Genomic DNA, 57,671 nt, shown 5'->3' with positions numbered 1-57,671 from the left:
ATTTATAGTTTACAGACATAAAAAAACGAGAGCATCCAATTTCTTCAAATTGATCTAGAATCAGTTCAAGTATTGTTTTTTCTCCGAGAGGAATCAGAGGTTTGGGGATAATATTTGTAATGGGCTTTAGCCTAGTACCTTTTCCTCCAGCCATAATAATCACAGGAAGATTGATTTTTTCTCTTGCATGAGTTTGGTTTACATCAAATAAATCCTTCCAGTAATAAATATCTACCAGTTCACCCTGATCATTGACAATAGGCATACATTCGGCTCGCAATCGGTAAACCTTATTTTTTATAGTCTGTATATTATCAGTAGGGTTTGCATAAACTTTATTTTTATCCAATATTTCACATACGGGTAATTTTAGGTCAACATTTCGTATTATAGCACGCTGTATATCCCCTATTGTTAACAAAGCTTCAAAAATGTTTCCACTGAAAACCAATAATGATTTCACTCCCTCTTTATCCATTTTAGACAGAGCTGTAAAGATACTATCCTGAGAATCAATAATATTCGTAATGTTCTCTTTCATATTTTTGTTTTATTTAATATAAAATACTCAGAGGGTAGTTCTTTCTTAAAGATTCTATTTTGATGGATACACTCATACACTTTTAATAACTTCTTTAGAATGTGATTATTATCCCACATTTCATGAACAGTTATAAAAGCATTCTTCTTTAAGACCTCACCTTCGTTTGGATTTTCAATTAATCTAATCATATTATCGGCCATAGATTCATAATCATCATGTTTCGATAATAAAACGCTTTGTCTTTTTTCATTAAGCAAAGGAGTCCCATCAGTGATAGTTGTTACCACTGGAAGACCTGCAAACATGGCCTCTCTAATTGTTCCTGAAATGTTGTCTACTTTTAAAGGCAATATGGCAAATTTAGATTCTTGTATTTTTAACAGAACATCTTTATGTTCAGGCAACATTCCAGAAAAAACAATATTTTTTTTAATTTCCAGATCTTCCACTTTCTTGTTTATCTTTTCTAAAGACTCTGGGGAGCACCCGCCAATTACATTCACCAATACATTACGATGCTTTTTTACAACAATTGAGACTACAGTTAAAACAATGTCTATTGCTTTTTCAATTCCGGCAGCAAAATATACAAAGTCATAATTTTTAGAAACGTTGATTATAGGAAATTCTTGCTGTAGGAACAAAAAAGAATCCGTTATGATAGCTTCAGAATTGATATTTCGCCATACATATTCCGTGTATTCTTTTGTAGGTGAACCAATAAACGTAGCCTTTCTTAAAACAGCTTGTTCTATTTTAACTCTGTGATCGTATTCTTTTTTAGAAATTGGATATTTTGCATAAAAGGAAGGGGGGGACATTAACGTCTGCAATGAAACCAAAACAGGAAATTGTTCAGTGTCAATATCTATAGCAGCTATAGAATAGCGTGGATTTTCAGCCCCATAAAAATGGATTATATCTGGGCGTACATCCGCTACAATGTCTTTAATAATATTTCTATTTTGTCTATATTGATTATTCCTTTTTAAAAAAGTCTTTTGCAAAAGAGTGTCGTCATTGGGTTTAAAAAAAAAGTAAGTAATTCCCGCTTTTTTAAAAGATTGTATTTTTGATTTTAATCCATAATGAGGAGATATAATAAATAGTTCTATATTTGTAGAACAACTTTCAAAAGCTTTTATTCCATTAGAAATCCATATTCCATAGTCAGAGAAAATCCTTGGCTTCTTAAAGAATACTCTCATTATTCTATCTAATAAAGAATTCTTGAAAACCAATTCATCTCTTATTTCTGCATTTGAAAAATTACATACCCACAATGTCCTCATTACTTAAAAATTACATTCTTAGATAAAAAAGGAATTATTTTTTTTTAATTCTTTTGCAGGGTTACCCATTACAATTTTTTTTGCCTCGACATTTTTGGTAACTATTGAGCCTGCTCCTACCAAAGCTTCATCTCCAACGTGAAGAAAAGGTAAAATAGTAGAATTCGCACCAATATATGCATTTTTTCTAATATCTACTTTCCCTAACAAAACACTATTAGGAGCTATTGTGGAAAAATCACCTATTGAAACATCATGCATTATATTGGCATTCGTATTTACTTTAACAAAGTTACCAATCGTGACATGAGATGAAATATTTACACCATTTTGAATAACACATCCTTCTCCTATGGTAGCCCTTTTGGAAATATGAGCTCTTTTTCCAATTAAAGAATAAAACTTAAATCCCACATCTTTATATAGAGAAACTAGCTTTTCTCGCACATTTGGATTATCAGGGGTAATTATCAAGGGTGTTTCTCTGTATTTATTAAATATTCCTTTTGCATCATTATCCGAACCGATAATCGGATATCCACAATAAAATCCACTTATCTTATTGTCTATAATTCCACGAATTACTAAATCTTGTTCTTCACAGAGTTCAATAATCTCATGAAATCCTCCAACAAGAATTACCTCACTCATAAAAAGCGAAAAAGGTTTTAATCGTTTCAGCTATCCACGCTATCTCTTTGTTTGTCAAAACTGCGTACATTGGAAGTGTGATTTCGTTTTCACACACATATTCGGTAATAGGTAAAGAAGAAGAGTTTTCTTTATAAATAGAAAATTTATGGATTGGAGGATAATGATTGCTTGTCTGAATACCATTCTCATGTAAATAATTCCGAAGAGCATCTCTTTTTTCAACAGTAGAGTTTTTTAAAACGATAGGCATTATATAATTTGAAACAAATTCCTTGTTATTTTTAAAAGGGATTTCTATTTGTTCAATACCCGAAAGAGCAGTCAAATAATTTTTTCTGACATCGACTCGCTTATCTAAATCTGCCTGCAATTTTTTCAATTGTACAATTGCAATAGATGCTCTAATATCATCCATTCTGAAATTATAACCGAGCTCCACAATATCATACGCCGTAGCGTGACCTTTTGCTCTTTGATAGGACATCGTTGTCATACCATGAGAACGCAACAAGCGAATTCTCTCGGCATACTCATCGTTATTGGTGACAATCATTCCCCCTTCGCCAGTACTTATATTTTTATTCGAAAAGAAACTAAAACAGCCTACATCTCCAATAGTTCCAAGTTTTTTATCTTTATATTCTGAAAGTGGCCCATGACATGCGTCCTCAATTACTTTAAGATTATTTTTTTTAGCTATTTCCATTATTTCATCCATTTCACATGGGAAGCCGGCCATATGAACAACCACAATAGCTTTTGTTTTTGGAGTTATTTTCTTTTGAATGTCCTCCGGATCTATATTTATATCATGAAGTCCTCGGATATCACAGAATATAGGCGTAGCCCCTACATAGCGGATACAATTAACCGAAGCTGCAAAAGTTAGAGATGGACACAAGACTTCATCACTCGCTCCAATACCATTTACGATACAAGCCAAATGCAAAGCATCCGTACAATTGGACAAACTAATTGCATGTTTCACTCCCAACATTTCGGCAAATGTTGTTTCCAGTTCCTCACATTTGGGGCCTGTAGATATCCATTTACTACGAATTGTTTCTGTTACTGCGAGAACTTCTTGTTCATCAAAATTTAATTGGAATAAGGGTATTTTATAATTCATTGTATCAACTTAATTACATTTTTGCATCTAAATATTTCCCTTTTTCTATATAATCGAAATTGGGTATCAGTTCAAAAAAAAGAGAGACAATACCTTCTTTTGTCCAATTTCCAGTTTGCTTCATTTCTGCTATAATTTTAAGAAAGTGGTCAAGCAATGCTTCATCATAAATAGGTTTATTTTTGATAATACCCAAATTAGTAAAACGAGACAAATCCAGTTCTTCATTGTCTGTGAAAAATTCCTCAAAGTCTTTTTCCCCGGTCGTATCACTTTCAGTAAAAAAACAAGTCCATTTTCCTTCTGCAGGTAGAGTGTGTACCAATTGACGAGCTTCTTCTTCGTCCTTACACAAATAAGGTTCGTAACCTATTCCTTTTAAATAACGAACTGCTATATCAGAAAAAGTAATAAGGTGAAGACTTTCACTTAACTTAGGGAAAAAGATATCTCTATTTTCTCCCAATATGGTGGACATCAGACAAAGCTCTCCTGATTCTTTTGGGGTGACAAAATATCTTTTTACATCATTGGGAGCCACAATGGGCTGACGTTTTTGTATTCTTTGATTGAATCCGTGAAGCAATGACCCATCGGAAAAAGCCACATTGGCAAAACGTGCAGTAGAAATCTCTATTTTTTTGCTCAAATGCATCAAAAACATTTCCATTATACGTTTGGAAGCTCCCATCATATTGGCAGGGTTAGCGGCTTTATCGGTAGAAACACAGAAATATTTCTTTACTCCTTTATCAATGGATTGTTTTACTGTTTTAACAGTATTAAGGATATTGACATCAATCATCCTCATAAGGGTATAAGGATCTTTTTCACTCCGGACATGTTTTAGGGCGGAAAGATTTAGAACATAGTCATATTTTCCGTCATTGTTCCAAAATCCGTCATACTCAATAGAAGCTACATCAAGTGCGAATGTCCGGAAGTCCCCGTCTATATATCCAAAAGTGCTACGAATATCCCGCACCAGTTCAACCATGTTGTTTTCACTGATATCCACCACATGTAGTTTACGGGGTTTGCGCTTGAATATTTCTTTAGTCACTGCCTGGCCTATGGACCCGGCGCCTCCTATCACCAGGAAACTGGATGAGTTGACTATCTCTGATAGCGCTGCTTCGTTTCGTTGAATATCTTCCGTAAACAGTTCTTTATCTCGTCCTATAAGTTTTAATATATCCATAGTAAGTTACTCTACAGCTTTCCATCAACTTCTTCTAATAACATTCCCTTCACATCATATATTACTTTTTTCATATCCATAGTAATGGAAGATATATCAATGTTGATGAATTCCTTGTGCGCCACGGCTAAAATCACCGCATCAAACTTGTTTTTTGGCAGTTCGTTCAAAATATCCACTCCATATTCATGCTTGGCAATTACGGGATTAGCCCATGGGTCATGTATGGTTACTTCGGCATTATATTCTTTTAGGGTACGCACAATATCAATTACCTTGGTGTTGCGTACATCGGGGCAGTTTTCCTTAAACGTGAACCCGAGGACCAATACTTTGGAGCCAAGCACCTGAATGCCTTTTTTCAACATCAATTTTACCACCTGATCAGCCACATACTCTCCCATACTATCGTTCATGCGACGGCCGGCAAGGATGATCTCAGGGTTGTATCCATTCCGTTGTGCGGCTTGCGCCAAATAGTAGGGATCCACTCCAATGCAGTGACCACCCACTAATCCGGGTTTAAAGGGAAGGAAATTCCATTTTGTACTTGCAGCTGCCAACACATCTTGAGTATTGATATCCATTTTATTGAAAATCTTCGCCAACTCGTTCACAAAGGCAATATTGATATCGCGTTGCGAGTTTTCGATTACTTTGGCTGCCTCCGCCACCTTGATGGTGGGGGCTAAATGAGTACCTGCTGTGATTACGGAAGCATACACTTCGTCCACCATTTCACCGATTTCGGGCGTGCTGCCGGAGGTGACTTTTTTGATCTTTTCTACGGTATGCTTCTTGTCGCCGGGATTAACTCTTTCCGGACTATACCCAGCAAAGAAATCTTCGTTGTATTTCAACCCGCTTACTTTTTCAACAACCGGAATACATTCATCTTCTGTGACTCCAGGATACACGGTAGATTCATACACAACGATATCGCCTTTTGAAATTACTTTGCCCACGGTTTTACTGGCTTCGTATAACGGACGCAAATCGGGATTGTTGTTGCGATCTACCGGGGTTGGCACCGCCACCACATAGAAATTACATTCACGAATATCTTCTATATAGGTTGTGCATGTCAATCCATATTTATCAATGGCTTCTTTCAACAAAGCATTCTCTACTTCTAACGTGGAATCCACGCCAACCATCAATTCATCTACCCGGGCTTGGTTCAGGTCAAAACCAATTGTTTTGTATTTGGTGCTAAAAAGACGGGCAAGGGGTAACCCTACATAGCCTAGCCCGATTACTGCAATTTTTATTTCATTACTCATGAGATAGATGCTGTTTTATCACAAATTCTCCCAGTACCATTTTACCGCTTCTTTTAGACCTGCTTTCATTGAAAATTGGGGGACATAACCCAACATTTTTTTAGCTTTATCAATATTCGCCAACGAATGAGGAATATCACCCGCCCTTTTTGGCCCATGAATCACCTCTACATGGGGAATACGGGAATCATATTCGCCCAAATATTCTTTCAAAGTGGCAATTAATTGATTCAAAGTGGTGCGTTCACCATATGCTGTGTTATAGACTTGATTAACCGCTTGGGGGTTTTCTGTATCCATCGCACAGATATTCATCTGAATCACGTTGTCGATATAGGTAAAGTCACGGCTATATTCTCCATCGCCGTTAATCGTAATAGGTTCAAGCTTCATCAACTTTTTCACGAACAACGGGATTACTGCGGCATAAGCGCCATTGGGATCCTGCCTTCTTCCGAACACATTGAAATAACGCAAGCCGATAGTCTCTATGCCGTATGTTTTGGCAAACACATCGGCATAGAGCTCGTTCACATATTTGGTAATGGCGTAAGGAGACAATGGCTTGCCGATCACACTCTCCACTTTGGGTAGCGACTTGCTATCGCCATAAGTAGAGGAACTGGCGGCATAAATAAACCGCCTGACGCTGGCATCTCGGCTGGCAACCAGCATATTCAAAAAACCCGACACGTTGACTTCATTTGAAGTTATGGGATCTTTGATGGAACGGGGTACCGAACCGAGTGCCGCCTCATGAAAAACATATTCTATTCCGTCCACTGCCTTGCGACAGTCATCTAATTGGCGAATATCGCCCACAACCAACTTAAATGTAGAGGGATAAGAGCCAATAAGAGGGAGTAGGTTCTCAATTTTGCCAGTTGAAAAATTATCAAGAACAGTCACATGATCACCACGTTTCAGGAGTTCTTCCGTTAAATTTGAACCAATAAATCCGGCACCTCCGGTTACTAATATCTTTTTTGCGTTCATTGTTTCTTTCAATCTTATAGCCCACAAAAGTACAACAATTTAATGAAATGTTTCCCAAACCTTCATAAGTAATTATTTTCTATAGCATCATTATTCCATAACGACCACACCGGGAATCATCAGAAAAAGAACAACCTATATCCGGAAATGCGTATTCCTGACCACGCTCAACACAACAATATGAGCCGTCATCAGAACCGGTCTGACTAGATACCCCTTCAAAACCTCACTCAAAGGAATAAAATATATTGATTTTTTGATTCTTGACTAAAAAAGTTGAGAATGGGAAATACGATTCAGTGTGATTAAAACCAATTAATTATAAATCATAGAGTGCTCTAGGCTTTAACTCAAAACGATCTACAAAACAGTGACCGTAACAAAAGATAATATTGTCGAGAGCAAAACCATCAACAACCTGATAAAGAAAGCAATGGCGGCCTGGGAAAGATTTTTTAACCGCTGGATAATTTGATGAAGCTGTTTGAAGGTTCTATTTTTTAAACCTCTTCTGCTTTTTTTACCTCATTCGCAATATCTTTAATAAACGGCTTTGCTAATATCCATCCTGTGCCGATGAAAACTCCCAGAAAAACAAAACCGGCTAAAATAATACTTCGTCTGGGAGCGCTTTTCTGTACCGGGACTACCACGGGTTCAATCACCGTCAACACCGGTTTGGATTCCTTTACCGCCAGTTTGGCTTGCTCCAATTGTTTGGCCAATTCGCTATAGACGGTGAATGCTATATCATATTCGCTGCGGAGCCGTTGCTCGGTGGCACGTGCCGAAGCGGTGGTCAACCCCCGGTTGGCATCCTGGAAAAAGGCGAGGCGTTCCTGCTTTTGTTGAAAATCCTTTTGCGCCTCATCAAAACTTTGCTGCACAAACGCAAGGTTATCTTCCATTTTCTCCGACTTGAACGCCGTCACGTATTGCTCCAGCGTTTTGCGCACCTGATCGGTGATACGGGCGGCCGCTTCGGCTTCGGGAAAAGTGTAATCAATGGAGATATACCCGTCCTTGGCGTTCAGGTTCAATTGTATTGAACTTTGAATCCTCTGATATACCCGCTCTTCCTCTTTGTTAAGGGTAGGCAGTGATAGGCTGTCGGAAGGGTACGCCTCTTCCTGAATGCCGCTTCCGCGGATAGCGTTTATAAGCAGGAAGGGCAATCCAATGGTATATTTCTTAATGCTCCCTATCAGGTTGAAGGGTTGGTATTGTTTGTTTGTATAGTAGTCGTACAACAAAATTTCTTTTCCTTCGGATTTTTCCACTTTTATGGGGGTTTTCATGATTTCCCGGGTAAAAGGGACACTCTTTACGATCTGCGGATAAACGTTAGGAGAAAGGGTTTCCCCTCCTCCGGCTCCCACGCCGATATTCATGCCCATCATGGCGGCAAGACCGCCTAAATTGCCGGTTGCCCCATCTTTGCTGCTCTGGGGCACGACCGTGCAGTGTGCGGTGTATTTTACAGGGGAAAAGAGTGCGATAAAGAGGCCTATCAGGAGAAAGATGCCGGTGGTCTTCAGGATAAATTTCCGCTTGATCCATAACTTCCGTAGAATCTCGGTTAGATCGATTTCATCGGTTGTTTCGGGGGACGGAAGCCTGTTTTGGTTTTCCTGTGTATAGTTGTCTTGTGTCATGTGTCCGTTTTGTTTGATTATTTGACAAGATTGCTGATCAACAGGGCGATGGAGGCGAGGCTGGTCGAAATCCCCAGTATGCCTTGCAACGACATCGGTTCCCTGTCGGGTTTCTCGGGAACCACGATCTCGCAACCCGGTTCTATCTTAGCCCATCGGCCGCTGGAGACCTTGCCGTTGGCGTAAATCACGAAAGGCTTGCTCTTCATTGCCAAACGTGAATAACCTCCTGCCTGCCGGATATAACCGTCCAGCTTCATATTTTTCTGGTAAGTGACCGTATTGGGATACATCACCCCGCCGGAGATTTTGACGGTATTGTTGAACTGGGGAACGGTCAGCACATCTCCCTCCCGGAGGATGATATCGTCGGATCCCCCCGGATTTTTCAACGCCTTTTCCAGGTCGATCCCCACGTTCTGCACGGTGAGGTCGAGTTCACCGACAAAGGTAGAGTCGCTCTCCACCCGGGCGCGCGTCATCAGCGCCTTGCGGCTCCTTTCCATTTCATCTGGGGTCAGCCTGCGCAACAACCTGGCGCCTTTGGGATAGGCGTATTCGGTCAAACCTCCCGCCCTTTCCACCAACGAGGAGAGACGCTCATTCCGGCTCTTCTTGGCAAATCGGCCGCCAAAAAGGATCTCTCCGTTGATGGTGACCATGTTTTGGGGCTCGTAACCGGGCGAGCGGCGTACCTCGATCTGGTCGAACGGTTGAAGGACAAAGGTGGGGTCGCTCGATACGATCTTGCCTTCCTCCAGGGTGAAGGTGTACACCTCGCTCATCGTGGACGGTACGGTGGTACTGGAGGGATCCTTGATCCGTCGGTAAACGTCGACCCGTGCCGTGGAGGCTTCTTCGCTCAGTCCGCCCGCCCGGAGGATGGCGTCTTCTACACGCATGTTCAGGGCGAAGGGATAGTTGCCCGGAGCACGGACGGAACCGCCGACAGATATGGTGAGGTTGTCCTCGATGGAAAAAATGGAGGGGACATGGAGCCGGTCGTTCTTCCGCAAAGGGATGTCGGCAATACGGTTGTTGAGCAGGGCGTCGAGGTCGAACGACTCCATGGTCTGTCGCAGGTCGTCTTGCTCGCGGTAGAGCAGCGCGCGGTAAAGATAGGCGTCGCCCGTGGGCCCGAGGGCGATCTCTACCAGGTCGCGCACGGTTTTGATGCGTTCTCCCACGGCATATTTACCGGGACGCTCCACAGCTCCTGTAATCTCTACCATATTGGAGTATTTATCTAAGATGTCACCTACCTCTATCCGGTCGCCGTCCTGCATCTTGAAGGAGGCGTATTCGGGTTGATTGAGGGTATGGGCTTCCATCTCGTTCACGCCTTTCCGGTGCAACGTCACATTGGCGCGGTAGGCGTTGCCGCTAAAGCCGCCGGAAAAACGGATAAGATCTTCAAGCGTTTCGTCTTCCCGCATTTCGTACCACATGGGACGCCTGACCTCTCCTGTGATTTGTGCCAGGGTACTATACGGTTCCACCATCACAATATCGCCGTCATGCAGGTTGATGTCGCCGGTGTTATCTCCTTTCATCAGATACTCATATAGGTCCACGGTTGCCACGTTTCTTCCGGCCCTGAAAATGCGGATATTGCGCAGGCTCCCTATTTTCGAGGGGCCGCCTGATACATAGAGGGCATGGAAGGCTGAGGCGAAGGAGGAGAGGGTGTAGGTGCCCGGTGTGGCTACTTCGCCCATCACATTCACCTTGATGGTACGCACGTTACCCACGGAGATGGCAAGAAAAGTGCCGGGAGTGGAAGAGTCGAGATCGGAATAAATAGAGGAGAACTCGTTGCGTATTTTCGCTTCAGCCTGTTGTACGTTGAGGCCGTTGAGCATGATGCGCCCCAGGCCCGGCACGGTGATATGGCCGTCGGGGGTGATGGTGTAGCGCACGTTGAGTTCGGAATTGCCCCACACATCGATAATCACTTCATCACCCGATCCCAGCACGTAGTTGGCCGGAGTGGGCATATTCATGTTGGGCGCGAAAGTAAGGTTGCCGGCGGTGAAAAAGTCCTGACCGTAAATCCGGTCTTCGGGTGCTGTCTGTACTGTTTGTGCCGTGATGACCGGTATCTCGGACGTATCCCGGAAACTTTTTTCCGAAGGGTCGTAGTTAGATTCCACGCCGCCGTCGGTAATATCCTTGTTTTCCTCATAGTGTGCGCGGAGGCGTTGCAATTGTGCGATGGTGACTCCCTTTCTTTGCAGTTCTGTGAGTATCTGTTGTTGAGACATGCCTGAGTTCTCGTATTTTCGCAACTCCTGAATGACCTGCTGGTCGCTCATCTGGGCAAACAGTCCGCAGGACAGGAAAAACAATATCGTGATCAACACGCTAATCCTGGTCTCTCTATGCATATAGTCTTAGTTTTGTCGTTATAAATTTCTGTAGTGGAAAAACGGTCGTTTTTGGGCGCACTTCGTGACTACCTGTCACAATGCGCGCAGGCAGTTCCAATCGGAATACCGTGCAAAAATACAATAAAAAACCATATTCAGACCTTTCTGAAATAGAAAAAGTGAAAAATGGGATGCACATGGGAGTGGTGGTTCTGAGGTTTGTCTCTTATTGTGGGAATCTTGGTGTTGGTTTCAGGCAGTACTCAGAAAAACCATCGTCTTTTCTTCTTCGGTTCTGCCATACGCGAGGGTCCTGCCATGCTCTTTAATCCGTTCGCCCCTTCGGCAGTCGCTTTAACAGCGTTGTAAATGGTGCTCCAGTCGGGGAGTCCTCCCAGGTTGCGGTCGTCGATAAACATATCGACAGCCAGTTTACGCGAAACCTCTTCTCCCAACTCCTTGTTTTCCCCACGGTAGTTCTCATTCTCCGCATAGAAATAGAGCTTCCGTTGGGCGCAGTAGTCGATGGCTTCCTGCAGGAGGCGGCCTTTTCGCACTGTCCACAGTATCAGCTTGTGCCCGTCTTTTTGCATTTGCAGAAGCGTTTCAATAGCGAAAGGAATGGGTTTGCCGATGTCGGGATAGGCATGTTCCACAATAGTACCGTCGAAGTCGATGGCGATGATCATGACTCTGAATGTTTCATATTAATAACGGCAAAGATACGAAAAAAGCATTCACTACGGTATCTTCTCCACCAGGGAAACACTCATTTCCACTTCCGCACAAACTTCAATAATTTAGCCCAAAAGCCCAGAGGGGAATAACATTTTTATATCCGTACTCAATATCGTCTTTCACGATGAAAGCGTTTGGCCTGTTTTTTATTTGTTCCCGCGTTTTACTTCTACCTCCCACTTCAAATGTATATTGCGCTATTTTAAAATCGCCGGCAACGGAAGAAACTACCGCATTATTTACCCGCGTTTGGTTTAGAAAAAAAGTTTCGCGGATATTTCCGATTTCCGGCTCTCTTTCAGATAAATAATAAACTAAATTTGTATTGTCCAAATACACTTTATTTACTTTCCCCAGACCAATTATTCCGGTTGATTGGTCGCGAAGACGGGCTATAAGTCCCGCGTCTTCCATAAACGACATATATTCTTCGAGTGAATTACGGCTGATTTCCAATTTCGTTGCCAATGAGACAAAGTTACGAATAAACTTTCACATCGAGGGCATGCTCAAATTTCAGGTATTCCCTAAATGAAAACCCTTGCATTGAATAGCGAATCCATTTTTTTGAAAATTGCACTACAAAGTTAATAGTTTTTCTAAATATTGTTCAATGAGGAGTGCATTTTTTTGTCTATAATTTTACATGTTCAAATTGAAGGGGTTATATCTTCTCCACCAGGGAAACACTCATTTCCACTTCCGCACAACCAAGCTGATGGATGCGGATAGCAATTTTGGATTTACCCTCCACCGTGATCAGGTCGCCTTCGAGGCCGGCAAGCGGCCCTTTGATCACACGCACCTTCTCACCCGGTTGCAGGTCACCGGCACTGAAACTGACGGCACTGTCGGAATGGTCGAGCATGAAACGGAAGCGTTCCATCTGTTCCGCAGGTATCTCCGTGGGCGCATGTTCGCCACGCAACGTCAGATAGCGCAGTATTGAAGGTTCGGCAATGACACTACGCTGCTCCTCGGTGTCTACATTTACAAAAATCATCATCGGGATAAGTACCCGCTCCACCTTCTTCTTGCGGTCGCTCCACTGCCGCATTTCCTCCTGCACCGGCAGGAAATTCTCAACCCCCATTGCCGTGAGGCGGTCGCGTACCCGCTTCTCGTGGTGCATCTTCACATAAGCTGCCAGCCATCTCTTTTCTGCCATACTTTTTTTGATCGATCTCTCAGGGTTTAATTCCCTGCTGCTTCCAGCGGGAAGTCAAAATTGCTCCTCTACGATACCCCTCCGCTTGCGGCAAGGAGAATCATTCCATCACTTTCTGTTCCCGAAATTAATGTTTTTTCCATTCATGGGCAAGGAACGGAGGGGATTTAGTCGATTTCCTTTGCCATTTCTTGTAGCCCTTTAAAAGCCAAGGCCGACATTCTATTTAATCTGAAACTGTTAACATTCTAAAATTGACTTCTTCCGGCTTTCTATTTATACTAAATTTGCATCCGCTCCGCGAAAGGAGAGAGGATAATAACGACGATTGCCAATTCTATTATGCGCAAAATATTTCCCCTGCTGATTTTGTTTTTGACCGGGACAACAGCGTTGTTTTCGTCCGGGCCGCCGGCCACGGAGGTGAGAGCGGTCTGGTTGACCACCAATTACGGGCTGGACTGGCCGCGTAACCGTACCAGTGTTGAGGTGCAAAAAAGAGAACTGACAGATATACTGGATAACCTGAAGAAACACAATTTCAATACGGTACTCTTTCAGGTGAGGGGCAGGGGGGAGGTGCTCTACCACTCACATGTCGAGCCGATGTCCACCCTCATTGCTCCCGCCGGGCCGGGACGCCCCGCGTTCGATCCTCTTGCCTTTGTTGTGGAGGAATGCCACAAGCGGGGGTTGGCATGCCATGCCTGGGTAGTCACTTACCCCCTGGGAAATGACCGGCATGTGCGCAGCTTAGGAGCAAGGTCTGTAACGAAAAAAAATCCTTCCATCACCAAACAATTTCAGAGGGAATGGTTTCTCGACCCGGGGAATCCGCGTACGGACGATTATCTGCTCTCAATCGTGAAAGAGATCGTCGCCGGTTATGATGTGGACGGGATCCATTTTGATTATATCCGCTATCCGGACAACAGGGGACGCTTCCCCGACGATGGATTATACCGGCTGCATGGCAAAGGGAAAACACGGGATGAATGGCGCAGGGATAACATTACCCGCTTTGTGACGAAGGCGTACGACCAGGTGAAGGCGTTGAAGCCGTGGGTGCAGGTGAGTAGTGCCCCATTGGGACGGTATCGCGCATTGGGTGGTAATGGAGTAGGGTGGACTGCATTGGAGACGGTATCCCAGGATGCCGGTAAGTGGATGATGATGGGAAAGCATGATGCGATCTATCCGATGATGTATTATAAGGAGGGACTCTTCTACCCTTTTGTGGACGATTGGTTGAAGCATGGCAACGGCAGGATCGTGGTGCCGGGACTGGGGGCATATCAAATGATCGAATTGGGATGGTCACACCGTGATATACTGAACCAGGTGGATTATACCCGCCGGAGGGATACTCATGGGCAGGCCTATTTCCGTGCCGATAACGTGCTTTCCAATACCAAAGGAATCTTGCGGGAGTTGCAGGAGTATTACAAGTACCCGGCGAAATTGCCGTCCATGACCTGGCTGAGCGATTCCATTCCCCACACTCCTTACAACCTGCGGGCGGAGAGAAATGAGGAGGGGGTGTTTGAACTTTCATGGGAAGGAAACAGTGAAGAGAGAGTGACTTATAACGTCTATCGGAGCGAAAGTGATGCACTGAGTCTGGAGAATGCGGAAAACCTCATGGCGGTAGGACTGCGGGAGCGCCGGTTCCATTACCGGGCGGAAGACAACGACAAGGCTTATTACTACTATATTACCACATCGGATGCCTATCATAATGAGAGCGGGCCGTGCATTCCGGCTTTCTTCTACCACTCGGAGACGGTGAAGTGAAAATGAAGAGTGAAAATGAAGAGTGAAGAGTGAAGAATGAAGAATGAAGAGTGAAGAGTGAAGAATGAAGAGGGAAGAGGGAAAAATGAAGAATGAAAGATGAAGAGGGAAGAGTGGAAAGGAGGGAAGACGGACAAAGAATATCAGAACCAGGAGGAAAGTGAAAAGGTGCCTATGTGATTAAGTGAGGTGAAAGAGCAGGTAGTCTGTGGCGAAATGAAATGTGGTCGTGATAATTTGTAATTGGTAATTAGTAATTGGTAATTTGTAATTTTCAACTGAAAAAAAGGGTAAAATCGAAAAAATAGAATAATTTTGTAACCTATGGATGGCGCTCAAAAATTGAAGCAACAGGTAAGAAGCGAGTTTATGGAGTATCTGACACTCCACAAGCACAGAAAAACACCCGAACGGTTTGCGATTCTCGATCATATCTATTCTACCCGGGGCCATTTTGATATGGATTCTCTGTATAATTCTATGATTGAAGTGAACTTCCGGGTGAGTCGTGCCACACTTTATAATACCATTCAACTGTTGCTGGATTGCGGACTGGTAGTAAAACACCAGTTCGGGGCGAATATATCGAAATACGAACGTGCGTATGGTAACGAAAACCATGACCATCTTATCTGTACCACTTGTGGAGAGGTGCGTGAGATGACGGGTGACTTGCTGACGCCTGTCCAACTCAAAAAGATCAGGAAGTTCAAAGTGAGTTACTACAGCACTTACATCTACGGCACATGCAGCAAGTGCGTCCATGCTAAACGGATGGAGCTGAGGAAGCTGGCACGTGACACTGAAACAAAACAGAATAAAAGCAAAGGTAAACAAAATAAAAAATGAAAGTTGATGTACTCTTAGGGCTCCAGTGGGGCGACGAAGGTAAAGGAAAAGTGGTGGATGTGCTTACACCTCAGTATGAGGTGGTGGCGCGGTTTCAGGGTGGACCTAATGCGGGGCATACGCTGGAATTCGAAGGGGAGAAATATGTCCTGAAATCGATCCCGTCGGGAATTTTTCAGGATGGAAAAATAAATATCATAGGAAACGGGGTAGTGATCGATCCTGCACTCTTCAAACAGGAAGTGGAAGGGTTGGAGTCTTCAGGACACACACTCACCGACAGGCTTTTCATCTCTAAAAAGGCGCACCTGATCCTGCCGACGCACCGCCTGCTGGATGCGGCTTCGGAAAAAGCGATGGGTGATGCAAAAATCGGTACGACAGGGAGAGGTATAGGCCCTGCTTATACCGATAAGGCCGGACGCCACGGATTGAGGGTCGGAGACCTCTTCCACAACTTTGAAGAGAAATATCGCAATGCAGTGCTGCGACACAAGGAATTGCTCGACCATTACCCGTTGGAATATGACCTGCCTGCCCTTGAAAAGCCTTGGTTCGAGGGAATTGAGAAGATGAAGGAGTTTACAATTATCGACAGCGAACATTTTATTAATAAACATCTGGCGGAAGGAGGGTCGGTGCTGGCCGAGGGTGCACAAGGATCGATGCTGGATATAGATTTCGGTTCGTATCCTTTCGTGACTTCTTCCAATACTATTTGTGCCGGTGCCTGCAGCGGACTAGGAGTAGCTCCCGGACGGATCGGCGAGGTGTACGGCATCTTCAAGGCTTATTGTACACGGGTAGGCAGCGGACCTTTCCCTACGGAACTGTTGGATCAGGACGGGCAACGGTTGCGCGATAACGGGAACGAGTATGGTTCTGTAACAGGACGGCCGCGCCGTTGCGGATGGATCGACCTGGTAGCGCTGCGCTATACCATTATGTTGAATGGGGTTACGAAGTTGGTAATGATGAAGAGTGACGTGTTGGACAACTTTGAGACAATCAAAGCCTGCGTGGCCTATAGGGTGAACGGCGAGGAGACCGAAGACCTGCCTTATGATATCTCGGATGGTATTGAACCTGTTTATGTGGATCTTCCCGGATGGCAGGCCGATATGACAAAGATGCAGTCGGAAGACGAATTTCCTGAAGAATTCAACAATTACCTGACCTTTTTGGAAACGGAATTGGGAGTTCCTGTCGCAATCGTATCAGTTGGCCCCGACCGCGCACAGACAATTATAAGATAAAAATCCTGTCCGCCGGTGAGCGGGCGCTATGAACTTTTGCCGTCTCCGGGATGTTCAATGAAGAGTGAAAAATGAAGAGTGAAAAATGAAGAGTGAAGAGTGAAGAATGAAGAATGAAGAATGAAGAATGAAGAATGAAGAATGAAGAATGAAGAGTGAAGAATGAAGAATGAAGAATGAAGAATGAAGAGTGAAGAATGAAGAATGAAGAATGAAGAATGAAGAATGAAGAATGAAGAATGAAGAACTGGGAATGAACCATATTTATTAAATCAAATGAAATAATGGCTACAATCTGGATTATATTTATTACAATTGCGGTGGCGGGCTGGATCGTGCAAGGCACGCTGCAGAGCCGCTTCAAGAAGTATTCAAAAATTCCCTTACGCAATGGGATGACAGGGAAAGAGGTGGCGGAAAAGATGCTGCGCGACAACGGGATCTACGATGTGCAGGTGATCTCCGTGAGAGGGCGGCTGACAGACCACTATAACCCGTTGAATAAGACCATCAACTTGAGTGAACCGGTATACGGCTCTAATAGCGTGGCAGCTGCCGCGGTGGCAGCTCACGAAACGGGACATGCCGTCCAGCACGCGAAAGGATATGCGCCCTTGAAAATGCGTTCGGCACTGGTGCCGGTGATTTCGTCTACCTCCAAATGGGTCATGTGGGTGATCCTGGCCGGTATTATCCTGATCCAGACCTTCCCCATGCTTCTCTGGTTCGGAATTGCCATGTTTGCTCTTTCCACACTCTTCAGTTTTATCACACTGCCGGTGGAAAAGAATGCTACCAACCGTGCCCTCCGTTGGCTCAGCACCGCCGGTATTACCGATGCGGGCAACCACAATCAGGCGGTGGATGCCCTTCGCTGGGCCGGATACACTTATGTGGTGGCAGCACTCAGTTCCCTCGCCACATTACTTTACTACATCATGATTGCTACGAGCAGAAGATGATCAGTGGGTAAATAATTAAATAATTGAGCCTGCTCCGAAAACTCAAAAAACCGATTTCCTGGGTCTGCAACTCATTGAAAATCAATAGTTCTTTTGAGGGGGATTTGGGTAAAAAAGACTTTTCGGAGGGGACTCATAATTTTATTTCGGTAGTTCTATAGGAACTTCCATCAACAGGATTTCTGAATTCTCCAATGCTTCAAGAGGGAAATGGTCGGTATCCCAAATACCATAACCATCCCTCTTGTGCAGTATTTGATCGCCAACTTTGGCTTTTCCCCGAATGACGAAAATATAGACGCCGTTTCCCGTTTTTTTGAGGTTGTATTCTTTCATCACACCACTGTCGAACTGAGCCAGGTGAAACCATGCATCCTGATGAATCCACAACCCTTCATCTTCTTTGTGGGGCGAGATGATCTGTTGGAAATCATTGGGTTTTGCGGAATCGGCGATATGCATTTGCTCGTATCTTGGCGTGATGCTTTTCTCACGGGGAAAGATCCATATCTGTAACAGTTCCACACGCCGGTCGCTGTTGGCATTGAACTCGCTGTGGGTTACTCCGGTGCCGGAAGACATCACCTGTATATCCCCATTGCGGATCATACCGCCGTTACCCATGCTGTCCCTGTGCTCCAAATCGCCTTCCAGGGGGATGGTGATAATTTCCATGTCGTTGTGGGGATGCGTGCCGAAACCTCCTCCCCCTTCTATAGAGTCATCATTGATTACCCGAAGCACACCGAAATGCATCCTCGCGCGATTGTGGTAATTGGAAAAACTAAATGTATGGGCAGATTTTAGCCAGCCGTGATTGGCGTACCCCCGGGAGGCAGCCGAATGATAAACAGTTTTCATAATTAATTTTGGTTGATCAAGAAACTGTTTTGAATTTTTTCATCCATTGTTTTTTAGCCGTTTTTTGATGGATTTGGAATTTCATTCATTGAAATGTGGCGGGCCACTGGAAAGAGATGAGAATTCGAAGGAGCGAAAAAGGGCAAAAAAACAAGATGAAAGAGTGGAAAAATAGGTGTAATACAATTTCTCGTGAAATTCAAAACAGTTTCGATATTATTTATGAAATAACAATTGTTCTGTATGAATTGTTTAATATGAAGTGAAATATGATATTATATGGCGAAGTGCATTATATGGCGAAGAGGGCAACAATTGCGCTCTTTTTTTGTTTATCTGATGAGGCGTCTAAGAAACTGTTTCCAACTTTATTAATGAATCTCCCTGCCGCAAGCCGTGGGAGAATCATGGAGGAGTAATTTTTACTTCCCGCTGCAAGCAGTGGGGAAACCCTAAGAGATTGAAGGATTACAAATGAAGACGATTTTGATTACAGGCGGATCGGGAATGGTGGGCAAAAGGCTATCGGAATTGCTCATCGGGAAAGGATACAAGGTGATCTGGTTAAGTCGTGAACGGTATGTGAAGGCCCGGATTCCGCGCTATCGCTGGGATTACCGGAAAGGAGAGATCGACAGGGAGGCCGTGGAACAGGCTGACGTGATTGTTCACCTGGCCGGATCAAACTTAGGCGATGGCTCCTGGACGCGGCTGAAGAAACAGAAGATTGTGGAGAGCCGTGTGCAGACGGCAAGATTGTTGCTGGAGACAGTGAAAAAGATGGATAAAAAACCGGAGGCATTTATCTCTGCTTCGGCGGTCGGTTTTTACGGACAGGAGACGGGAGAGAAGATCTTCACCGAGGAGGATAATCCCGCGGATAGTGATTTTCTGAGTCGTACCTGCCGGAAATGGGAAGCCGAGGCTTTCAGGTTCAGGGATGAACTGGATGTGCGTACCGTGGCGCTGCGAACGGCCTTTGTGATATCCAAAGACAGTGAAGCTTTCGGAAAAATGGTGCTGCCGGCGCGGTTCGGATTTGGAGCACCACTGGGTTCGGGCAGACAATATTTGAGTTGGATCCATATGGAGGATATTTGCCGCCTCTATTTGAAGGCGGTGGAAGATAGCGCGATGCGGGGCGTGTATAATGCGGTCGCACCGGAATTTATCACCAATGCCGGCTTTATGAAGAGGCTGGCCAAAGAGGTGAAGCGTCCTTTTCTTATGCCGCCGATACCGGCTTTTCTGCTGCGGCTCTTTATGGGAGAGGCAGCCGATATGGTACTGTATGGCAGTCGCATCTCATCACAAAAGGTGATCGATGCAGGGTATGAATTCACTTATCCTTCAGTAAAAGAAGCAATAGAAGCCACTCTCTTGAGAATGAAAGGAAAGGATGAGAACACCTAAATCTATTTTACTTCCACCTCAATCCACTGTGAGCGGTCGGGTGGCGCGGGTGTGTTGACCTGCGGACGGGGATTGGCCTTGAGTTCTTCAAGCAGCACCTCCACCGCTTTCTCGATGGAGGGGTCGTTTCCTCTGGCCAGTTCCTCGGGGCGGTCAACCACTTCTATGTCGGGATAAACGCCGATACCTTCAATGATCCATTCTCCGGTTTGATCATAAATTCCAAAACGGGGAACGGAAATGTAACCGCCATCTACCAGGCGGGCATTGCCGGAGATGCCGACCAATCCGCCCCAGGTACGGGTGCCGATCAACTTGCCTTCTCCGGTTTTACGGAAGAAGTAAGGGAAAGCGTCACCGCCGGAAGAGGAATAGCCGTTGATAAGCATTGCCTTGGGGCCGTCGTGCGCGATACCGGGCGTTTTCATCGGTTGCGGCAAACCGTTACGGTGCCAGTAAACCAGTGTGCGGCGGTTAAGCAGGTCGATCATCCTGTCGGGGATAAAGCCGCCGCCATTGTACCGGTCATCGATGATAAGCGCCTCTTTATGATGGTAGGCATACATTCCCCTGAAAAGCTCGCGGTTACCTTCGACAGCCGTGTTGGGGACATGAATGTAGCCGATCTTGCCATCGGAAAGCCGGTCGACCATTTCCCTGCGTTGATTCACCCAGTCCATATATCTGAGTTCCTGTTCGCTTGTAATGGTTTTGACGTTATAGCTTTTTGCCCCCGTAGGCGAGGGGCTGTCGTTCACTGTCAGCTCGATATGCCGGTCGCCCATGTTCTCGAGCAGTTCATAAGGATTTTGGGCGGTGGTCAGCTCCTGCCCGTTCATGCGGATGATATAGTCGCCTTCTTTTATATTGATGCCACTTTCGGTAAGAGGTGACCGACGGTTTTCGTTCCAGTTTTCGCCGGGATATATTTTCCGTATCTTGTATCGGCCGGCGGAAAGGTCAGCCTCTAATTCCGCACCCAATAAACCTCCATTGATACGGTCTACCCGCGCGATATCACCCCAGTCGACATACGCATGGCCGGTATTGGTCTCACTCACTATTTCGTTGAGGATATAGTCGAGATCGAATCGGCTGGGTACGTAAGGAAGCAGTGCTCCGTAACTTTTCTGAATATTTTTCCAGTCCACGCCATGCAGGTTATTCACGTAAAAGTAGTCGCGGAAGATACGGAATGCATCGGCATAGATCTGGTTCCATTCGGCACGGGGATCGATTTTCATAGTGAGGTTGTCAAGATTGATCGTACCTGTGCCGGCCGCTTGTCCTGTCTGGTTTTTTGCCACACCGTAATTGTTACCCCGGCGATAGATAAACGATTTTCCATCTGCCGCGAGGATGCCGTAACCCGTCTCGTCAAGGATATCTTCAGCTTTTTCTTCGTTGATATTGTAACGCATGATCTTATTTCCGGTGGCATAGAGGAGTCCCTCTTCCACAGCACCAATGACGCGATAGTTGCCGGGTTGCAGGGGTAAGGCCTGTATCCGGTTTTGTGCGTTATCGATATCTATCTTTACTTTTATCTCTCCCGGCAATTCGCTATCACCCTTTCTGTCTTTTTCTTTTGCGGTGCTTTTTTCCCCGTTTTTCTCCGCATCATCGTCTTTCTCCCCACCATAGGGTTCCTTGTCTTCCTTGTAGGGGGTGAGGGTTGTGCCGTCGTCATGCAGTGGAAGGGCGTAGATACGGGTAGCGTTGTTGTAAAGATAATCGAACTCGAAGCTGCTGAAAGCCAGGTTGAAGTCGCGATTGGAGAGGAAAAAGAGGAATTTTCCATCGCGGCTGAATAGCGGGTTGCTGTCGGAAAAGGTGGCATCGGTAAGCTGGTACTTGCGGCCGCTGGAAAGCCGGTACACCCAGAGGGCGGATTGGTAGTTGGGAGACGATTTGCTGTAGGCTATCCAGTCGCCGTCGGGAGAGAAAGCGTAATCTCTGATCTCTTCCGCGGTGGCTTGGTCAATAGCGGTCTGCCTGCCCGTGGCGACATCCACCAGCCATAGCTTCATGGTGCGGTCGCTGTAGACGAGGTGTGTGCTGCGTGGTGACCATTCGGCCGTATGTTTCCATGCTGCGGAGCCGTGGGTGACTTGTCGCGGGGTTGCTCCCTCCTTATTCTCGAGTATGTAGAGTTCGTACTCTCCGGTCGCGTCGGAGTAGTAGGCGATCTGTTTGCCGTCGGGCGACCATACGGGAGAGATTTCACGGACACCTTGCGTATTGGTGAGATTTCGTATTTCTCCTTTTTCCACCGGTACGCTGTAGATATCGCCGCGAGCCTCGAAAAGTGCCCTTTTCCCGGAGGGCGAGAGGCTATAACTGCCGATAAAATCCTTCACATTTCTGAAATAGGGCTGCAGGTTGGGATTGTCGTAATGGATGGATACCGTTATCTTACGGCTACTGCCGGATGCAAGATCGAGCACATGGAGGTAACCACCGTTTTCATAAACCAACTTGCCATTACGGCCGGAGGGCCACATCACATCGAAGTCGCTATGGCGCGTAATTTGCTCATTTTCGCCGGTAGTGATGTTATGCCGCCAGATATTCAGGCGGGTGTCGCGGTCGGAAGCAAAAAAGATATTGTTGCCGTGCCATACGGGCCACTGGTCGGAACCGGTCCATTGAGTGATTTGTTGTGAACGGTTGTTTGCCAGGTCGTATGTCCACAGGTCTGTGGAGCGTCCTCCCTTATAACGTTTCCAGGTGCGGAACTCGCGGTCGACCGGGGTGAAGCAGAGTTGTGATCCGTCGGGCGAGAAGGTGGCGAAGCCGCCGTTGACGATGGGAAGCGGTTCCTCAAATCCGCCGTCGATACTGACAATGAAATAACGTCCGTTACGGTCGCCGAAACTCGTACGGTTGGCCCGGAAAAGGATACCCTTGCTGTCGGGTGTCCAGTCGAGCACAACGTTGTCGAATCCGCCCCTGGGCGGCATTTCTCCAACGGGGTTGTAGAAGGTGAGTTGCCGTGCGTTACCCCCGCCGGATGGCATTACCCATATCTGGCGGCTACCGGAATACTCGGCTGAGAAGGCGATCCATTTGCCATCGGGTGATATCTTGGGAAACAACTCGATACCGGGGTGTGAGGTGATTCTTTTTGCGACACCACCGTTGGCATTTACTGTCCAGATATCACCTGCATACACGAATGCGATCAGGTTTCCGTTGATATCGGGATAACGCATCATTCGCGCGTCGTCCATTGCCGAAGCCTGCAGGAAAAAGAGGCTTGACAGGATCAGGGTAGTGAGTTTTCTCATACATCTACATTTGTTATTTTGAGGTCAAATTTACGGTTTTTTTTCGAGAAATTCCTTGTTTTCATTTATTCGGTCAGATTATGGAAAAATTTCCATAATAAAAATAGGAAATGATTTATTATTGTTATACTTTTGCAGGGTATAACCTGTTTAATTGAAAAAAACACTATTATGACACAAAAACTTTTCATCAGAGATCTCACGTTACGTGACGGCCAGCAATCGGCTTTTGCCACGCGAATGAACCAATCACAAGTCGACAGAGTATTGCCCTATTACAAGGATGCCAATTTTTATGCCATGGAAGTATGGGGAGGTGCTGTGCCCGACTCGGTAATGCGCTTTTTGAACGAGAACCCTTGGGACAGGCTGGAGAAGATCCATCGGGTTGTGGGAGGAGTGACTAAATTGACCGCGCTATCCCGTGGCCGGAACCTGTATGGTTATGCTCCTTATCCCGATGAGATCATCGACGGTTTTTTTAGGAACGCTGTGGCTTCGGGGTTGGATATCATGCGTATTTTTGATGCCTTGAATGATGTGGACAATATCAAATCGAGTGTCACCTCGATCAGGAAATATGGAGGGATGGCGGATTGTGCCGTATGTTACACCATAGACCCCAAATATGATGAGGTTCCTTCTCCCGGAAACAAGAAAAAGGGGTTGTTTGGTTTCCTTTCCCGGAAGCGGGAAACCGGGCATTCCCTCCATACACCCATTTTTACGGATGAGTACTTTTTGAATAAGGCAAAAGAGATGCTTGCCCTGGGTGCCGATATGATTACCATCAAAGACATGAGCGGGTTGATTCCGCCTTCACGGGTAGCCACACTGATACCTTTATTCAAGGAGCAACTGAAGGTGCCGGTCGATTTCCATACCCACTGCACGCCAGGATTCGGTTTGGGGGCCGTGCTTACAGCCATTATCCACGGGGCGGATATCGTGGATACCGTTATCTGGAATTTCGCGGGTGGCCCGGCAGCGCCGGCTATTGAGTTGATTTATATCTTCTGCAAGAAGCTGGGAATTGAGCTGGATGTGAATATGGAGGCTGTGGCAAAGATCAATGAAAAACTGTTCGATATCCGCAAGGAACTGGAAGCATACGATGCCGTGAAGCAGTTTCCGAAACCGTTTAATCCTTTGACGGACAGTATCCCGGTTGAAATAGACAAACAGTTCGAGCTGGCTATTGAAGCCGTGGGACGTAATGATGAAACGGCGCTGTTGGATGCCTGCCATGCCATTGAAGGCTATTTCAATTTTCCCAAACCCGACGAACGTGTCAAAGAGGCGCAGATTCCCGGGGGGATGTACACTAACATGGTTGCCCAGTTGAAGCAGGTCAATTCGCTCGATATCCTTCCTGAGGCAATGAAACTGATCCCCAGTGTGCGTCTTGACGCGGGACTGCCACCCTTGGTGACGCCCACCAGCCAGATCGTGGGGGTACAGGCTGTGAGTTCGGCATTGAACCTGAAGAACGGCCGTCCCAAATATGCCAATCCCTCCAATCAGTTTGTATCTCTTGTAAAAGGTGAATACGGAAAAACACCGGTTCCGGTAGATCCGGAATTCCGCTTACAGATTGCCGGCACACGGCAAGAAGTCCCTTATGATACTTCTACTTATAGACGTCAGGAAAACCCGGTTCTGGAAGACTATGGAGGGGTTCTTCTTGCAAAAGATGAGAAAGAAGAACTTCTGCTGGAATTATTTCCCAATGTCGCCGCAAATTATCTGAAAGGACGACGGCAAAAAGAGTGGGAGAGTGCGCAGGTTGAAACTCACGCGGTGGAACAAAAGGAAAAAGCACTCCTTGGGCAGGCTATCGCCCATATGCCTGAAAATGGAAAAGAATCTCCCAAAGGATATTGCGTAATGTGTCCGATGCCGGGTAATATTTTGCGTATTTTTGTGAAAGAGGGAGATATTGTGAAAAGAGGCGATAATATCCTTGTGCTCGAAGCCATGAAAATGGAGAACGATATTGCATCGGAAGTCTCCGGAACCGTGCACCGTATTTTTGTCCACCACGGGGATATTGTAATGGAAGGGGCGCCCATGGTGGAGATCATCTGACCAGGGGTAATGAAACCGGTTATGCTTTTGAACATCCCTCATTTTGATTTGTTGAATAGTAAAGTTCTTTTCTTCGTTCGGCAAAACAATTGACGACAAACCGTTACCAAAAACCAACTTGTTTGAGTTTTGGTGAGGTGCGAAGGAAAACGAAAACGTTCCCTGCGAGGTTGATCGTGGGATTGTCCGTATGAAGGGAAAATGGAAGATGTGAAAGAGACGATCAGGATTTGTGGATGGAATACACTCCATTATTCGGAGTTCAGGAGCAAGTTGACAGGACTTTATCTGCATGCCTTTACCACAGGTGGGTATGCCCAGTTTATCGCTCCGGAAACCGTAGAGGTTACCCTGGATAATTTATTCCACGACGGAACCGGTTGTGTGGCGTTTGTCGGCGACCGACTGGCGGGATTGCTCGCAGCTTTTCCCTTGAAGAGAGATCCGGATTTCCCTGCCGATGGGTGTCCCCATGTTCCGGTGGGTCAATCGGTGTATATAGCCGAGGTAATGGTACATGCGGATTATCGCGGTAGGGGGATTGCTTCGCAGATGCTGAAAAACTACCTGCAAAAGGCGTCGGAGAATTATTCCCATGCTGTGATCAGGGTGTGGGAAAAGAATAAGCCCGCATTGGAACTTTACAAAAAGTTGGGATTCGTGCCTGTCGCGGGAATTTCACAGAGGAAATTAAGCACCGGGGGAAAGGAATTTGAAATGAAGAAAGTCTATTTGGCGGTTAAGATAATTGATTGTTGGTAGTGAAGAATGAAAAATGAAGAGTGAAAAATGAAGAATGAAGAGTGAAGAATGAAGAGTGAAGAATGAAAAATGAAGAGTGAAAAATGAAGAATGAAGAGTGAAGAATGAAGAGTGAAGAATGAAGAATGAAGAGTGAAGAATGAAGAATGAAGAGTGAAGAATGAAGAATGAAGAGTGAAATAATCATATGAAAGAATTGATTACTAAAACAATTGATCTGCGATTCGGCGCGCCGGAAGAAAAACGGCAGGAGATCCGGGATTATTTTCTGAAGACTTGGGCAATTGACGAGTTGCTATACACGCAGTTGAGGTCGGATGATGTGTTTTATATGCGTGGTGATCCGTTGCGCCATATCATTCTCTTTTATCTGGGGCATACGGCTGTCTTTTTTATCAACAAGCTGTATCTGGCAAAGATCATCGACCGTCGCATCAATCCTGAATTTGAGTCGACCTTCGCCATTGGGGTGGATGAGATGAGTTGGGACGATCTGGATAACAACCATTACGATTGGCCGCCGGTGTCGGAGGTGCGGGTTTATCGCGATAAGGCGAAAGAGTTGATTCTGAAAGTGATTGACAATACTCCGCTTGAATTACCGATTGATTGGGAGAGTCCTTTCTGGATGGTGATGATGGGCATTGAACATGAACGGATCCACTTGGAGACTTCGTCGGTGTTGATCCGCCAGTTGCCATTGAATCAGGTGGTAAAGGGCCGATTCGGCGAGCGGTGCAATGTCAGCGGAGAGGCGCCGGCAAACGAATTGATACCTGTGACAGGTGCTCTGATGAAATTAGGAAAGCCCGCAGATCATCCGCTTTATGGTTGGGATAACGAATACGGCGCCTCTGAGGAAGAGGTGGCTGATTTCTCCGCGTCGAAATACCTGGTTTCCAACAAGGAATTTCTGGAATTCATAGAAGATAAAGGATACGAAACAGAGGACTACTGGACAGAAGAGGGGTGGAACTGGCGTAACTATGCACGGGCACAGATGCCGCTCTTCTGGAGGAAAGATGAGGATGGCTACCGCTTGAGATTGGTGGCCGAAGAGATACCCATGCCGTGGAACTGGCCGGTGGAGGTGAACTATCTGGAAGCAAAAGCCTTTTGTAACTGGAAGAGTGCGAATACGGGACGTAACTTCAGATTGCCCACCGAAGCGGAATGGTACCGGCTGCATCAGGCGGCAGGCTTGACGGAGGTGACGCGGTGGGAACAGGCACCAGGCAATGTCAATCTGGAATATTTCACTTCGCCCTGCCCCGTGGATATGTTCGAACAGGGAGATTTCTTTGATGTGATCGGGAATGTGTGGCAGTGGACCGAGACGCCTATCACGGGTTTTCCCGGCTTCAAGGTGCATCCGATGTATGACGATTTCTCCACGCCGACCTTCGACGGAAAGCATAATCTCATCAAGGGAGGTTCTTGGATATCGACCGGCAACGAAGCGACCATTCACTCGCGATATGCTTTCAGGCGGCATTTCTATCAACATGCCGGATTCAGGTATGTGGAATCAGACAGGCCGCCGGTGATACAGCAGGCGGATTATGAAACGGATGAGGAAGTGACGCTATGCTGCGAGAACAGCTGGGGTGATGCCTGGGGTAATAACCCCGTATTCACTATCCGGCTGGCAGAACTGGCGGATGAGTTGCTCAAAGGAAATGCCACAGCACGTATCCTGGATCTGAATGCCGACACGGGACGGCTTGCCTTTGAACTGGCGCGGAAGTACAAGGATGTGACGGCCCTGGACTTTACCGCCCGAATGATAAGGATCCCCATCCAACTGCAGGAGCAGGGTTATGTGCGCTATACGACAAAAGACGAGGGTGAACTGGTATTCTACCGCGATATTGTGCTGGCTGATTTTGACCTGTCGGAAGCAAAGGCAAATATTCTGTTTATGCAGGCTGACGCCATGAATCTGAAACCCCTCTACTCGGGATACGATCTGATCATTGTCCCGGCATTGCTGGAAGAGTTAAGCGATCCCCTGCTTTTCCTGTCGCACATTCACGAACGATTGAACGACAATGGTTATTTGATACTGGCGTCGGACTACGAGTGGGATACGACCAGGACACCGAGGGACAAATGGCCGGGAGGTTTTAAAAAAGACGGCGAACCGGTGACATCCCTCGATGGTATAAAAGCGACGTTGGCACCACAGTTCGAGCTCATATCCGATCCACAGGATATCAAGAAGACGATAAAAAGATCATCGCGTTTGATGGAAAACCGGACGTTGCAGGTTACAATCTGGAAGAAGAAATAATTGTTTGATGGCAACCGAAGCGTGTTCCACTCTTTTAGCCAATGAGAGTCAGGATGGGTCGCAAAATATCGTCAGGCGGTGATTTTTTTGCAATAGTGTTACTATAAAAGTCTAATTAAACCAGCGGGTAAGGGAGTTGAAGATGTTTTCGCTCTCTTTCCGCTTTTTTTCGGGCGTGCTGTTTTCCGGAGCAAGCACCTTGAGCCCTTTATGGATAATTTCCACCTTGATTTCTTTACCCGTGCTCACCGGTTCTCCGTCCACGTGCATCACTCCGGCACGGGAGCGTTTGATCAGCAGGTTGCGGGTGACTAACGAGGTCATCTTGCTGTTCTTATCGATATTATTGGTAAAGAGTTGAAGGGTGGTCTGCGGTATTTCGATGGCATTCAGAGGTTTCAGAATGGAGACATTCATCATGCCGTCATCCATACTGGCACCCGGTGCGATATGCGCGTCGTTGCCATACTGCGAGGCGTTGGCACAGGTGAGGATGAAGGCGCGCTCGGTAATGGTTTCGTCGTCGGTGGTGATCTCATACTTTTCCGAGCGGAAATCGACCACACTCTCCAGGATATTGCGCACATAACCCAGCGGCCCCCGTTTTTTACTTTCTGCAAAACGGTCGCTGATAAAAGCATCAAAGCCGAAACCGCAGGTGCAGAAAAAAATGTGTCCGTTGGCCACGCCGTAATCGATGGTGCGCGTATGTGCCCGAAGGATGATGTCAATGGCTTTTTCCGTCTCCAGGGGAATACCCAGCTCCCTGGCCAGTCCGTTTCCCGAGCCGGATGGAATGATCCCCAGCGTGGTATGGGTATGCACCAGCGACTTGGCCACCTCGTTTACCGTGCCGTCCCCGCCGGCCACCAGTACGTATTTGTAATTCCTCTTTGCTGCTTTGCGGGCTATCTCCGTGGCATGATCGGGATAACCGGTGATGCGGATAACGATGTCATATTTTCGCTGGTCAAATGCGGCCGCCACTTCCTCAGGAATGTTTTTCTTGGATTCCGTACCCGAAACAGGATTGATAATGAGGCATATCTTTTCTTTTGGCATACTGTTTTTTGCGTTTTTTATTTCGTCCACCGCCGGTCGTCGTTCATTCAACTCGCCACTCCTCTCTTCCTTCGATGAACCGCGGGACGTAATATATAATTAACAACCGATGTGCTATTTTGTTTTAACCTTTTTATTGGCCTGTCCGCGCTTTGTTTTTTGGGATTTTGAGAATATAGAATGCGCCTCTGACATACTCAAACAAGTTTGGTTTGTCTCTCGGCTTTCACTATATTTGCACCCAAAACACACACTGGTTATGCAATCTACTTTTATCCTGATCGTAATTGTCGTCTATTTTGGACTGCTGATGCTGATATCCTACCTCACCAGTCGAAAAGGTTCGGGTAACGATACTTTTTTCCGTGCCAATAAATCATCCAGATGGTATGTGGTGGCTATAGCCATGGTGGGCACATCTATCTCGGGGGTGACATTCGTCTCCGTCCCGGGAATGGTGCGAAACCTCGATATGACTTACATGCAGATGGTGTTTGGCTTTTTCTTCGGCTACCTGGTGATTGCTTATATACTCTTACCTCTCTACTACCGCTTGAACCTGACCACTATTTATGGTTATCTGGATCAGCGGTACGGGCCGAGATCCTATAAAACGGGTGCTTGGTTTTTCCTGATTTCGAAAATCGTGGGTGCGGCAGCACGGCTCTATCTGGTGGCTTTTATCCTGCAGACACTGGTATTCGATGCCTGGGGAGTACCTTTTGTGGTGACGGTGATGGGGATTATCTTGGTGATTTGGCTCTACAGCCACAAGAGCGGCATCAAGACGATTATCTGGACAGACTGGCTGCAGACGATCCTGTTTATCACCGCGCTCATATTGATTGTCTGGCAGATAGCCATGCGGTTGAATCTGGATTTTGGCGGGGTGGTGACGACAATTGGCAACAGTGCGCATTTCCGCATTTTTGTCTTTGACGACTGGGCAAGCACCCAAAATTTCTTCAAGCAGTTCTTTAGCGGAATGTTTATCACGATTGTGATGACGGGACTGGATCAGGACCAGATGCAGAAGAACCTGACCATCCGCACACTGAAGGACGCGCAAAAGAACGTGGTATCCTACGGGTTGGCGTTTGCTCCCATCAACTTTCTCTTTCTCTCCCTGGGAGTATTGCTGATTGCCTTTGCAGAACAGAAAGGCATCATGTTACCGGAAATATCCGACAATATCCTGCCTGTAATTGCGAGCGAATACCTTGGACAGGCAGTGTTGGGGATTTTTATTGTGGGCATTGTGGCGGCAGCCTTTTCGAGCGCGGACTCTGCCTTGACGGCGCTGACGACTTCATTTTGTGTGGATATCCTGAATATGAAAGCGGTTTCCCAGACAAAAGCACAGGAACAGAAGGATATCCGTACCAGGAAGATGGTGCATATGGGGGTCAGCGCGGCATTTGTGCTGATTATCCTGCTGATAGAAGCGATTGGATCGGACAGTATTATCAACGCTATCTACAAGTTGGCTTCTTACACTTACGGGCCGTTGCTGGGTCTTTATGCCTTCGGGCTTTACAGTAAAGTGAAGCCGACGGACAAATGGGTGCCCTACGTGGCTGTTGCCGCACCCCTACTCTGTTTTATCATTGAAATGGTGATGCGACAGCTATTCGCTTACCGGGTAGGCTATGAACTGCTGCTGATGAACGGCCTGTTCACCGGTCTGGGACTTTGGACGGTTTCGCGTGTGAAAAAAGAAAGAAGAGTGAAGAATGAAGAGTGAAGAATGAAGAATGAAAAATGAAGAGGGAAGAGGAAAGAGGGAAGAGGGAAGAGGAAAGAGGGAAGAGGGAAGAGGGAAGAGGAAAGAGGAAAGAGGAAAGAGGAAAGAGGGAAAAGAGATGCATGGCTTTAACGATTTTGGAATCTGGATTTTTGAATCTGAAATTTGAAAAAATATGATCATAAAAAAAGCGGAATTCGTGATAAGTAACAGCGACTACCGGAAGTGCCCGCAGGATGGGAAACCGGAGTATGCGTTTATTGGCCGGTCGAATGTGGGAAAATCGTCGCTCATCAATATGCTGACTAACCGGAAAGGGTTGGCTATGACCTCTTCCACGCCGGGGAAGACGATGCTTATCAACCATTTTCTAATCAATGACGAATGGTATCTGGTGGACTTGCCGGGATACGGCTATGCACGCCGCGGCAAAGAGGGTCGGGATAAACTCCGTAAGATCATCGAGGATTATGTCCTGGAACGGGAAGCGATGACCAACCTGTTTGTGCTGGTGGATTCGCGCCATGAGGCACAGAAGATTGACCTGGAGTTTATGGAATGGTTGGGAGAGAATGGTGTTCCGTTTGCCATCGTTTTCACCAAAGCCGATAAGCTGGGCTCCGGGCGCCTGCAACTGAATATCGACGGCTATAAGGAAAAGCTGTTGGAAACTTGGGAGGAACTGCCGCCTGTCTTTGTCACTTCATCCGAGAAAGGGCAGGGCAGGGAAGAATTGCTCAGCTATATCCACAGCATCAATAAAACAATTCTGTGACGATAGTGGAATGGCTGTCGGATGAACCGCCGACCCGGTCGAGTAGCGCGCCGGTGACGCAATCGCCTCTGGAAGAGCCACAAGCGAGACTTGAACTCGCGACCCACGCGTTACGAATGCGTTACTCTACCGACTGAGCTATTGTGGCTTGTGATGAGAGTGCAAAAGTATGAAAAATTTTTTATTCTCCAACAAAAAACGGGAGCCATTTCGCCCCCGTTTTTCCATTTACTGTAAAAAGCTGTTACTTTTCTATTTTCTTTTTGTCTTGCTGATTGAGTAATATCTTGTAGGCAAGAGGTGAGGCGACGAACAAACTGGTGATTGTTCCCACTGCCACCCCAATGAGCATGGCAAACACGAAACTTCTCACCGCGTCACCACCGAAGAAAAGAATACAGATAATCACAAGGATAGTACTCAAACCGGTGTTGATGGTACGGGCCAGTGTGGCGTTCATGGAATCGTTGAAGAGATCCCTCAATCCCCTTTTGGGATAGAGTTGCCTGTATTCGCGCACACGGTCGAACACCACCACCTTGTCATTGATGGAGTAACCCACTATGGTGAGGATAGCTGCCACGAAGGTCTGATCCATCTCCATAGAGAAAGGCATAATCTTCCATAGCAGGGAATACAACCCTATCACCGCGAAGGCGTCTACGGCCAAGGCAGCGACAGTACCCAGGGAAAATCCCCAATTGCGGAAACGCGAAAGGATATAGATACCCATGCAGCCGAGAGCGATGAAGAGTGCCAGGAAGGCATTCCTGATCATATCTTCAGCAATACTGGGTCCTACTTTCTGGAAACTTTGGATATGATCGTCAATCGTTTTTCCCGGTGTCATAAATTCTTTCAGTCCCTGTCCAAGCAGATCTTTCAATTGATCTTCCACGCCGGCACCTTCTTCCTCAATCATATAGTTGGTAGAGATACGCACCTGGTTGCTCGAACCGATGGTAATAACGCGAACCGATTCATTGAGATAGGGATTAAGGGCATTTTCCACATCACCCACACGTACAGGGTGATCGAAGCGGACAATATAATTCCGTCCACCCGTGAAGTCAATTCCTGAATTCAGTCCCAGTGTAAAGAGTGAGATAATGCTGACCACTACAAAAATTCCAATACCAATCAGCACTCTCTTGCTGTTATGAATAAAATCGAAACTATATTCTTTAAAGAGCGTTTTAGAGAATTTCGTGTTGAAGGTGAGATGAAGCCATTTGTCTCTGGATAACTGGCTTTCGTAGACCAAACGAGTGACGAAAACGGCTGTGAGGAACGAAACGGAAATACCAATGATAAGAGTAACGGCAAATCCTCTGATAGCGCCCACACCGAAAACAGCCAGGATGATACCGGTGATGATGGTGGTAAGGTTCGAGTCGAAGATGGCAGAGAAAGCGTTTTTGTAACCATCTTCCAATGCCCGTCGGAGTGTTTTGCCAGCCGCGAGCTCTTCCTTGATGCGCTCATTGATAAGTACGTTGGCATCCACCGCCATCGCAAGGGAGAGGATCATACCGGCAATACCGGGAAGTGTAAGCACCGCCTGGAATGCCGCGAGCGCTCCCAGCGTAAAGAAGAAGTTGAGAAGGAGCGCTCCGTTGATCACTATGCCCGGAACAAAACCGTAAAGCAGGCAGGTGAAGGTAAAGAGAACCACCAGGGCTATTACAAAGGAGATAAATCCGTCGCGGATGGCTTCCTGTCCCAAAGAAGGGCCTACCACGTCTTCCTGTACGATACGGACACCGGCTTGCATCTTACCCGATTTAAGCACGTTCTCCAAGTCCTGAGCTTCCTGCGGCGTGAAATTGCCGGTGATGGAGGAACGTCCTCCGTCGATGCGCCCGTTCACTGTGGGGGCTGAATATACGTATCCGTCGAGCACGATAGCGATTGATTTTCCGATCTCGGCGCCGGTGATGGTCGCCCATCGGCTGGCACCACTCGAGTTCATCGTCATGGTTACTTCCCAGGCCGATCCCTGGCGTCCCTGGTCGGCACGGGCACTGGTTACCACGTCTCCATCCAATGCGGGGCCGCGCTTGCTTCCATCACCTTTGAGGGCGAATAACTGGAAGTAAGTTTCACGCTGGTCGATGGGTTTGAATCCCCACTTAAACCGCACGTCGGCCGGGAATATATCCTTGTATCTGTTCAGGAGGAAATTCACCTCAGCTGTATCGAGTTTTGATACGGTTCCTACTACCGGCCCCGCGGCTCCGCCCATTGCGAAGTAGGGTTCATTGAAATACTCCACAAAGCTTCTGTTGATGACGATGTTTTTCCCTTCCCCTTCGAACAGAGGTGATGAAAGTGAATCAGCCCGCAGAAGTGAATCTCCGGCCATGGCGTCCTGTTCTGTTTCGGCTGAGGTGGTGTCAGTGGTGGCCTGACCCGATCTTTGCGCCATGGCATATTCGCTCGACCGCGCGTTCATTTCGTTGAAGTAGGCCGCCAGTTCGCCCACATTGTATGTTTTCCAGAATTCGAGATTGGCACTTCCTTGCAAAAGGTTACGTACACGTTCCGGTTCCGTAATTCCGGGGAGCTCCACTAAAATGCGTTCCGCGCGATCCAGTTTTTGTATGTTGGGAGCCACTACCCCGAAACGGTCGATACGGGTAGCCAATACGTTGAATGAATTATTGGCGACACTGGTCAACTCATTACGCAATATGTTGATTACCTCGTCGTTGGAAGCGGTGGGACGTACCCTGTCACCCATCGTAATGCTGTAGATATTGGCCAGCCTGCCTTCGGGCGCTATCCGTTCATAGTTCTGCCGGAATAGTGTGATGAAGTCGGATGAACTGCCACGACGGTTTTGCGCGACAGCCTCTCTCAACGCCTGATTGAATTGAGGGTCATCGGTGTTGGCCAGTGATGCGATCACTTGTGCCGCGTCGATTTCGAGGATAACGTTCATCCCCCCCTTCAGGTCGAGTCCCAGTCCTATCTCCTTGGCGCGAACCTGCTTAAGCGTATAATTCAGATATACTTTCTCAGTAGATAGGGAATCAAGATACTGATTCTTCAGGGCTAAGTCTCCATTGGCGTATTGATCCGCTTTCTTGCTGTATTGTCTCCCCACTACACTAAAAGAGAGATAAAACAAACTGATAAGTGTCAGGATAATACTGAAAACTTTAATGAATCCTTTGTTTTGCATTTCAATATTACTTTTTGTTTACTATTTATTTTCAGGTTAGGAACTCCGTATACACGTAAAAATAAAGGCATGTTCGATGCCTTTCTATTTTGAGCGTGCAAATATACGTTTTTTTTATCTTTTTAAGAACAATATCACCGGATAATTTTTCTCGAAAATTATCCGGTGATAAAATAAGGGGGCGCGCATCGCGTGTGAATGGTATTTTGCGATGGGATATATGTGGGACGCGGGCAATAATTTATTCGATGAATCCTCTGTTTTTTAGCAGATACAGCGGATTGGGTTCCGCGCCGCGGAATCTTTTATAGAGTTCCATCGGATCGTCGGAATTACCTTTCGACAAGACGTTATCCCTGAATTTGGCGGCTGTGGCTTTATCGAAAATCCCATTCTCCACGAATGCCTGGAAAGCATCAGCATCGAGCACCTCCGCCCAGAGGTATGCGTAATATCCGGCAGAGTATCCACCACTGAAGATATGTGAGAAATAGGTGCTACGGTAGCGGGGTATGATTTCATCAATCAGCCCTATTTTCTCCATCGATTTTTTCTCGAATTCACGTACATCGAAAGACTTCACCGTATGCTGGGTATGATAATCCATATCGAGTAACGCTGCCGCGACAAATTCGGTAGTGATAAATCCCATATTGAATTTGGACGCGGCATCGATTTTTGCGATCAGCTCATCGGGGATCACTTCGCCTGTTTGATAATGTTTAGCGTATAGTTTCAATACGTCGGGGTGAAATGCCCAATGTTCCATGACCTGTGACGGAAGCTCCACAAAGTCGCGCGAAACACTTGTGCCGGCCACACTGCCATAGGTGACGTTCGACATCATGCCGTGCAAGGCGTGTCCGAACTCATGAAAGAGGGTTTCCACTTCGTCGAGGGTGAGTAAAGAGGGCATCGTTCCCGTGGGGCGGGTAAAGTTACCCACATTGTAAATCAGGGGACGGATATTTTCATCTTCGATGACCTGCTGTCCGCGGAAGCTGCTCATCCATGCGCCGGCGTTTTTACCCGTACGGGGGAAGTAGTCAGTATAGAATACCGCTAGATGGGATCCATCGGCATCAAGCACCTCGTAGGCTTCCACCTCGGGGTGATATGCCGGAACGTTTTCCAATTTCCTGAAGTTTAATCCATATAAACGGTTGGCCACCTCGAACACTCCTTCGCGCACATTCTCCATCTTGAAGTAAGGCTTGATCTCTTCCTCGTTGAGTGAATATTTCTGCTGTCGGAGTTTTTCGGTGTAATACCACCAGTCCCAGGACGCCAGCTTAAAGTTGCCTCCTTCGGCGTCGATCAGTTTTTGGAGTTCCGCCGCTTCTTTTTTGGCCTGAGGCAGCGCATACGCCCAGACATCATTGAGCAGTTTGTAGACGTTCTCCGGCGTTTTTGCCATACTTTCTTCAAGCACAAAATCGGCATGTGTCTTATAGCCCAGCATTTGTGCTTTTTCAATGCGCAGGTTTACTATGTCGTTGATGATCTGTTTGTTATCGTTTCCGTTATCATTGTCTCCACGCATATACATGGCTTTGTATAGTTTTTCACGCAGGTCACGCTTTTCTGCATATTGCAGGAAGGGGAGCCAGCTTGGCTTTTGTAGGCTGAATACCCATTTCCCTTCTTTATCGGCAGCCTCGGCAGCCACTGCCGCCGCCGCGATAACACCTTCCGGAAGTCCTGCAAGATCTTCCTCATTATCGATCACTAATTTGAAATCGTTGGTTTCATTCAACAAGTTATTTCCAAACGCGAGGGTGAGTGAGGATAATTCCTTGTTGATCTCACGCAATCTTGACTTTTCGGTTTCACTCAACAGGATACCTGAGCGCACAAAATTCTTGTAATAGTTATCCAATACCCGGTATTGTTCGGTATTGAGATTCATGCCTGTGGTATCGTCGTGCAGCGTTTTAATACGGTTAAATAACTTCTCGTTCAAATTGATATTGTCACGATGTTCTGACAAAAGAGGGGAGAGTTCCACGGCCAACGCTTGAATGGAGTCGTTGGTTTCAGCGCTTTTCAAACCGTAAAATACGCGGGAGACACGGGTCAGTATTTTTCCTCTGTTTTCCATTGCCACAATGGTGTTTTCGAAAGTGGGAACTTCGGAATTATTTGCAATGGCATCAATCTCTTTGGCCTCTTCTTCCATCCCTTTCAGGAAAGCCGGTTTGTAATCTTCAAAAGAGATCCGGTCGAAAGGAGGCATACCGAACGGTGTATCGTATTCGGTGTAAAAAATGGCGCCGGGCTCACCACCGGTTTTACCGGTATTGGCGTTGTTGCAGGCAAGTAATGTCATAACTGCTAATGAAATAAAAAGAAATTTTCTCATTCGACTTCTAATTAAATATGATTTAAACAATTGAAAAAAACCGGGTAATCGGGTTCCTATGAAATAAGTGCAAAGTTACAATTTTTACTTAAGAAACTGTTTTGAATTTTACGAGTAATTATTTCACGCTTATTTTTCCACTCTTTCATATTGTTTTTTGCCCTTTTTCGCGCCTTTGAACTTTCATTTCTTTTAAGTGGCCCGCCACATTTCAATCAATGAAAATCCAAATCCATCAAAAAATGGCTAAAAAACAATGGATGAAAAAATTCAAAACAGATTCTAAATATCGAAAAGTATCCATTGATTGTTTGCCTTTTGCCCTTTTTTTACATTATTGGAGCTCAATGTTTTCTCTCCGGTACTAAAGTGGAAACAGTAGTGGCAAAATGAAGATCATCATAATGCCCACGACAAGCTGCAATGGCAATCCCACTCTTATGTAATCTATAAATTTATATCGTCCGGCAGACATCACCAACGCATTGGGCGGTGTGGAGAAGGGGCTGGCAAAGCACATGCTGGCAGCCACCGTCACGGCGAACAGAAACGGGTAGGGGCTGACGCCTATGGTCACGGCGGATTGTAGGGCGATGGGCGCGAACAACACGGCAGTGGCCGTATTACTGATGAACATTGTCAATATGGATGTGGCAAGGTAGATGCCGGCCAATACCGATACTGGGCCGAATTGGCTCAAGCCGCTCACGATCGCGTCGGCAATTAAACTGGAAGCACCGGTTTTCTCCATGGCAATCGCTAAGGGAAACATACCCGCGAACAGAAAAGTACTTTGCCAGTTAATGCTTTTATAGGCCGATTCAACATTGCGGAAACATCCCAATATGATCATCAATAGTGCTGCTATCATTGTGGCAATCACAGTAGGTACTATGTTGAATACCATGGCCACGACCATCAATACCATGATGACTGCGGCGACGGGTGCTTTGTGGTCTAGTGGAATTTTCAACGCATTTTCCATAGGTTGCCCGACCACCACCCATTCCGAGGTCTCCTGATTCAGCTTTTCTATATCCGACCATTTTCCCTGTACCAGCAACACGTCGCCCGAAAGCATCCTCTCATCCTTTACATCCTGAAGGATGTATCCGTCTTTACGTTGTATCCCCAGTATATTCACATTATAGAGTTGACGGAAATAGGATTCCTTTACATGCTTGTTGATCAGTTTCGATGTAGACATCAAGACCACTTCCGCAATACCGATTTCACTGAATTCCAATCCCCCTGCCCTGGAAACGGATAATGCATTGTCGGTGCCTTCCGTTTTATGGGTGTCGATCAGTTTCAAGCCATTTCCATTGACGAGCGACGCCACATCATTGAAATTCCCGAGCACATATAATATGTCGTCTTCCTTGAAGGTACTCGACGGCCCGGCCATGTTCATATCCACAGTTTTATGAAAACGGTTCCGTGAGTGGATCCTCCGGATCTCGAGTATACTTACATTATAAGCCTGGGTGATATTTAATTCCTGAAGGGTTTTATTGATAAAGGGAGAATTTTTTTCTATCTGCACCCTATAGAGATTGTCAGCCAATTGATACTCCGAGGCCAATTGGTTTAAAGACTTGTTTTTGTGTACGGTCGATTTTTCCTTATCCCTGCCTGCAACTAGTAGTTTGCTGAGAGGCCAGAGTAACAGGACACCCAGAGTGAGAGTGATCAAGCCGACAGGAAAAAAGGAGAAGAAGGATAACCCATCGAATCCTCCGCTGACTAGTGTGTTGTTGATAATCAGGTTGGGAGGAGTGCTGATCAGCGAGATCAGCCCCAGGCTGCTGGCAAAAGCCATCGGCATGAGAAACCGTCGTGAGTCGGTATTGGCTTCCGAGGCCAGACTCATCACGATAGGGAGCATCAGCGCCACTGTCCCGGTATTGCTTACAAATCCGCCGATACCACCGGTCACTAACATTACCAGTATGAAGAGTTTGAATTGATTGCCTCCCGCCAGAGTAAGGATCTTTGTACTGATCATTTTGGCAAGCCCTGTCTGAAAAATTCCACCTCCCACAATGAACAGGCTCACGATCATGATAACCACGGAATTGGAAAACCCCGACAATCCTTCTTCGGGTGTGAGAATTCCCGATAACACCAATAAGACGAGGGAGGAGAGGGCTACAATATCCGACCGGATTTTACCCCACACAAAAAGAGTGACCGTCAGAAGTATGATTCCGAAAACAATAAACACATTTATGTCCATACGTAGTGAGTATAGTTGACGCAAAGGTAATATTTTTTTTATTTATTTAATGAGGAAAAAGTTGTCCATGGGGGGGGCCGGAACCTGAAATGATACTTATTAACTAAATCTATTCGTTTGAAAACGAAAAAAAATAGTTATATTTGCCCCGTGATTGAATTGATAGCTTGTTATGTTGATCGGATGCCGGTGAAACGTTGCATTTTCAATAGTCACAAAACGTTCAAATTTAAGTATAACAGTTTAATAATTGAGTCTGCTCCGAAAAACCCCAAAACACGATTTTGCAGTCTGCAAATTGCTGAAAATCAACAGCTCTTTTGGGGAATTTTCATCAAGAAAGACTTTTCGGAGCAGACACATAATTTGAAATATGAGGGGATTGACAGCAAAGGAAGAAGAGGTGATGCGTTTTTTTTGGGATGAAGGGGCACTCTTTGTGAAGCAATTGGTGGAGAAGTACCCAGATCCGAAACCGCATTTCAACACATTATCCACTTACGCGCGGATGCTCGAAGAGAAGGGTTTTCTCTCGCACGAAACATTCGGCGCCACCTATCGTTATTTCGCGATCATCAGTGAAGAGGAATACCGCAACGGGACATTGAGGAGTGTGGTGAAGAAATATTTCGATGACTCCTACCTGAGTGTGGTCTCGTCGCTTATAAAAGAGCAGGATATCTCTGTGGAAGAGATTCGGAAATTACTGGACGAAGTGGAAAAGTCTGATCCTAAAAAATAACCGGCATGGAACTCTTTCTCTTTTGGCTGCTTCGGGCATCCGTCTTAATGGCATTGTTTTACGGCTTATACAAGTTTTTTTTAGCCCATACTACGTTTCATAATGTCAACCGTTTTTCGTTGATATGCATGTTACTGGTGATATCAGTGCTTCCCCTTTTCCGTTTCAACTTTATCCTCGGGAAAAAGAGAGAACCGCTTACCGGCGCATTTTCGACGGATCTTTCTTCCATCCCCGTCACTGAATTTGTGGTAACGCAACCGCGGGTGGAAATTCCATGGACGCATATCCTGATCATGTTGTTTGCCATAGGATTTCTTTTCACGTTTATCCGTTACCTGATAGGGTTGAGCCAGATTGCCGTTATCATCCGGAATTCGGAAAAAAAAATGCTGCCCGATCAAACGGTTTTGTGGGTGACCGATAAGAATATTTCGCCGTTCAGCTGGATGAAATATATGATTCTTTCCCGCGGGGAATTATCGGCAGACAACCAGGCCGTGATCCGCCATGAGAGAGCACACATTCATTTTCGGCATTCGGTGGATATGATTTTTTTCGATCTTTTTACCTGCATCTTCTGGTTTAATCCGTTCTCATGGTTGTTGCGTCGGGAAATTCAGTCTGTCCATGAATATCAGGCAGACGAAAAGGTGCTCAGTGAGGGGATCGATTCCAAACAATACCAACTTTTATTGATCCGCAAAAGCGTGGGTGAATATAAATTTGCTTTGGCAAATAATTTCCGGCAACGCGACCTGCACAAACGAATCGACATGATGAAGAAAGACAAGACAAACAGACGCTTGAAATGGAACTATGCGATGGTGCTTCCCGTATTGTTCCTGGCAATGACCGCACTTTCGGCGCCGAAGCTGAATGCCAAAGCAGAGACCACGGAAAATTTTCCGGGTGATGTGGGAAAAGTGACCCTTCGCGCAGGCGGCGGTAAGCATCCCCTTTATATTGTGGACGAAAAGATCGTTTCCGAAGCGGAGATGCAAAAAATCAACGCTGCAGAAATCGAATCTGTTTCTGTGTTGAAAAACAACTCTGCCATCGGAATGTATGGAAATAAGGGAAAAGAGGGAGTGATACTGATCACAACGAAAAAGAGTAACAGAGATGCACTGTCGACAGGTACGGGAACAATGGATTCTCTTCGGGGTGATGTGAAAGATCTAATCCGCAGAACCCAGGAAAATAGTGCTCAAAATTTGGTTCGGATACTCGAAAACCCTCCTTTGATCATTGTTGACGGAGAAAAAATGCCGAAAGATTTTGAACTGAAATCTATTCTTCCGGACGAAATCCAGTCGATGTCGGTGCTAAAAGATAAAAGTGCCATTGAAATGTATGGCGATGAGGGAAAGAATGGCGTAATCATTATTACGAAAAAGATTCCGGATCAAAACCCGTAGGCCGCGCGGCGCATCTCCTTTTGCGAAGCGAAGGGATGCGGCGGTTTCAGGTAGCGTTCCAGAAACTTGTGTACCGTGAAACGGATGTCGGTGGCTTCCTTACTGTCGATCCGATCGAAACCGTGGCCGCCGGAGGCATCCTGAAAGATTTTGTAGGAGAACTCTTTGCCATGCTTTTTGAGTGTGTCGATCATTAGTTGCACCTCTTCCACGTACACATCGTTATCGTTGGTATTGGTATGGATGAGTAGCGGCTTGTCGAGATTTTGCGCATAGTGGGTGGGTGAACGGCGGGCGTATTCTTCGGGATTCTCCTCAATGGATCTGCCGATATGATAGGGTGTGGTGAAGTAGGCGGTATAACTCTCATCATGTGATGCCAGGCGGTTCTCCAGGTCGCTCACCGGTACCCCCGCGAATGCGCATTGGTATTTGTCGCCATGTTGGAGAATCTGCATCAGGGCAATCATGCCGCCGTGACTCCACCCGATCACGCCTACCCGTGAAGGGTCGACAATAGTGTAATTTTCAACCATATAATTACGGCTTTCCAGTACATCGTCGTTTTCTCGCCCGCCGTAATCGATATTTTCGTATGTCGCTTTCCCGTAACCTGTGCTGCCCCGGTATTCGGCCGATACCACAATATATCCCTGGGCGATCAGTTCACGCACAATATGGGAATAATAAGTGGAGAAATTGGCATGTATTCCGCTGTGAGGGAGTACGATAAGCGGATACTTTTTCTTGGGGTTGACATTTTTCGGGATGAAGACATAGCTGTAAAATTGCAGTTTGTTGCCGGCAAAACGGTCTTCCGGCTCTTTGGGTTTCCAGCGGGGAGTGCTTGTGAGCCGCACTTTATCCACATGGGCAATATCTTCCAGCCGGCGAAACCACATCAGGTCGTCAATTTGTTTCTCCAATATGTCGAACCGGTGTTGGTAATCCGAAAGTTTTTGTTCCAGCGATTTCAACTGTGATAGCAGGGAGTCTTCTTTCTGTGGGAACGCGGAAAAAATGTTGAGAACAGCCATGATGGCCGAGAAAAAGAGAACGTTCGTTTTCATAAGCATCATAATTTTTATTTTCAGGTTATTAAGACATTCTTTTGCATGTGCCTGACCGGTGGATTTCTTATAATTTGGAGGAAACGGTATAGGCATCGTGATAAAAGATAAGCGTGCGTTGATCTTTTATTGCTTTGTCCATAAAACGTTTTTTTTCTTCCATAGCTATGACCACGCTGTTGTCATAGGCAGAAAGCCAGCTTAGTGACAGGTTGAGCGAAGTGGGTACCACGTCGCCCGGAAAGGCGTAATTCCCTTCTTCGGTATCGAAAAGCAGGGCGATCTGTCCCGGAGTATGGCCGTCATACAATTCCAGCCGGATATGTTCGTCGAGTTGGATGTCTTCCAGTACAAATTGTAACTGTCCCGCATCATATACCGGCTCGATATTGTCCGGGAAAAAGGAGCCTTTTTCGAAAAGTGAAGGGTTTCTGTAATTCTTCCATTGGGCGAGACTCAGGTGATAAGTGGCGTTGGGATAGGCAGGAACCGCTTCTTTGTTGCTGTTAAATACTGTGCAGCCGCCACAGTGATCGAAATGAAGATGGGTGATGACCACGTCGGTCACCTCTTCCGGCGCATATCCGATTTTCCGGATCTCTCCGGCAATATCCTTCTGATCGAAAGGTTGAAAGAATTTCAACCGGGAGTTGTGTTTGTCGCCTATTCCCGCATCCACCAGGATACGTCTATTATCTGTCTCGATAAAGAGGCAGCGGAGCGCCATCACACACATGTTGTTTTCATCCACCTTATATTTTGCCGACCAGTATTTTTTGGGTACGGGGCCGAACATGACACCGCCGTCGCCGAGGAAATATCCCGATTCAATGATATGGAACTTGATCATACTCTATCAATATTTACACAAAATTACCTCTTTTTGCCTTATCTCCACACTGAACACAACGAATTTCATTAAACAACCATAGTTCCAAAAAGGATTTTTATGCAGATCCAATTATTGAGTTCCCTCCGAAAAGTCTTTTTACTCAAATCCCCTCAAAAAGAAAATTGATTTTCAATGAGTTGGAAACCGGTGAAATCGGTTTTTGGGATTCCGGAGCAGGCTCATTATTTAAAAACCGGGATCGTGTCGATTTTTATGCAGATCCAATTATTTAAAAACCGGGGTCGTATCTCTTTTTTAAAAGAAACAATCCCGGCCTGTTTATTGTGAAGTTTAGCGCTGTGTAGAATCTTTTCCCGCGTCAGAAGTAAAGTTGTACCCCAATAGTTGCCTGATTGGCTTCAGGGCCCTTATTTTTTCCAAAGAGGTTGAACGGGGAATATGAGATAAAGAAACCCAGGTCGTTGACTCCCCCTTGTGCCAGTAAATCCAGCGTGACAGGACGAATATTCAGGTCGCCGGGAAGTTTTGTCTTTTCTTTTTTTCCTTTTTCATTATTCCTCCAAACGGCGGATGATGATGCGGTCTTTACTTTGGCGACGACACCTGCGTTCAGAAAGAGATGCGATTGACGTCCCAAATCCCAATTGGTTTCTATCAGGAAGGGAAAGGTGAGATAGGTGTAATGCAGGCGGGAGTCTCTGTATTCATTGCCCGGTTCGGTGGTGGTGACAACCGATTTGTAATCCTCTACTTCGATGGCTTTGTTGTTTTGCCAGTGGATGGAGTTGAACTGGATACCCATGCCGACAATTCCGGTGAAATTGCTGTTTCCTATGCGCCATGAACCTTCAATGGGATTCAGGTTATATTGCAATGAACGACTCAGGTTGACAATGGATGCCAATTCCCCATCGAAATCAAGGCCTTGGGGCAGATTGGAGAATCCCACACCGAAACCGGCCCAGTGCGAACGGCTTGGACGACGCTTGTTTTTCGGTTTGAAAATATCAGGTACCGATATTTCAAAACTGTTTTGGTACACCCTTTCAATGCATCTACTGTCAGTGAAGACGCCTTCGTAGACCTTCCGGCTTTCTATGGTGTCACCCTGCTCATTCAGATGATACATTGAGATATTTATCTCATTATCGTTCTCCGAAATAACCACTTTCCGGTTGTTATAATGAAAAGTGGTATCGGCGGGAAACGTTAAAGAAGCTGCCATATACAAGGCTATCGACAAAAAAACGATGGTAATTGTAGTTCTCTTCATTGTTTTATAATTGTTTGATGATTTTATTTCAATTTAAAAATTCAAGATTGAGTCTGCTCCGAAATCCCCAAAAACCGATTTCACGGGTTTTCAAATCATTGAAAATCAATGGTCTTTTGACTTTTCGGAGGGGACTCAAGATTCAAAATTCAAAATCGTTAAATCTGCAAATCCTTCCTCCTTCTTCCTTCTTCCTTCTTCCTTCTTCCTTCTTCACTCTTCATTCTTCACTCTTCATTCTTCATTCTTCACTCTTCATTCTTCCTTCTTCATTCTTCACTCTTCATTCTTCATTCTTCACTCTTCATTCTTCACTCTTCACTCTTCCTTCTTCCTTCTTCACTCTTCATTCTTCATTCTTCATTCTTCATTCTTCATTCTTCACTCTTCATTCTCCCATACAACATCCTATTCCTTTTTAATAAATAGCCGGTTGATCAGTTCTTCGGAATCTTTTCCGCCTTCCATATAAATGAGTGTGGCAGTACCGTCGTCCCCGATTTTGAACAAGATGTACCGGTTGGTTTGGTTTTCCTCTTCCGGTAGCTGATAATAACCTGAAGAGATAATACCATTGCTGATGACTTCTTTTATCTGGTACGCCTGTTTTTTATCTGTTTCAAGGCACTGTTGTATTTCATCCAGCATAGTCCGGTCATATTGCAGGGTAATACTGCGGTATTTATCGAGTCGATAGTTATGGAGCGCCTTGCCGGAGAGGACTACCATTGTAGCGCCTTTTTGCTTGCCATATTTTTCGAATACAGTATTGATCCTCAGGGTTTCCTGTGCTTTTGCCGTAGCTCCGCAGGTTACCAGTAACAGGAAAAGGATAAGCAGGCGTGGAAATGTTTTTTTTATCTTCATTGTGATATCATGTTGATGTTCAAATAGTAAAACAGGCTTTATAAGAAGATTCACCATCATTGATCTATTCCAGCATAAAGCGGAGCTGATCTTCTATGATGTCACTTTCGGACTGTACTTTTCCGAAAGATGCTTCAGCATATTTACGGACTGTGGCCGGATCTGTAATTTGTTTGCCATCCACCCACACATAGCTTTCGTTCAGTGACGATTGTCGATCGGGGCGAGTCAGTAATAAGATGGCGATCAGCAGTGAGGCTGCCGCGGCAGCGAGTATCCGTAATTTTGTTAAAAACAAAGGCTTGCGATGAACAGGGGCCGTGTTTTCGCTACGAATCTCATCCAATACGGCCAGTGCTGCTGCTTCGTCGTCGAGAAAACGGAATAGGGACGCGTATACTCTCAGCTCTTCCGGCAGATTGTCCCGCGTAAAATAACGACGCAATACCTTCTCTTCTTCGGCAGAGCTGTCTCCTTCAAAATATTTGTCTAATAGATGTCTGATATCTGTTTTCATTTTGTCGTTTGTTGGGTTTGATAATAGATCAGGTATAATTCGCGTATCCGTTTGCGTGCCCGTGAGAGGTTATTGCGTACGGCTTCGGTTGCAATACCTGTCATTTCGCTGATTTCGACGGTTTCAAATCCTTCGAGATCTTTCATTCGCAAGATCCGTTGTTGCAATGGCGGCAGCATCTCGATAATCCTGCGAATGGCATTCCGTTCTTCTTTTTCTTCAAGCAATGAATCAGGGGGATGTTCTCCCGTTTCTTTGCCGAGTAACTCCAGTTCATCGGAAAATGGCTTCCGGCTTCGGATCTTGTCAATACTCAGGTTCCTCACCATTGTCGTGCTGTATGCCTCCATATTTTCATTTCGATCGATCCGGTCACGGAAATGCCAGATCTTCAAACATACATCCTGCACCACATCCTCCGCATCCTCGGCATTCCCTGTGATGCGGCGGGCCACTGCGAGTAACGAAGGGCGCAGCGCGACGACTATTCTTTTGTATTCAACAATGTCCATACTCATTTATCCGACGAGGAAGTGTGTCAAAACGTATCATCAAAACAGGATTTTTTTCATTTAACCGGCAATTTATGTTTTCCATGGTGGACACTCTCCATTGGTTTTCTTGTCCCGGCGTTGATTTGAGGTCACCCCCATCGGGAGGGGAGAATATGCTATAATGGTACAATAGTAGAAAATATCCAGGGTCGATGATGTAAAACTTGATCATTCGTTGTATTTTTGCACAAAATTACGTTATGTTGATAGCGCGGCAAAAGAAACAAGAGAATATTGCGGAATATTTGCTGTACATGTGGCAACTGGAAGATATCTTGCGATCATATGAATTGGATATAGACAAGGTGCGGCAGTCGCTGATTGACCCCGTGTATCCCACGGAAGAGGAAAAGAAGGAAGCCCGTGAGTGGTACGAAGGATTGATCTTGATGATGAAATCGGAGGGTATACAGAAAGAGGGGCATCTGCAGATCAACAAGAACCTGGTCATAGACCTTACCGATCTTCATTTACGGTTGTTGAAAGACCCTAAGGAGTCGGCATATATTGGTGTTTACTACAATACACTGCCTCATATTGTGGCTTTAAGGGCAAAGTCGGGGAACAAGGATGTATCTGAACTGGAAACCTGCTTCACGGCTTTGTACGGCTACCTGTTGCTGAAATTGCAGAAACGGGAAATCTCCGGTGAGACACAGGCTGCCATTGCTCAAATTACCGGCCTGTTACGGTTTCTTTCCCAAAAATACAAAGCTGTGGAGGAAGATGAATTGATGCGATGATTGGTTAATAAGAGTGAAGAATGAAGAGTGAAGAATGAAGAGTGAAGAATGAAGAAATTGGTAATTGGTAATTGGTAATTAGTAATTGGTAATTAGTAATTAGTAATTAGTAATTGGTAATTAGTAATTGGTAATTAGTATAATTGGTAATTAGTAATTTAAAAAAAGCGATGCCCATATTTACAGGTATAACCAAACATCTGGGGGGGACGGAAAAGGATACCCCAAGAGAACAATATTTTTACGGGCTGGTACAGAAAAATGTGCTGGTGACCGGAGCCAACGGACAATTGGGGAACGAGTTGAAAAAATTGACCGATCGGATGAATTTGCCCTTTAAATTCCTATTTACCGACCTGAATGACCTTGATGTGACGGACGGGGATCAGGTGGCGGCTTTTGTAAGGGATTACCGGGTACTCTATGTCGTCAATTGCGCTGCTTATACCGCTGTGGACAAAGCGGAAACCGACGTAGAGAAGGCATATCTCGTAAATGAAAAAGCGGTGGGGAATATAGCGACTGCTGCGAAGCAAGAAGGGGCAAAGGTTATCCACATTTCTACCGATTTCGTATTCGACGGCCGGTCGGGAATTCCTTATACCGAGAATATGGAGCCGCATCCACTTTCGGTTTACGGCCAGTCGAAGTTGAAAGGTGAAGAAACCCTGCAAGCTGTCGGTGGTGAGTGGATGATTATACGCACTTCCTGGTTGTATTCCGAATTCGGTAATAATTTTGTGAAGACAATGATCCGGTTGATGAATGAGCGGGATAGATTGACTGTGGTGGATGACCAACGGGGAGCGCCGACCTATGCGGCAGATCTGGCGGAGATGATCGTTCATATCCTGCAGTTTTCGGAAGAGACCGAATGGAAAACGGGCATTTATCACTTTTCGAACAGGGGAGAAACCACCTGGTTCGGCTTTGCCGAAGAGATCAAAAGGTTGGCCGGTATCGACCGTTGTGAACTGATCCCTGTTAAAACGGACGAATATGGTGCGCCAGCTCCTCGTCCGGCATATAGCGTGATGGATCTGTCAAAAATATGTGCCGCTTTTCATGTGGAGATTCCGGAATGGAAAGAGGCACTCAGAAGATGTGTTGATTCGATGATGAGTTAATATGTCAATCAGCGAAGCTAAATCTTGAAATATTAAATTGATGACATTAAAAGAAGAGATACAGCGCCGGCGCACCTTCGCCGTGATCAGTCACCCCGACGCGGGAAAAACCACACTTACGGAAAAATTACTGCTCTTTGGAGGAGCCATTCATGTGGCAGGAGCCGTGAAATCGAACAAAATAAAAAAAACAGCTACCTCGGACTGGATGGAGATAGAGAAACAACGCGGAATTTCTGTCGCCACTTCAGTCATGGGATTTGAATATGGGCATCATAAGATCAATATTTTGGATACGCCCGGCCACCAGGATTTTGCTGAAGACACATACCGCACGCTTACGGCGGTAGACAGCGTGATCGTGGTGGTGGACGTGGCGAAAGGGGTGGAAGCCCAGACACGCAAGCTGATGGAGGTCTGCCGTATGCGGCATACACCGGTGATGATCTTTGTCAATAAACTTGACCGTGAAGGGAGGGATCCGTTCGAAATTCTCGACGAACTGGAGGAAGAACTGAAAGTCAGCGTCCGTCCGCTGAGTTGGCCCATAGATATGGGAGAACGGTTCCGCGGAGTATATAACCTCTACAAGAATAGTCTGGATCTTTATAAGCCCAGTAAGCAGATGGTGACGGAATCGCTGAGGCTCGATATCCAGTCACCGGAACTGGAAAATCATATTGGCGACCCCCTGTCGAAGAAACTGCGTGACGATGTGGAACTGATCACAGAAGTATACCCGGCATTCGACCGGGACGAATACCTTGCGGGCACCTTGGCGCCTGTGTTTTTCGGATCCGCGCTCAATAATTTTGGAGTGAAAGAGTTGCTGGATTGTTTTGTGGATATAGCACCCTCTCCCCGTGAGGTGCGGGCCGAAGAACGTGTAGTGGATCCCTATGAGGAAAGCTTCTCGGGATTTGTTTTTAAGATCCATGCCAATATGGATCCGAACCACCGTTCTTGTATCGCTTTTGTAAAAGTCTGCTCAGGAAAATTCGAGCGGAATGTGAACTACAAGCATGTCCGTTTTAACCGGATGATGAAATTTTCGTCGCCGACCGCTTTTATGGCGCAGAAGAAAGAGATTATGGACGAGGCCTATGCCGGTGATATCGTCGGATTACCCGATAACGGCAACTTCAAGATCGGCGACACGCTCACTGCGGGTGAGGAGTTGCACTTCAAAGGGCTGCCGAGTTTCTCCCCCGAGATGTTCAAATATATCGAGAACGCCGATCCGATGAAATCGAAACAACTGCAGAAGGGCATCGAACAACTGATGGACGAAGGGGTAGCACAACTTTTCACCAATCAATTTAACGGACGGAAGATCATCGGGACGGTGGGGCAGCTTCAGTTCGAAGTGATACAGTACCGGCTGCTCCATGAATATGGAGCCCAGTGCCGCTGGGAACCCATCAACTTATACAAGGCCTGTTGGATCGAGAGCGATGATGCCGCGCAACTGGCCGATTTCAAGAAGCGGAAATATCAATACATGGCGCGCGACAAAGAGGACAGGGATGTCTTTCTTGCCGAGTCGAGCTATATCTTGATGATGGCCCAGCAGGATTTTAAAAATATCCGCTTCCACTTTAGCTCAGAGTATTAAACTATATATGCTTTTTCTCCTCTTTTGTGAGATAGACCGACATACGCTGTGCAGGACTGATCAAGCCCCTTTCGTAAAGTTCTTTGTAGGCCGTTTCACTCAGATCGTGGTTCACTTCGGCCAGATTTCCTTTCTTTACCCATACCCTGAAAACGAATTCAAGGGATGTGGGGTTAATCTTGGACATCCTTGCAAAAGGTGCGGGTTGTTTCAACACCTTTGGATGGCGGGCGGCGATTTGTAACAGCAACTCTTTTACTTCATCCACATTGCAGCCGTAATTCACGTTGATGATAATTTCGGTGCGTAAGGTTCCATCGAGGCTGTTATTGTTGATGATGTTTCCGGTCGACAGCGGTCCGTTGGGTATGTAAATCGTCTTGTTGTCACGCGTCCTCAATATGGTGTGCATAATACCGATCTTCTCGACCGTTCCCTCCAGGTTCAGTGCACTGATGTAATCGCCGCCTCTGAAAGGCTTACTCAGCAGAATCATTACTCCGCCCGCGAAATTGGAGAGATTGTCTTTCATGGCAAGCCCTATGGCCAATCCCACCGTGCCGATAATAGCGGCGATGGAGATGGTTTTTACTCCCACGGAATTAATGATGATCATGAACAAGACAATAAAAAGGAAGGTCTGCAATACACTGCTTATGAATCCTTTCAGCGTGTTGTCGATCGAGCTCTTCCGCATGATCTTTGCCACAAAATTGTCAATCTTCGTGATGAAAAAACGACCAATGATGAACAGCACAATAGCAATAAGTATGTTCACTATCAGGTCAATCCCCCATGCGAGAATGTTATCCAGCACGTGATCGTACCTGCCTTCTTTGATCAGTTGACCGAAAGAGGGATCATTAGGTGAGCGTGGCACAAAAATGCTGTCGGTAGGCAATGATATCTGAAGCGGCGTCATCATTTTAGTTTTTAAACAGTGTGATATCGCAAAAGTACAAAAAAACAGTTATTTTTGTGATTGATATCCATATAATAAACAGGATGAAAATTATTTTTACGGTTATATTGTATTTCTTTGCCCACGCATTGTCGGCGCAAACGTTGGATTATATGGGATGGGTGGACCGCTCAGCCAACCATATCGAGCAAAACAGGCTCGATAGTGCCGCAGTGGCACTGCAAAAGGCGATGGCGCTGGAACCGGCGAATGACAATAATCCCGTTTTGTTGCTCAATCTCGGAATACTGCAACGGCAATTGGGGCTCTACGATGATGCATATATTTCATTTACCGCCTCCATGGGGAATAATCCGATGCCCGATGTGGTGTTGCACAACCGGGCTTCCCTTCTGTGTGATATGGAACGGTTTGATGAGGCGATGGAGGATTACAGCACTCTTATCAGTGACTATCCGGAGGATGTGGAAGCCTATTACCGGAGAGGTCTGCTTTTTCTCGAAAAAAATGAGAGAGCTAAAGCAGAGGAAGATTTCAAGGCATCAGATGCGATAGATCCGGACAATATGTATACGAAGTTGAGCAAGGCGCTTCTTTATAAATTGGATGACAACTGGGAGGAAGCTGAGAAGGTGTATACCGGCATGATACACTCCTCTTCTAAAGTCGATCCCAGCTTTTATCTGAACCGCGCGGAATGTTATGTGAACACCGATCAGATATTCAGGGCGTCGGCTGATTTACGGGCTGTGGAAGGATCCCAGAAAGACAATCCCTATTTTTATATTCTTCGGGGTCGGGTCCGTCTTGCGCAATTCGATAAAATAGCTGCCCGTGCCGATTTCAGGAAAGCCAAAGAACTGGGATACGATACCGAAATAGTGAACGGCTGGCTGAAAAAAACGGAATAAAAACAGAATACAACCAAAACATGTTTTATGAAGTGGATCAATAGAAATGACAGCCAGGCCAACTATGAAGACCGTAGGGGCAGAGGCAGAGGGGGAAGAAACGCTGCCATCGGTGGAGTAGGAGCGCTGGTCATTGCGGTGATAGCATTGTTGTTGGGCCAAAATCCTTTCCAGGCATTAGAGATGGTAAACAGTGTCGCTCCGGGAGAATCGACCGAGGTAATAGATCCTTCCAGGGTGAATGAGAATGAGGAACTGAAGGTTTTCACGCTGGGAGTGTTTAACAGCGCCAATGATGTGTGGGAGGAGATATTCCGCGCGCAACTGAATAAACAATACATACGTCCCACCTTGGTTACTTTCACCGATGCCACGGTTTCGGGATGTGGCGGGGCTACGGATGCCGTAGGACCATTCTATTGTCCTGCGGACCAGAAAATGTATATCGATCTCAACTTTTTTCATCAGTTAAGAACTGATTTCGGTGCTGAAGGTGATCTGGCAATGGCTTATGTGACGGCTCACGAAATAGGCCACCACGTGCAGAATTTGTTGGGGATCATCGATGGGATGAATCAATACAGGGGGCGGATCAGCGAGACGGAATTCAATAAACTCAATGTGAAGTTGGAATTACAGGCCGATTTTCTGGCGGGAGTCTGGGTGTATCACGCGCAGCAGATGAACATGATTCAACTGGAGCCGGGCGATCTGGAGTCGGCAATCAGTGCCACCACGGCGGTGGGCGATGACACTATTCAGAAACGTTCGAGAGGGTATAGCGTCCCCGATTCGTTTACACACGGCACCTCCGCACAACGTACTTATTGGTTCAGAAAGGGCATGCAGACCGGTGATATCAGTCAGGGAGACACATTCAGCTAATTATCACGTCATAATCACCCTCTCTTTTTGTAACTCACGACTGCCCATCCATTCAACACGACTGAAAAGAGCGCCAGCATCAACAGGTTCCCGGATACATCGGCCAACGTGCTGCCGTTCAGGTAGAGCATGCGGAAGGTCTTTGTCAGGTAGTTAAACGGGTTGATGGATGCGATTGCCTGCGCCCAGCCCGGCATGCTTGAGACGGGCGTGAACATACCTCCCAGCAGAATCAGGATCAGGATAAAGAACATCACCAGAAAGCTCGCCTGTTGCATGTTCTCGGAATAGTTTGAGATGATGATCCCCAAGCCCGATATGGAGAAGATAAAGACAATGGCGGAGAAAAGCACCGCCACGACACTCCCTGCAGGCCAAAGGCCGTAGATCAGGTATGCCGCCGAGACGGAGATGATCATTACAACCAGGCCGACAACCCAGAAAGGAATCAGTTTGGCAAGGATAAAACCGATCCTGTTTACCGGGGTGACATTGATCTGGTGGATGGTGCCGGTCTCTTTCTCCATCACGATGTTGAGCGCGGGGAGAATCCCGCATATAATGGTAAGCAACAGCACCATGAAACCGGGGATCATAAAACTCTTATAGTCCAACGCCGGATTGAATTTGTATTGCGGGACAATGTTTATCCGGGGCATCCGCATCATGGAGGCCCTGGATTGCGCGGGTAGCGTGTGCGTCAGTTCGCTGCGCAGCTCCGAAGAGAAGTCGTTTACAATCTGCGTCACGTAATTGCTGCCCAATAATCCTTGGGTGCCATTCACCGAGTTGACTGCCATGCCTACGGCGGAGGCTCGGTTTTTTACCAGGTCCACATCAAACGAGGTGGGAATCTCCAGTATCATATCCGTTTCACCTTGTTCCATATTCCACATGGCAGTCCGGTAATCGGGTGGGATGTCGTTCAGGATAAAATAGCGCGAAGCGGCGATTTTATCCGTCAGCCTTCTGGAGTATGTGCTCTTGCTGTGGTCCACGACATCGATTCTAATGTTTTTTATTTCGAAACTGACAGCCCACGGAAATACCAGCAACACCATGATGGGGTACATCACAATCATTTTCGGAATCAGCGGATTCCGGAACATTTGTTTAAACTCCTTTTCTATTAAGAATTTCAATATCCTCATATCTTTCAGTTATCAGCATTCAGCAATTACTCCAATCTTTTCTTGGTGTTCATAATGGTGATTCCCAGTAAAAAAAAGGTCATTCCGGTCATCACGAGTACCTCTTTCCAAACCATGATAAAACCCTGTCCTTCAATCATCACTTTTCGCACAGCCGCTATAAACCATCGGGCAGGCACTACGGTAGATAGTGCTTGCAACACCCGGGGCATGCTGTCGACGGGAAAGATCATTCCCGAGAGCATCAGCACGGGAAGCATTGCCGTGATAGCCGAAACGATGACCGCGTTGATCTGTTTGTCCACTAACGTGGAGACGGTCAGCCCATAGGACAATGTCAGCAGAATGTAGATGACGGAGATCAATAAGAGCAGCAACAGGCTGCCATTGACGGGCACTTCCAGCACGAAATAACTCAGCAGGAGAATAATAATCAGGTTAATAATGGATATGAACATGTAGGGAATGGTCTTGGCAAAAACCATAGGTCCCTGTTTCAGTGGCGATGCGAGGAGCACCTCCATGGTGCCCCGCTCCTTTTCCCGGACGATGGAGACCGATGTCATGATGGTGCAAATGATCATCAGCACCAGCCCCATGATACCGGGTACAAACATGTAGGATGATTTCATGAGGGGATTGTAAATCATCCGGTTCTCGGTTCGAATTTGAAAAGGTATCCGCCCAATGCCCAGTTGTTCCTGTTGATATCCCGTAATGATCGCGGTAGCGTAGGTTACCGCGATGGATCCCCGGTTGGGATCAGAGCTGTTAGAGAGTAACTGGACAGCCGCGTCACCCGGATGAACCGCGTTTTCCTGAAAATTCTGTTGGAACACCACGGCCAGTTCGAGCTCCCCTTTTCGCATCGATTCCTCCATCTCGTTCATGGAATGCACGTTCCCCAGATAGGTGAAGTAGGGGTTCTGTCGTATTCGTTCCGCGATACCGGTGGTGAAAGCATCAGGAGTAGGGTCATACACTGCCACGCGAATATCCTCCACTTCCATGTTGATGGCGAAGCCAAACAGCAGGATCTGCACCACGGGCATCCCCAGTATCACAAGTAACGTTCTGTTATCCCGAATGATATGATAGAACTCTTTATTTGCAAACGCGATAAATTGCTTCATTAGTCCCCCCTTTCTGCTTCACGTGCCAGTTGACGGAACACTTCATCCATGGAGCCGGCCTTGAACTGATGGCGCAGCGCCGCCGGTGAGTCGAGCGCGTCGATACGCCCGTCCACCATGATGGATACCCGGTTGCAGTATTCCGCTTCGTCCATATAGTGCGTGGTCACAAAAACCGTGATTCCTTGGTCGGCCGCCTCGTAAATCATCTCCCAGAATTGTCTTCGCATGGCCGGATCCACACCGCCGGTAGGTTCATCCAGAAAGACAATCTTGGGTTCATGAAAAATGGCTACCGAGAAGGCCAGCTTCTGTTTCCACCCGAGCGGGAGGTATTTCACCAGCGTGTTGCGCTCCTGTTCAAAATCCAATCGTTTCAGCAATGCGTCGGTCTTTTCTGCAATTATTTTTTCCCTGAGGCCGTAAATACCGCCAAACAGGCGAATATTCTCCCAAACCTTCAGATCCTCGTACAACGAGAATTTTTGGCTCATGTACCCTATGTTTCGTTTGATCAATTCATTCTGTTTAATAATATCGTAGCCGGCCACGGTCCCTTTTCCCGCCGTGGGCATACTAATGCCGCACAGCATCTGCATGGCGGTGGTTTTACCGGCACCATTGGCACCCAGAAACCCGAAAATCTCTCCCTCCGTCACATCAAAAGAGATGTGATCCACGGCTGTGAAATTACCGAACTTCTTGGTCAACCCCGACACTTCCATTACTTTGTTCATGATGATATCATTTTAATTCGTTTTCACGTTCCACACCTGCCCTCCCTCACATTGCCATAAAGCAATCCTCCACGGTGGGTTCGGCGAGTTCTACACGCACATCATGGAACCCTTTGTCGGCCAGAAAATGCCTCAACGCATCGGGTTGGAAAGATTCATCCACGGTGATATGGTGCTTATCTCCAAAGGCGAAACTGGTCTTCACTTCGGGGTAGCCGCGCAAAGCTGTCAACAGGGCCGACATGCGGGTACCTTCCACCGACCATAATATCTCCCGGTAATTTTCGATGATTCCCCGGGGCGTGTCGGTAGCGATAAACTCCCCCTCCCGCATCAACGCGATTCGATCGCATCGACTTGCTTCATCCATGTAGGCCGTGGAAACCAAAATGATGATTCCCTGTTCCTTGAGCCGTCCGAGCATGTCCCAGAACTCCTTTCGCGAGACGGGATCCACCCCTGTGGTGGGTTCATCCAGAATTAGTATCTCCGGTTTATGGATCAACGCGCAACTCAGTGCCAGCTTTTGTTTCATTCCACCGGAAAGGGCACCGGCGCGACGTTTTTTGAATGGTTCTATCTGCTGGTAAATATCCTTGATCAGGTGGTAATTCTCTTCGATGGAGGTATTGAAGAGGGTAGCGAAAAACGTCAGGTTTTCTTCCACGCTCAAATCCTGGTAGAGCGAAAACCGTTCCGGCATGTAACCGATGATCTGCCTTACCTTCCGGTAATCCTTTGCCGCGTCATGCCCGTTCATGATTGCCGTGCCGCTATCGGGCAGGAGGAGAGAGGCCATGATCCGGAAGAGCGACGATTTGCCGGCTCCGACCGGTCCGATCACGCCGAATATCTCTCCCTCATCCACAGTGAAAGAAATACCATTCAGGGCATTGATTTTACCCTGTTTCCCATAGCTTTTACACAGTTTGTTCACTTCAATCATGCCCTTGGAACTTTACTTCGCCATACATGCCAATCTTAAGATAACCATCGTTTGGAACGGCAATTTTTAGCGCATACACCAGGTTGGCCCGTTCATCTTTGGTCCGGATGGTCTTGGGGGTAAATTCCGATCTATCGGATATCCAACTTATCCGGCCGTGATACGACCTCATTCCTCCTTTTCCATCGTCTATACGCACGCACGCTTCATCGTTCAGCCTGATTCGTGCAAGCTGGTC

Annotated in this window: 48 protein-coding genes and 1 tRNA gene (2 of these 49 cut by a window edge); 18 read left to right on the top strand and 31 right to left on the bottom strand. The window is 46.3% G+C overall.

Going from position 1 to position 57,671, the window contains the following annotated elements:
• The 12 genes from D7D25_RS10480 to D7D25_RS10425 all read right to left on the bottom strand — a co-directional run.
• Window positions 1-541 carry the 5' portion of a nucleotidyltransferase family protein gene (locus D7D25_RS10480; protein WP_221408000.1) on the bottom strand. 509 nt of this gene lie to the left of the window's left edge, so 541 of the gene's 1,050 nt are visible here — the first part of the coding sequence; it begins with the start codon at window positions 539-541; the stop codon falls past the left edge of the window.
• Window positions 538-1,836, bottom strand: a complete 1,299-nt coding sequence (locus D7D25_RS10475) for a glycosyltransferase family 4 protein (RefSeq protein WP_122968902.1) — start codon at window positions 1,834-1,836, stop codon at window positions 538-540. The genes D7D25_RS10480 and D7D25_RS10475 overlap by 4 nt, the downstream gene beginning before the upstream one ends.
• Before the next feature lie 18 nt (window positions 1,837-1,854).
• Window positions 1,855-2,487: a NeuD/PglB/VioB family sugar acetyltransferase gene (locus D7D25_RS10470; protein ID WP_122968901.1), complete on the bottom strand. Its 633-nt coding sequence runs from the start codon at window positions 2,485-2,487 to the stop codon at window positions 1,855-1,857.
• The gene (locus D7D25_RS10465) at window positions 2,480-3,619 is read right to left on the bottom strand and encodes a DegT/DnrJ/EryC1/StrS aminotransferase family protein (protein WP_122968900.1); all 1,140 of its coding nucleotides are present in this window, start codon (window positions 3,617-3,619) and stop codon (window positions 2,480-2,482) included. The genes D7D25_RS10470 and D7D25_RS10465 overlap by 8 nt, the downstream gene beginning before the upstream one ends.
• Before the next feature lie 13 nt (window positions 3,620-3,632).
• Window positions 3,633-4,820 (bottom strand): UDP-N-acetylglucosamine 4,6-dehydratase, encoded by a 1,188-nt coding sequence (locus D7D25_RS10460; RefSeq protein WP_122968899.1) that lies wholly within the window; start codon window positions 4,818-4,820, stop codon window positions 3,633-3,635.
• Window positions 4,821-4,831: 11 nt separating this feature from the next.
• Window positions 4,832-6,103: a nucleotide sugar dehydrogenase gene (locus tag D7D25_RS10455; protein ID WP_122968898.1), complete on the bottom strand. Its 1,272-nt coding sequence runs from the start codon at window positions 6,101-6,103 to the stop codon at window positions 4,832-4,834.
• A gap of 18 nt (window positions 6,104-6,121) precedes the next feature.
• Complete coding sequence (locus tag D7D25_RS10450) at window positions 6,122-7,099, bottom strand: SDR family oxidoreductase (RefSeq protein WP_122968897.1); 978 nt, start codon at window positions 7,097-7,099, stop codon at window positions 6,122-6,124.
• A gap of 500 nt (window positions 7,100-7,599) precedes the next feature.
• The gene (locus D7D25_RS10445; protein WP_122968896.1) at window positions 7,600-8,754 is read right to left on the bottom strand and encodes a Wzz/FepE/Etk N-terminal domain-containing protein; all 1,155 of its coding nucleotides are present in this window, start codon (window positions 8,752-8,754) and stop codon (window positions 7,600-7,602) included.
• A gap of 17 nt (window positions 8,755-8,771) precedes the next feature.
• Window positions 8,772-11,141, bottom strand: a complete 2,370-nt coding sequence (locus D7D25_RS10440) for an SLBB domain-containing protein (RefSeq protein ID WP_122968895.1) — start codon at window positions 11,139-11,141, stop codon at window positions 8,772-8,774.
• A 245-nt stretch (window positions 11,142-11,386) separates the two neighbouring features.
• The gene (locus D7D25_RS10435; protein ID WP_122968894.1) at window positions 11,387-11,812 is read right to left on the bottom strand and encodes a BT0820 family HAD-type phosphatase; all 426 of its coding nucleotides are present in this window, start codon (window positions 11,810-11,812) and stop codon (window positions 11,387-11,389) included.
• A 103-nt stretch (window positions 11,813-11,915) separates the two neighbouring features.
• Complete coding sequence (locus D7D25_RS10430) at window positions 11,916-12,329, bottom strand: ATP-binding protein (protein WP_122968893.1); 414 nt, start codon at window positions 12,327-12,329, stop codon at window positions 11,916-11,918.
• 196 nt (window positions 12,330-12,525) lie between these two features.
• Window positions 12,526-13,029, bottom strand: a complete 504-nt coding sequence (locus tag D7D25_RS10425; protein WP_122968892.1) for a UpxY family transcription antiterminator — start codon at window positions 13,027-13,029, stop codon at window positions 12,526-12,528.
• 342 nt (window positions 13,030-13,371) lie between these two features.
• On the opposite strand from D7D25_RS10425, the gene D7D25_RS10420 reads away from it, so the two are divergent.
• From D7D25_RS10420 to D7D25_RS10400, 4 genes are all read left to right on the top strand, one after another.
• Window positions 13,372-14,823, top strand: coding sequence for a glycoside hydrolase family 10 protein (locus tag D7D25_RS10420; protein WP_255417263.1), 1,452 nt, complete (start codon window positions 13,372-13,374; stop codon window positions 14,821-14,823).
• A 324-nt stretch (window positions 14,824-15,147) separates the two neighbouring features.
• A complete protein-coding gene (locus D7D25_RS10415; RefSeq protein ID WP_122968890.1) occupies window positions 15,148-15,672 on the top strand; it encodes a Fur family transcriptional regulator in 525 nt (174 codons plus the stop codon).
• Window positions 15,669-16,928, top strand: coding sequence for an adenylosuccinate synthase (locus D7D25_RS10410; RefSeq protein WP_122968889.1), 1,260 nt, complete (start codon window positions 15,669-15,671; stop codon window positions 16,926-16,928). The genes D7D25_RS10415 and D7D25_RS10410 overlap by 4 nt, the downstream gene beginning before the upstream one ends.
• A gap of 284 nt (window positions 16,929-17,212) precedes the next feature.
• The gene (locus D7D25_RS10400) at window positions 17,213-17,890 is read left to right on the top strand and encodes a zinc metallopeptidase (RefSeq protein ID WP_122968888.1); all 678 of its coding nucleotides are present in this window, start codon (window positions 17,213-17,215) and stop codon (window positions 17,888-17,890) included.
• Window positions 17,891-18,031: 141 nt separating this feature from the next.
• Here D7D25_RS10400 and D7D25_RS10395 read toward each other — a convergent pair whose 3' ends face one another.
• Window positions 18,032-18,751, bottom strand: coding sequence for a pirin family protein (locus D7D25_RS10395; protein ID WP_122968887.1), 720 nt, complete (start codon window positions 18,749-18,751; stop codon window positions 18,032-18,034).
• 474 nt (window positions 18,752-19,225) lie between these two features.
• On the opposite strand from D7D25_RS10395, the gene D7D25_RS10390 reads away from it, so the two are divergent.
• Complete coding sequence (locus D7D25_RS10390) at window positions 19,226-20,164, top strand: TIGR01777 family oxidoreductase (protein WP_122968886.1); 939 nt, start codon at window positions 19,226-19,228, stop codon at window positions 20,162-20,164.
• A gap of 2 nt (window positions 20,165-20,166) precedes the next feature.
• On the opposite strand, the gene D7D25_RS10385 is transcribed toward D7D25_RS10390, so the two are convergent.
• On the bottom strand, window positions 20,167-23,454 hold the full coding sequence (locus D7D25_RS10385; RefSeq protein WP_122968885.1) for a S41 family peptidase: 3,288 nt from the start codon (window positions 23,452-23,454) through the stop codon (window positions 20,167-20,169).
• A 171-nt stretch (window positions 23,455-23,625) separates the two neighbouring features.
• Here D7D25_RS10385 and D7D25_RS10380 point away from each other — a divergent pair, with 171 nt between their 5' ends.
• The 3 genes from D7D25_RS10380 to ovoA all read left to right on the top strand — a co-directional run bounded on the left by D7D25_RS10380 (window position 23,626) and on the right by ovoA (window position 28,597).
• Window positions 23,626-25,542 (top strand): biotin/lipoyl-containing protein, encoded by a 1,917-nt coding sequence (locus tag D7D25_RS10380; protein WP_122968884.1) that lies wholly within the window; start codon window positions 23,626-23,628, stop codon window positions 25,540-25,542.
• 201 nt (window positions 25,543-25,743) lie between these two features.
• Window positions 25,744-26,304 carry an N-acetyltransferase gene (locus D7D25_RS10375; RefSeq protein ID WP_122968883.1) on the top strand — a complete coding sequence of 187 codons (561 nt, stop codon included), beginning with the start codon at window positions 25,744-25,746 and terminating at the stop codon, window positions 26,302-26,304.
• A gap of 187 nt (window positions 26,305-26,491) precedes the next feature.
• Complete coding sequence (gene ovoA / locus D7D25_RS10370; RefSeq protein ID WP_122968882.1) at window positions 26,492-28,597, top strand: 5-histidylcysteine sulfoxide synthase; 2,106 nt, start codon at window positions 26,492-26,494, stop codon at window positions 28,595-28,597.
• 111 nt (window positions 28,598-28,708) lie between these two features.
• On the opposite strand, the gene D7D25_RS10365 is transcribed toward ovoA, so the two are convergent.
• Entirely contained in the window at window positions 28,709-29,659 is a 951-nt protein-coding gene (locus D7D25_RS10365; RefSeq protein ID WP_122968881.1) for a diacylglycerol kinase family protein, read from the bottom strand.
• Window positions 29,660-29,918: 259 nt separating this feature from the next.
• Here D7D25_RS10365 and D7D25_RS10360 point away from each other — a divergent pair, with 259 nt between their 5' ends.
• Genes D7D25_RS10360 through yihA form a run of 3 tightly spaced genes read left to right on the top strand, consistent with a single transcriptional unit; the run spans window position 29,919 to window position 32,178 of the window.
• Window positions 29,919-31,403, top strand: a complete 1,485-nt coding sequence (locus tag D7D25_RS10360) for a sodium:solute symporter (RefSeq protein WP_122968880.1) — start codon at window positions 29,919-29,921, stop codon at window positions 31,401-31,403.
• 17 nt (window positions 31,404-31,420) lie between these two features.
• On the top strand, window positions 31,421-31,582 hold the full coding sequence (locus tag D7D25_RS18020; protein WP_158602595.1) for a hypothetical protein: 162 nt from the start codon (window positions 31,421-31,423) through the stop codon (window positions 31,580-31,582).
• Complete coding sequence (gene yihA / locus D7D25_RS10355; protein ID WP_122968879.1) at window positions 31,579-32,178, top strand: ribosome biogenesis GTP-binding protein YihA/YsxC; 600 nt, start codon at window positions 31,579-31,581, stop codon at window positions 32,176-32,178. The genes D7D25_RS18020 and yihA overlap by 4 nt, the downstream gene beginning before the upstream one ends.
• Before the next feature lie 75 nt (window positions 32,179-32,253).
• Here the strand turns inward: yihA and D7D25_RS10350 are convergent.
• The 4 genes from D7D25_RS10350 to D7D25_RS10335 all read right to left on the bottom strand — a co-directional run bounded on the left by D7D25_RS10350 (window position 32,254) and on the right by D7D25_RS10335 (window position 39,966).
• Window positions 32,254-32,326 (bottom strand) — tRNA-Thr (locus D7D25_RS10350).
• Between the two features lie 96 nt (window positions 32,327-32,422).
• The gene (secDF, locus tag D7D25_RS10345; RefSeq protein WP_122968878.1) at window positions 32,423-35,365 is read right to left on the bottom strand and encodes a protein translocase subunit SecDF; all 2,943 of its coding nucleotides are present in this window, start codon (window positions 35,363-35,365) and stop codon (window positions 32,423-32,425) included.
• 241 nt (window positions 35,366-35,606) lie between these two features.
• Entirely contained in the window at window positions 35,607-37,694 is a 2,088-nt protein-coding gene (locus D7D25_RS10340) for a M3 family metallopeptidase (RefSeq protein WP_122968877.1), read from the bottom strand.
• A gap of 397 nt (window positions 37,695-38,091) precedes the next feature.
• Complete coding sequence (locus D7D25_RS10335) at window positions 38,092-39,966, bottom strand: SLC13 family permease (RefSeq protein WP_122968876.1); 1,875 nt, start codon at window positions 39,964-39,966, stop codon at window positions 38,092-38,094.
• A 373-nt stretch (window positions 39,967-40,339) separates the two neighbouring features.
• On the opposite strand from D7D25_RS10335, the gene D7D25_RS10330 reads away from it, so the two are divergent.
• Both D7D25_RS10330 and D7D25_RS10325 read left to right on the top strand, forming a co-directional pair.
• Window positions 40,340-40,708: a BlaI/MecI/CopY family transcriptional regulator gene (locus D7D25_RS10330; RefSeq protein ID WP_122968875.1), complete on the top strand. Its 369-nt coding sequence runs from the start codon at window positions 40,340-40,342 to the stop codon at window positions 40,706-40,708.
• 5 nt (window positions 40,709-40,713) lie between these two features.
• Window positions 40,714-42,129, top strand: a complete 1,416-nt coding sequence (locus D7D25_RS10325; RefSeq protein ID WP_122968874.1) for a M56 family metallopeptidase — start codon at window positions 40,714-40,716, stop codon at window positions 42,127-42,129.
• Here the strand turns inward: D7D25_RS10325 and D7D25_RS10320 are convergent.
• The 6 genes from D7D25_RS10320 to D7D25_RS10290 form a co-directional block, all read right to left on the bottom strand.
• Entirely contained in the window at window positions 42,117-43,199 is a 1,083-nt protein-coding gene (locus D7D25_RS10320; RefSeq protein WP_122968927.1) for a S9 family peptidase, read from the bottom strand. The two genes, D7D25_RS10325 and D7D25_RS10320, sit on opposite strands and share 13 nt — an antisense overlap.
• Before the next feature lie 67 nt (window positions 43,200-43,266).
• Window positions 43,267-44,049 (bottom strand): MBL fold metallo-hydrolase, encoded by a 783-nt coding sequence (locus tag D7D25_RS10315; protein ID WP_122968873.1) that lies wholly within the window; start codon window positions 44,047-44,049, stop codon window positions 43,267-43,269.
• Between the two features lie 361 nt (window positions 44,050-44,410).
• On the bottom strand, window positions 44,411-45,325 hold the full coding sequence (locus tag D7D25_RS10310) for a hypothetical protein (protein ID WP_122968872.1): 915 nt from the start codon (window positions 45,323-45,325) through the stop codon (window positions 44,411-44,413).
• A gap of 408 nt (window positions 45,326-45,733) precedes the next feature.
• Window positions 45,734-46,192 carry a DUF6108 family protein gene (locus D7D25_RS10300; protein ID WP_122968871.1) on the bottom strand — a complete coding sequence of 153 codons (459 nt, stop codon included), beginning with the start codon at window positions 46,190-46,192 and terminating at the stop codon, window positions 45,734-45,736.
• Window positions 46,193-46,256: 64 nt separating this feature from the next.
• Window positions 46,257-46,709 (bottom strand): hypothetical protein, encoded by a 453-nt coding sequence (locus tag D7D25_RS10295; RefSeq protein ID WP_122968870.1) that lies wholly within the window; start codon window positions 46,707-46,709, stop codon window positions 46,257-46,259.
• Entirely contained in the window at window positions 46,706-47,221 is a 516-nt protein-coding gene (locus D7D25_RS10290; protein WP_158602594.1) for an RNA polymerase sigma factor, read from the bottom strand. Before D7D25_RS10290 ends, D7D25_RS10295 begins: the two co-directional genes overlap by 4 nt.
• 242 nt (window positions 47,222-47,463) lie before the next feature.
• On the opposite strand from D7D25_RS10290, the gene D7D25_RS10285 reads away from it, so the two are divergent.
• From D7D25_RS10285 to D7D25_RS10275, 3 genes are all read left to right on the top strand, one after another.
• On the top strand, window positions 47,464-48,006 hold the full coding sequence (locus tag D7D25_RS10285) for a DUF4924 family protein (RefSeq protein WP_122968868.1): 543 nt from the start codon (window positions 47,464-47,466) through the stop codon (window positions 48,004-48,006).
• A 170-nt stretch (window positions 48,007-48,176) separates the two neighbouring features.
• On the top strand, window positions 48,177-49,133 hold the full coding sequence (gene rfbD, locus D7D25_RS10280) for a dTDP-4-dehydrorhamnose reductase (protein ID WP_122968867.1): 957 nt from the start codon (window positions 48,177-48,179) through the stop codon (window positions 49,131-49,133).
• A 40-nt stretch (window positions 49,134-49,173) separates the two neighbouring features.
• Window positions 49,174-50,748 (top strand): peptide chain release factor 3, encoded by a 1,575-nt coding sequence (locus D7D25_RS10275; protein ID WP_122968866.1) that lies wholly within the window; start codon window positions 49,174-49,176, stop codon window positions 50,746-50,748.
• Between the two features lies 1 nt (window position 50,749).
• Here the strand turns inward: D7D25_RS10275 and D7D25_RS10270 are convergent, their stop codons facing one another.
• The gene (locus tag D7D25_RS10270) at window positions 50,750-51,673 is read right to left on the bottom strand and encodes a mechanosensitive ion channel family protein (RefSeq protein WP_122968865.1); all 924 of its coding nucleotides are present in this window, start codon (window positions 51,671-51,673) and stop codon (window positions 50,750-50,752) included.
• Between the two features lie 80 nt (window positions 51,674-51,753).
• On the opposite strand from D7D25_RS10270, the gene D7D25_RS10265 reads away from it, so the two are divergent.
• Both D7D25_RS10265 and D7D25_RS10260 read left to right on the top strand, forming a co-directional pair.
• Complete coding sequence (locus tag D7D25_RS10265) at window positions 51,754-52,581, top strand: tetratricopeptide repeat protein (RefSeq protein WP_148038906.1); 828 nt, start codon at window positions 51,754-51,756, stop codon at window positions 52,579-52,581.
• 27 nt (window positions 52,582-52,608) lie between these two features.
• Window positions 52,609-53,466 carry a neutral zinc metallopeptidase gene (locus tag D7D25_RS10260; RefSeq protein WP_122968863.1) on the top strand — a complete coding sequence of 286 codons (858 nt, stop codon included), beginning with the start codon at window positions 52,609-52,611 and terminating at the stop codon, window positions 53,464-53,466.
• A 14-nt stretch (window positions 53,467-53,480) separates the two neighbouring features.
• Here the strand turns inward: D7D25_RS10260 and D7D25_RS10255 are convergent, their stop codons facing one another.
• The 5 genes in view from D7D25_RS10255 to D7D25_RS10235 are tightly spaced (at most 46 nt apart) and all read right to left on the bottom strand, a layout consistent with a single transcriptional unit that may run on beyond the window.
• Window positions 53,481-54,617, bottom strand: a complete 1,137-nt coding sequence (locus tag D7D25_RS10255; protein ID WP_255417259.1) for an ABC transporter permease — start codon at window positions 54,615-54,617, stop codon at window positions 53,481-53,483.
• Window positions 54,618-54,643: 26 nt separating this feature from the next.
• Window positions 54,644-55,750, bottom strand: coding sequence for an ABC transporter permease (locus tag D7D25_RS10250; protein ID WP_122968862.1), 1,107 nt, complete (start codon window positions 55,748-55,750; stop codon window positions 54,644-54,646).
• Window positions 55,750-56,487: an ABC transporter ATP-binding protein gene (locus tag D7D25_RS10245; RefSeq protein WP_122968861.1), complete on the bottom strand. Its 738-nt coding sequence runs from the start codon at window positions 56,485-56,487 to the stop codon at window positions 55,750-55,752. The genes D7D25_RS10250 and D7D25_RS10245 overlap by 1 nt, the downstream gene beginning before the upstream one ends.
• A gap of 46 nt (window positions 56,488-56,533) precedes the next feature.
• A complete protein-coding gene (locus D7D25_RS10240) occupies window positions 56,534-57,433 on the bottom strand; it encodes an ABC transporter ATP-binding protein (RefSeq protein WP_122968860.1) in 900 nt (299 codons plus the stop codon).
• Window positions 57,426-57,671, bottom strand: partial view of an HlyD family secretion protein gene (locus D7D25_RS10235; RefSeq protein WP_122968859.1) — the final stretch only. 672 nt of this gene lie beyond the right edge of the window; the window shows 246 of its 918 coding nt (coding positions 673-918); the start codon falls outside the window, past its right edge; its stop codon occupies window positions 57,426-57,428. The genes D7D25_RS10240 and D7D25_RS10235 overlap by 8 nt, the downstream gene beginning before the upstream one ends.

Origin of the sequence: Proteiniphilum sp. X52 (genome assembly GCF_003712195.1) — a bacterium.
In the GTDB taxonomy this organism is placed as follows: Bacteria; Bacteroidota; Bacteroidia; order Bacteroidales; family Dysgonomonadaceae; genus Proteiniphilum.
This window is presented reverse-complemented; position numbering and strand designations above follow the sequence as displayed.

What these genes read in the sequence shown, in the direction of transcription:
- D7D25_RS10440 (WP_122968895.1), bottom strand. Translation starts at nt 11,141, where the DNA reads ATGCATAGAGAGACCAGGATTAGCGTGTTGATCACGATATTGTTTTTC.
- D7D25_RS10385 (WP_122968885.1), bottom strand. Translation starts at nt 23,454, where the DNA reads ATGAGAAAACTCACTACCCTGATCCTGTCAAGCCTCTTTTTCCTGCAG.
- D7D25_RS10460 (WP_122968899.1), bottom strand. Translation starts at nt 4,820, where the DNA reads ATGGATATATTAAAACTTATAGGACGAGATAAAGAACTGTTTACGGAA.
- D7D25_RS10415 (WP_122968890.1), top strand. Translation starts at nt 15,148, where the DNA reads ATGGATGGCGCTCAAAAATTGAAGCAACAGGTAAGAAGCGAGTTTATG.
- D7D25_RS10465 (WP_122968900.1), bottom strand. Translation starts at nt 3,619, where the DNA reads ATGAATTATAAAATACCCTTATTCCAATTAAATTTTGATGAACAAGAA.
- D7D25_RS10265 (WP_148038906.1), top strand. Translation starts at nt 51,754, where the DNA reads ATGAAAATTATTTTTACGGTTATATTGTATTTCTTTGCCCACGCATTG.
- D7D25_RS10445 (WP_122968896.1), bottom strand. Translation starts at nt 8,754, where the DNA reads ATGACACAAGACAACTATACACAGGAAAACCAAAACAGGCTTCCGTCC.
- D7D25_RS10450 (WP_122968897.1), bottom strand. Translation starts at nt 7,099, where the DNA reads ATGAACGCAAAAAAGATATTAGTAACCGGAGGTGCCGGATTTATTGGT.
- secDF (WP_122968878.1), bottom strand. Translation starts at nt 35,365, where the DNA reads ATGCAAAACAAAGGATTCATTAAAGTTTTCAGTATTATCCTGACACTT.
- D7D25_RS18020 (WP_158602595.1), top strand. Translation starts at nt 31,421, where the DNA reads ATGAAGAGGGAAGAGGAAAGAGGGAAGAGGGAAGAGGAAAGAGGGAAG.
- D7D25_RS10475 (WP_122968902.1), bottom strand. Translation starts at nt 1,836, where the DNA reads ATGAGGACATTGTGGGTATGTAATTTTTCAAATGCAGAAATAAGAGAT.
- D7D25_RS10260 (WP_122968863.1), top strand. Translation starts at nt 52,609, where the DNA reads ATGAAGTGGATCAATAGAAATGACAGCCAGGCCAACTATGAAGACCGT.
- D7D25_RS10375 (WP_122968883.1), top strand. Translation starts at nt 25,744, where the DNA reads ATGGAAGATGTGAAAGAGACGATCAGGATTTGTGGATGGAATACACTC.
- D7D25_RS10335 (WP_122968876.1), bottom strand. Translation starts at nt 39,966, where the DNA reads ATGGACATAAATGTGTTTATTGTTTTCGGAATCATACTTCTGACGGTC.
- D7D25_RS10245 (WP_122968861.1), bottom strand. Translation starts at nt 56,487, where the DNA reads ATGAACAAAGTAATGGAAGTGTCGGGGTTGACCAAGAAGTTCGGTAAT.
- D7D25_RS10395 (WP_122968887.1), bottom strand. Translation starts at nt 18,751, where the DNA reads ATGAAAACTGTTTATCATTCGGCTGCCTCCCGGGGGTACGCCAATCAC.
- D7D25_RS10425 (WP_122968892.1), bottom strand. Translation starts at nt 13,029, where the DNA reads ATGGCAGAAAAGAGATGGCTGGCAGCTTATGTGAAGATGCACCACGAG.
- D7D25_RS10320 (WP_122968927.1), bottom strand. Translation starts at nt 43,199, where the DNA reads ATGAAAACGAACGTTCTCTTTTTCTCGGCCATCATGGCTGTTCTCAAC.
- D7D25_RS10285 (WP_122968868.1), top strand. Translation starts at nt 47,464, where the DNA reads ATGTTGATAGCGCGGCAAAAGAAACAAGAGAATATTGCGGAATATTTG.
- D7D25_RS10270 (WP_122968865.1), bottom strand. Translation starts at nt 51,673, where the DNA reads ATGATGACGCCGCTTCAGATATCATTGCCTACCGACAGCATTTTTGTG.
- D7D25_RS10330 (WP_122968875.1), top strand. Translation starts at nt 40,340, where the DNA reads ATGAGGGGATTGACAGCAAAGGAAGAAGAGGTGATGCGTTTTTTTTGG.
- D7D25_RS10410 (WP_122968889.1), top strand. Translation starts at nt 15,669, where the DNA reads ATGAAAGTTGATGTACTCTTAGGGCTCCAGTGGGGCGACGAAGGTAAA.
- D7D25_RS10240 (WP_122968860.1), bottom strand. Translation starts at nt 57,433, where the DNA reads ATGATTGAAGTGAACAAACTGTGTAAAAGCTATGGGAAACAGGGTAAA.
- D7D25_RS10420 (WP_255417263.1), top strand. Translation starts at nt 13,372, where the DNA reads ATGCGCAAAATATTTCCCCTGCTGATTTTGTTTTTGACCGGGACAACA.
- D7D25_RS10380 (WP_122968884.1), top strand. Translation starts at nt 23,626, where the DNA reads ATGACACAAAAACTTTTCATCAGAGATCTCACGTTACGTGACGGCCAG.
- D7D25_RS10325 (WP_122968874.1), top strand. Translation starts at nt 40,714, where the DNA reads ATGGAACTCTTTCTCTTTTGGCTGCTTCGGGCATCCGTCTTAATGGCA.
- D7D25_RS10310 (WP_122968872.1), bottom strand. Translation starts at nt 45,325, where the DNA reads ATGAAGAGAACTACAATTACCATCGTTTTTTTGTCGATAGCCTTGTAT.
- D7D25_RS10470 (WP_122968901.1), bottom strand. Translation starts at nt 2,487, where the DNA reads ATGAGTGAGGTAATTCTTGTTGGAGGATTTCATGAGATTATTGAACTC.
- D7D25_RS10455 (WP_122968898.1), bottom strand. Translation starts at nt 6,103, where the DNA reads ATGAGTAATGAAATAAAAATTGCAGTAATCGGGCTAGGCTATGTAGGG.
- D7D25_RS10390 (WP_122968886.1), top strand. Translation starts at nt 19,226, where the DNA reads ATGAAGACGATTTTGATTACAGGCGGATCGGGAATGGTGGGCAAAAGG.
- D7D25_RS10400 (WP_122968888.1), top strand. Translation starts at nt 17,213, where the DNA reads ATGGCTACAATCTGGATTATATTTATTACAATTGCGGTGGCGGGCTGG.
- D7D25_RS10340 (WP_122968877.1), bottom strand. Translation starts at nt 37,694, where the DNA reads ATGACATTACTTGCCTGCAACAACGCCAATACCGGTAAAACCGGTGGT.
- ovoA (WP_122968882.1), top strand. Translation starts at nt 26,492, where the DNA reads ATGAAAGAATTGATTACTAAAACAATTGATCTGCGATTCGGCGCGCCG.
- D7D25_RS10255 (WP_255417259.1), bottom strand. Translation starts at nt 54,617, where the DNA reads ATGAGGATATTGAAATTCTTAATAGAAAAGGAGTTTAAACAAATGTTC.
- D7D25_RS10365 (WP_122968881.1), bottom strand. Translation starts at nt 29,659, where the DNA reads ATGCCAAAAGAAAAGATATGCCTCATTATCAATCCTGTTTCGGGTACG.
- D7D25_RS10290 (WP_158602594.1), bottom strand. Translation starts at nt 47,221, where the DNA reads ATGGACATTGTTGAATACAAAAGAATAGTCGTCGCGCTGCGCCCTTCG.
- D7D25_RS10275 (WP_122968866.1), top strand. Translation starts at nt 49,174, where the DNA reads ATGACATTAAAAGAAGAGATACAGCGCCGGCGCACCTTCGCCGTGATC.
- D7D25_RS10315 (WP_122968873.1), bottom strand. Translation starts at nt 44,049, where the DNA reads ATGATCAAGTTCCATATCATTGAATCGGGATATTTCCTCGGCGACGGC.
- D7D25_RS10300 (WP_122968871.1), bottom strand. Translation starts at nt 46,192, where the DNA reads ATGAAGATAAAAAAAACATTTCCACGCCTGCTTATCCTTTTCCTGTTA.
- D7D25_RS10295 (WP_122968870.1), bottom strand. Translation starts at nt 46,709, where the DNA reads ATGAAAACAGATATCAGACATCTATTAGACAAATATTTTGAAGGAGAC.
- D7D25_RS10435 (WP_122968894.1), bottom strand. Translation starts at nt 11,812, where the DNA reads ATGATCATCGCCATCGACTTCGACGGTACTATTGTGGAACATGCCTAT.
- yihA (WP_122968879.1), top strand. Translation starts at nt 31,579, where the DNA reads ATGATCATAAAAAAAGCGGAATTCGTGATAAGTAACAGCGACTACCGG.
- D7D25_RS10250 (WP_122968862.1), bottom strand. Translation starts at nt 55,750, where the DNA reads ATGAAGCAATTTATCGCGTTTGCAAATAAAGAGTTCTATCATATCATT.
- rfbD (WP_122968867.1), top strand. Translation starts at nt 48,177, where the DNA reads ATGCCCATATTTACAGGTATAACCAAACATCTGGGGGGGACGGAAAAG.
- D7D25_RS10360 (WP_122968880.1), top strand. Translation starts at nt 29,919, where the DNA reads ATGCAATCTACTTTTATCCTGATCGTAATTGTCGTCTATTTTGGACTG.